This is a genomic window from Pseudomonas sp. S31 (assembly GCF_016648105.1).
GTDB lineage: Bacteria > Pseudomonadota > Gammaproteobacteria > Pseudomonadales > Pseudomonadaceae > Aquipseudomonas.
In genome coordinates this window covers 1-49221 of record NZ_JACVVE010000042.1, presented here as the reverse complement: position 1 = coordinate 49221, position 49221 = coordinate 1, and the positions used below count along the sequence as shown (strand labels likewise).

The window sequence follows — 49221 nt, the reverse complement described above, 5'->3', positions numbered from 1 at the left end:
CGCCGACATCGGCCTCTTGAAGCCCCGGGCCCGCGACGCGCAGTTGCAACAGCGCGTCGTGGCCCAGGGCCTGGCCGGGCGCCAGCCCTTCCAGCCAGTCGTCCGTAGGCCCACCCGGGCCTGGGGGCCATTGTTCCGAGCAGGCCTGTAGCCGCGCCAGCAACGTCTTTTCCGCTTCCAGTTCCAACGCCTTCACTTGGGCACGTAGCGCCCCCAGGGTGGCATCTTCGTGCGCGGCGGTTCGCCATTGCCGACGCAGTGTGCGCAGCGGGCCGATCACCTCGCGTTGCCAGGGTTCGGCAATGTCGCGCAGGGCCTCGATACGCGCCGCGCTCACTACCACCCCACGGGCTTGCAGCCAGGTTGCGCACAGCAGCAGACAAACGTCGCCGCCCAGGCCCTGCAAGGTCAGGCAGGCGCTTTCCACGCCGGGCCGGCCATACACGGCCAGGGCGTGATTCCACAGGTCGGTGTGCATCATTCCACTCACGCTACGGGCCGAGGAAGCTGGTAGACTCCGCGACCATCATGATCAGACTATCCAACCTCACTTTACAGCGTGGTCCGCAGCGCTTGCTAGAAGGCGCCGAGATGACCCTGCACGCCGGTCACAAAGCCGGCCTGATCGGCGCCAACGGTGCCGGAAAATCCAGCCTGTTCGCCTTGCTGCGCGGCGAGCTGACGCCCGATGCCGGCGACTGCCAGTTGCCCGGTGACTGGCGCATCGCGCACATGCGCCAGGAGGTCGATACCCTCGACCGCCTGGCCGTGGACTACGTGCTCGATGGCGACGCGCGCCTGCGCAAGGTGCAGGGCGAGCTGGCGGTGGCCGAGGCGGCCCACGACGGCACCGCCCTGGCGCGCCTGCACAGTGAGCTGGAAAGCGCCGATGGCTACACCGCCGATGCCCGCGCGCGCAAGCTGCTGGCGGGCCTGGGCTTCACCAACGAGCAGATGGACCGCCGCGTCGGCGATTTTTCCGGTGGCTGGCGGATGCGCCTGAACCTGGCCCAGGCGCTGATGTGCCCGTCCGACCTGCTACTGCTCGACGAACCCACCAACCACCTGGACCTCGATGCCATCCTCTGGCTGGAAGACTGGCTCAAGGGCTACCCCGGCACGCTGTTGCTGATCTCCCACGACCGCGACTTCCTCGATGCCGTGGTCGATCATGTGCTGCACGTCGAGCAACGCAAGCTCAACCTGTACAAGGGCGGCTACAGCGCCTTCGAGCGTACCCGCGCCGAGCGCCTGGCGCAGCAGCAGCAGGCCTACGAGAAGCAGCAGGCCCAGCGCGCGCACATGGAAAAGTACATCGCCCGCTTCAAGGCCCAGGCCACCAAGGCCCGTCAGGCGCAGAGCCGGATCAAGGCCCTGGAGCGCATGGAGGAGCTGTCGGCGGCGCATGTCGATTCGCCGTTCGACTTCGTCTTCCGCGAATCGCAGAAGATCTCCAGCCCGTTGCTCGACCTCTCCGAAGGGCGCCTGGGCTATGGCGACAAGGCCATTCTCGACAAGGTCAAGCTGCAGCTGACGCCAGGTGCGCGGATTGGCCTGCTGGGTCCCAACGGCGCGGGCAAGTCGACCCTCATCAAGAACCTCGCAGGCGAACTCGAGCCGTTGTCCGGGCGCCTGGTGCGTGGCGAGAACCTGGCGGTGGGCTACTTCGCCCAGCATCAGCTCGACTCGCTCGACGACAAGGCCAGCCCGTTGCTGCACCTGCAACGCATCGCCCCGAACGAACGCGAGCAGACCTTGCGCGACTTCCTCGGTGGCTTCGACTTCCATGGCGATCGCGTCGACGAGCCGGTGCTGAACTTCTCCGGTGGCGAGAAGGCCCGCCTGGCCCTGGCATTGATCGCCTGGGAACGGCCCAACCTGCTGCTGCTCGACGAACCGACCAACCATCTGGACCTGGAGATGCGCCTGGCCCTGACCATGGCCCTGCAGGAATTCGCAGGTGCTGTGGTGGTGGTTTCCCACGATCGTCATCTGCTCAAGAGCACCACCGACGACTTCCTGCTGGTGGCCGATGGCAAGGTCGATACCTTCGACGGTGACCTCGACGACTACAGCCGCTGGCTGGTCGAGTACCGCCAGCGCAGTGCGCCCGCCAGCAGCGCGCCGGTCAACCCGGACAAGACCGACAAGAAGGCCCAGCGCCAGGCTGCCGCGGCTTTGCGCCAGCAGTTGGCGCCGCACAAGAAGGCCGCCGACAAGCTCGAGAGCGAACTCAACCAGGTGCATGCGCAGCTGGCCGAGATCGAAGCTGCCTTGGGCGACAGCGGTTTGTACGAGGCCGCGCGCAAGGATGAGCTGCGTGACCTGCTGGCCAGGCAGACCAAGCTCAAGCAGCGCGAGGGCGAGTTGGAGGAGGGCTGGATGGAGGCCCTGGAAACCCTCGAGAGCATGCAGGCTGAGCTTGAGGCGCTGTCTTGAGGCATTGATGTTGCCAGTGCCGACCTCTTCGCGGGTAAACCCGCTCCTGCAGTGACTGCTGTAGGAGCGGGTTTACCCGCGAAGAGGTCGGTACAAGCATCGAAATCCCCACAATTCACTGGTCATTTTTTCGCCAACCGCTTAATTTAACGTTTTGCAACATTTGTTCGAGCGAAGCGAGGTGTGTGATGTCGATGGAAGTGTGGCTGGGCTTCTTTGCCGCGTGCTGGATCATCAGCCTGTCGCCGGGTGCCGGGGCGATCGCCTCGATGTCCAGCGGGCTGCAGTACGGTTTCTGGCGTGGTTACTGGAATGCCCTGGGCCTGCAACTGGGCCTGATCGTGCAGATCGCCATCATCGCCGCCGGTGTCGGCGCCGTGCTCGCCGCATCCGCCACGGCCTTCCTGGTGATCAAGTGGTTCGGGGTCGCCTATCTCGTATACCTGGCCTACAAGCAGTGGCGAGCCTTGCCGATGGACATGACCGACGAATCCGGCGTGCGCCCGATCGGCAAGCCGCTGAGCCTGGTGTTCCGTGGTTTCCTGGTCAACGTCAGCAACCCCAAGGCCCTGGTGTTCATGCTTGCGGTGCTGCCGCAATTCATCAACCCGCATGCGCCGCTGTTGGCCCAGTACGTGGCGATCACCGTGACCATGGTCAGTGTCGACCTGCTGGTGATGGCGGGCTACACCGGCCTGGCCGCCCGCGTCCTGCGGGTGCTGCGCACGCCTAAGCAGCAGAAGCGCCTGAACCGCACTTTCGCCGGGCTGTTCATCGGCGCTGCCACATTCCTCGCGACCCTGCGCCGCGCACCAATCTGATCGGCTTCGGGGGCGCCAGGCGCGCCCCCGTCATTTAGGCTTGTCCACCAGCCCCTTGAGCAGGTCCACCGGTAACGGAAAGACGATGGTCGAGCTCTTGTCCCCGGCAATCGCGCCCAAGGTCTGCATGTAGCGCAATTGCATCGCGCCTGGCTCCTTGCCGAGCATTTGCGCCGCCTGCATCAGTTTCTCCGAAGCCTGCAATTCCCCTTCGGCATGGATGACCTTGGCCCGTCGTTCGCGTTCGGCCTCGGCCTGGCGGGCGATGGCGCGGACCATCGACTCGTTGAGGTCGACGTGCTTGATCTCGACGTTGGCCACCTTGATGCCCCACGCATCGGTCTGCGCATCCAGCACCTGACGAATATCCGAATTGAGCTGCTCGCGCTCGGCCAGCAGTTCGTCCAGCTCGTGCTTGCCAAGTACCGCGCGTAGCGTGGTCTGCGCCAGTTGGCTGGTGGCGGCGAGAAAGTCCTCGACCTGGATGATCGCCTTTTGCGGGTCGAGCACGCGGAAGTACACCACCGCGTTGACCTTGACCGATACGTTGTCGCGGGTGATCACATCCTGTGGCGGCACGTCCAGCACCACGGTGCGCAGATCGACCCGGACCATCTGCTGGACCACCGGGATCAGCAGGATCAGCCCCGGCCCCTTGACCTGCCAGAAGCGCCCCAGTTGGAACACCACACCCCGCTCGTACTCGCGCAGGATGCGAAAGGCCGAAAGCAACAGCATGGCCAGCACCACCAGCACGGCGGCGAAACCCACCTGCATGAACATGGTCATTCTCCTTGCGCCGCGGGCGCGGTGGCGCTCACCTGCAGTATCAGCCCCTGGCGTGCAGTGATCCGCACCTGCTGGCCGAGGCGCAAGGGTGTCGCGCTTTGGACCTGCCACTGTTCCCCCTGGGCCTGCACCATACCGTTGCGCGGGGCGTCCGCCGTCACCCGGGTGACGGTCGCCAGGCTGCCGACCAGGCCGGCATCCCCGCTGACCAACGCTCGACGCCGCGCCTTGATGGCCATCGCCAGCGCACCGGCGACCAGCAGTGCCAGCAACACCGCCAGGATCGCGATCAAGGCCGTGGATCGAGCGAAACCGGGCACATCGCTATCGACCAGGAGCAGCGCGCCGACCACGCAGGCGACGATCCCGCCAATGCCGACGACGCCATAGCTGGGCAGCAGCGCCTCGGCGGCGATGCAGGCGAAGCCAAGCGCGATCAGCGCCATGCCGGGATGGCTGATGAGCGTCTGCAGGCTGCTGCCCGCGTCGGGCGTGGGCACGCCCGATGCGGCTTGGCTGGCCATAGCCAGGGCCAGCATCGCCAGCAGCGACCAGCGGCTACTTCTTGGGTTCACCTGTCGTCACCTCGTCGAGGCCTATAGGTAAAGTTTAGTCATGCCTGGCGGTGCTCGGCCTAAAATTGAAGATTGGGGGATCATCCGGAGGTGCATCATGCGTATGGCCAAGACTCTGCAGCAGCGCCTGGACCAGGCCAACTGCGACTACGACATCATTCCCCATCCACATTCGGCCAGCAGCCTCGAGTCGGCCCGTACCGCGGGCGTGCCCGCCGAGCGGGTCGCCAAGTCGGTGATGCTCGACGATCGCCATGGCAACTACATCATGGCCGTGTTGCCGGCCAACCGGCACCTGGACATGAGCAAGGTGCGCATGACCGGCGCCTGGCAACTGACCCGCGAAAGCGGTCTGCCGAGCCTGTTCGGCGACTGCGAGCGCGGCGCTGTGCCGGCGCTCGGCGATGCCTACCAGATAAACATGCTGCTCGATTCGAGTCTTACCCGTCAGGGCGATGTCTACCTGGAGGCAGGTGACCACGATCACCTGATCCACATGAGCATGGAGCAATACCTGAAACTGGTCCCGCGCGCCGAAGTGCGCGAATTGTGCTGATGTTCTTCAACCCATGCCGGGCGGTGTCGTGGACAACCGCCCTGGCGCCCAGGAGGCAACATGGACGCACCGATTCATCCGTTTTCGGAGATCTTCAAGCAGCTCGGCCTATCGGACGACCCGACTGACATCGAGCGATTCATCACCACGCATTCGCCGCTCGACGACGACATCAAGCTGGTGGATGCGCCGTTCTGGAACGAGTCCCAGCGCGCTTTCCTCAAGGAAAGCTACGCCGAGGATGCCGATTGGATACCCATGATCGATCAACTCAACGAAGCGCTGCATCCCCAGAAAAAATAAGCGCCGAGCGGCACCTGTGAGTAATTTGGCCGTTGCTATGCTCAGGAAAACAATAAGGGGATATCGCGATGAAAGATCCCTATGTGCCAGGTTTCTGGTGCTCCGTGACGATCCTGGGCACACTGACGGCCGGTTACTTCTACGGCATCCGCCACACGCACCAGATGAACCAGGCGGTGCAGTTTCTGTACGCAGCGGCAGCGGTCACTGCGGCAGCGACGTTGGTGGCGTTGACCTGGATCGCCTGGCAGCAATGGCACCTGAACAAGCGTGAGGTGATCCAAGGCCGAACGTTGCTGACCATCTGGAACACCAAGGTAGCCCTGCGCCGGGTCGAGACGGTGTTCGACCGCTACTTCTGGGGCAGCTACTGGCATTCCGGGCGGACCTTCGAGGAGGTCATGGGCGAGCTCAAGGGCACGCCGCTGGAGCAGAGCCTGGATGCCCTCAAGCGCCAGTGCCGGGCGCTGGACCGTGAGGTCCACGACCACCACCACCACTGGCTGGCCAATGCCCGCGACCTCTCCAGCGTGGCCACGGCCATGGCGCGCGAACGTTATCAGTTGGATTTGTGCGAGCCCTCCAGCACGGGCCGCGGCAACACCGCGGTGCTCAATCGCGACCTGGAGGTGCTGGTGTACACCTGGTCGGCACGCCTGCGCAGTTTCGATCACCAGCTCGACGAACTGGAGCGTGCCTACCACTGAGGCCGATCATTCGCCGCGGATGTATTGCTCCAGCTGCTGGATCAGGCCTGCTTGCTCGGCGATGGTTTCCTTGACCAGGTCACCGATCGACAGCAAGCCGAGCAGCTTGCCGCCATCGACCACCGGCAGGTGGCGCAAGTGGCGGTCGGTCATCAATTGCATGCAATCGTCCAGCTTCTTCCTGGGCTCGACCGTGACCACTGGCGCGCTCATGATTTCCCGCACCGGCGTGGCCGCCGACGAGCGACCCTTGAGCACCAGCTTGCGCGCGTAGTCGCGCTCACTGACGATGCCTACCACCTGTCCGTCCTCCACCACCGGGAGCGCACCGATGTTCTTTTCCGCCAGCAGCTTGAGGGCCTCCAGCACCGAGTCGTCAGGGCCGATGGTGTACACGGTCTGATGCTGGGACTTGGTCTTGAGCAGTTGTTCGACGTTCTTCATAAGGGCCTCTGCGGGGTGAAAAGTACGACCTGTCGGAGTAAATAAAGCATCCGGCACGGCGCCTTGCACGGCAATGCAGGAAACGGCATGGAGGCGATTGAAAAACGTCATTGGCCCAGACCGCAGGCACAAAAAGGGCAGCCCACTGGCTGCCCGCTGTTCATCAGCGCTGCCGATGCGCTCAGGCTTTCGGATTGCGGCCGAAGCGGTTGTCGCCCGGGGTGCTGTCCAGGCACAGGAACACCAGGTTGACGATCGGCAGCAGCAGCCACCAGCCGCTGCGGTCGCTGTCATGCAGGCGACGCACGCCCACGGCGATGCTCGGCACCATCATGGCCAGGTTAGCCAGGGTACTGAGGACCTGCGGGATGTTGAGGATGGTTTCGATCACCGTGAAGCCCAGCACGATCAGCGTGCTGACCAGGACGAACAACCAATACTCCTTGCGCCGCGCACGGCCCTGGAACTCGGCGTACTTGCGCATCACATGCATGAAGACATTGCCGAAGGTGATCGGCGTGTTGTCGGCGGCAGCTGCCATGCTGCCGCTGGCAACCTGGGTTGCACCGCAGCCTGGGCAGCTCAGTGCCGACTCATGAATTTCCTTGGCGCAGCCGCGGCAGAACACCATGCTCATTTGTAATCCCTCACAGTTGGTTGACTTGCGAAAACAGTCCCAGGAAGCAGGCCAGCGAAATGCTGGCCATGACCACGCCGGCGATGGCCAGGCCATTGGCGGGTCTGTTCTGGGTGATACCGATGATGCCGAGCAGCAGGCCGAGGCCGCCGATCATGCTCATGCCCGTCAGGGATTCGTTATCCCAGGCGCCGTCATCGAACAGCGTCAGCAGGCAGATGATGCCGATGATCAAGGAGGTGATGCCCAGCCCGGACGATTGACTGCCGGTGGCCTGGGGCTTGGCGGGGACGGCGAACTGAGGAGCGCCGCATTGCGGGCAGGTGTGCGCCGTTTCGTGCAGCTGATGAGCACAGCCGCGGCAAAATACCATTGCCATTAGCAATCCTTTGTAGCGCTCTTCGAGCGTGTCCCTGTCGAAAATTCTTGCCACTGCCATCGTGGAGGGCGCGCAGAGGTTACCAAACATTTCGTGAATGGCGAAACAGTGGCGCGCTGGGAATGCCGTTCTGCTGCCGAGTGGGGGCCAGCAGAAACGACAAAGCCCGCACGTGGCGGGCTCTGTCATGAAGATGGCGCACTCGGCGGGATTCGAACCCACGACCCCTGCCTTCGGAGTCCTAAAAGTCGGCGTTTGGAATCAGTACGTTAGCGGGGATTAGCTGGAATTTCAATGGGTTGTGGTAGCTGGGGTTAGCGGGTTTTCGCCCCGGTTAGCTGGGCGAGTGTGGCAGATTTGTGGCAACCAATTTTGAGGTATGACCGCACACCTAATTGTTGAGCTAATCAGAGGGGGAGCTGTGGATGACCAGAAATGGACGATTTGCGGCATCACTGCTTCGCTGAACAACACCAGAGACATCTGCTCAGGGGGCAGGTCGCCGCTAGTCACCGCTATACGACGATCCTGTACCGAGTTGAATTGTTAATTTTTGAGCATAGCAAGGCGTTGGCACCCCTCCAGCACCGTATGATCCGATTGAATAGCTTCGCGGTCTATACCAATAGCGATAGCCCAAGCTCTTTCAGGAATGCGTTGTGTTTGTCCCGAGCCTTCTTGATAGATTCTTCCAAAGCGGCCAGTTCGTGACTAACCGCGTTCAATTCAATTTCTTGCTCTGCGCTGGTGGTACTGAGGTATCGAGAAATGTTCAAGTTAAAGCCGTTTTTCTCGATTTCTTGCATTTCCACCCTGCGTGAATAGCGGGGCTCCTCCTGGCGAAACTGGTAGGTATCGATGATTTTGGCAATGTGGTCTTTGGTCAGTTGGTTCTGGCGCTTAACTTTGCTGAAATGCTCTGCCGCGTTGATGAACAAGACGTCATCGGGCTGTTTACACTTTTTCAGCACGAGGATACAGACCGGAATACCTGTCGAGTAAAAAAGGTTCGACGGCAGGCCAATTACCGTGTCGATATGACCGTCCTTGAGCAGCTTGGTACGGATGCGCTCCTCGGCGCCGCCCCGAAACAGCACGCCATGGGGCAGGATAATGGCCATCACGCCTTCGTCCTTCAAAAAGTGAAAGCCGTGCAGCAGAAAGGCAAAGTCTGCCGCCGATTTCGGCGCCAGGCCGTGATTTTTGAAGCGCACGTCATCGGCCATGGTTTCGCTTGGGTCCCACCGGTAGCTGAAGGGCGGATTTGCGACCACAGCATCGAACACAGGTTTTTTCGCCGGGTTCAGCTCACGCAAGATGTCCCAGTCGTTACTCAGGGTATCGCCGTGGTAAATCTCGAACTCGGTGTCCTTGACCCCGTGCAGCAGCATGTTCATGCGGGCCAGGTTGTAGGTGGTGATGTTCTTTTCCTGGCCGTAAATCTTGCCGATACCATGGGCGCCCATGCGCTTGCGCACATTAAGCAGCAGCGAGCCCGAGCCGCAGGCGAAGTCCAGCACGCTTTCCAGGCGTTTCTTGGTGCCGGTCTTGGGATCTTGGCTGTCGAGAGTGACGATAGCGGACAGGATGTCGGACACCTGTTGCGGGGTGTAGAACTCGCCCGCCTTCTTGCCTGAGCCAGCAGCAAACTGGCCGATCAGGTATTCGTAGGCATCGCCAAGCGCATCTATGTCTTTTGAGAAGTCGACGAGTCCCTCGGCGATTTTCTGGATGATGGTACAGAGCTTGGCGTTGCGATCCGCATAGGTTCTGCCCAGTTTGTCTGAGCCAAGATTGATCTCGGAGAACAGGCCCTGGAAGGTGCTCTCGAACGACTCGGTTTCGATGTAATTGAAGCCCGCTTGCAGCGTCGTGAGCAGATCGCCGTGCTGGGTGCGCGCCATATTGGCGATGCTGTTCCAAAGGTGTGGCGGGCGGATGACATAATGCACCTTGCGGCGCATCTGTTTTTCAAACTCAGGGATGTCATGCGGGTTGTTGGCATACCAGAGTGCCAGCGGCACGCGGCGATCCTCACCTTCAACGCTGGGATACTCCCTGCCTAACTCCCTCTTGGCTGCTGCCTCGTAGTTATCCGACAGATAACGCAGGAAGAGAAAAGACAGCATGTAATCGCGGAAATCGTCCGCATTCATCGCCCCACGCAATTGATCGGCAATGGCCCAGAGAGTGTTGCCCAGTTGTTTTTGATTCTGTTCGGTCATGATAATGTGTCGTCGTCCGATTTGGCGGGTAAAGGCTCGCTGTCGAGCCCGCCGATCAAGCGTTTCTCACGCGCGATCTCCGCACTAGATTGTTCATCGTGGGAAATATGCGCCGGTAATCGAGCTAATCAGCCTATAGGCGTAAAGCATGGCGGGATATCTAGCTTGGCAGCGAGCTCGTGCCAGGATGGCATTGATAGCGGCGCAAAATAGGGGCTGTTCGCTCATGCTGGTGTAGCTCCGCGTCGTTTCGAGGCAGGCTGCGCAAAAACCTCGGGCAGGGTGAACTCATAGCGATTCAAGAACGCATCCAGAATTTCTCCGAATAACTGCTTGTTGTCGTCCACCATCTCGCTCGGCTGGTAGATGTCGTATTTGCCGTGGCTCAGCAGGTTCAGGGCGCGGGCAAAGAGGTCGGCATCGTCGAGGCCGTGAATGCAGGCGGAAAAGTCATCACGCCCGAAGAAGGTGGCAGTTTTCTCCAAAATGCTGCGCAGCATATTGAAGTGGTAGGTGTAGAGCCTGCCGCTGTCTTTGGCCATTTTCAGCTCGGCCAAAATGGACACGTGGTGAAAAAATGGCGTGTCATCTGTAGAACGCAAAGTGTAAGCGTTGCCGCGTTCAGGGCGCTGCAGGAGATATTTCCTCTGCTTTTCGGTTTTCAGCTCGTTGCACATCACGTTGTAGAATAACGCGTGGTGTGACGACACTACCCCCTTGATCGGCACCGGCACCTGCCGGGGCGCAGCTTCAGGCGCGCCTGGGCCGTTTGCTGTGTCAGGTTCGGCGCGGGTGCGGCCTTTGGCCTTGCGCAGCAAGTGGGCCAGATCGCTGGCCACTGCAATCGCGTTATTGTCGTCCAGCGAGGTGATGGGGTCGTCGATATAGAGGTAGTTCACCCATTGATAGGACTCTGCCCCGTCGATCACCCGCTCACAGATGGCCATGAACACGCACCAGATAAAGATATTCTCTTCACCTCGCGACACCTTGATATGCCGAGGTGCGGCGTCATCCTCGCCCTTGTTAAAGCTGACGGTCCAACTCTCATAGTCGATGTCGAAGCCAAAGTCGGCATAGCGCCGCAGGTAATAGGCGATGCGCTCATCCAGGACCAAGTCTCTAAGACCCCTGAAAAACTTCGACTCTTTATTGATGTGCAGCCGCCGTTCGCGGTCGTGCTCTAGATCGTTGTCCCAGCGGAATAAGTCTTCGGTGAAGGCGTTGAAGTACAGGGTGTCCGGCTGACCCTTATTCTTGCGTTTGCCCGCGTCTTTGAATTCCATCGTCAGCCGCGTTTTGCCCGTACCGTTGTAGGCGTAAAGCAGCACGAAGTCCTGGCCGCCACCGTTCAGGTCATCCCGCAGGCGAGTGACCAGCCCCCGCAAGCTGGTATAGCGGTGAATCTTTGCCTTCTCACTCATGCTTTAACCACCTCCGTTGTGGGAAATAGCTGTTGCATCAGGCCTTTTTTGTGAGTCTTGAGGGCTTCGAGTTTCTGGGTGTGTGCGGTGATTAGGGCGTCGAGACTGGTGAGGCACGAGGCGATTCGTTGTTGTTCGGCAATTGAGGGATGAAACAGCCGGATGTTTCGCAAGGCTTCCAAGGAGATTTCTTGAAATGTGCTGCCTTTGCTAACGGCAAGAATTTTGCCGTGGACAGATGGGCACCGAAGCGCTTGGAGGAAAAACTGTGACGGGCCTTTGGTTCTAATCCTTGCAGTTCCCTGCGTTAAATTAGCCACTGGTATGTCTTTGGGGACGATCTGAGCTACTCCAATATTCCCTCTGAGTGAAAACACTAGGTCACCTGGTGTTACCTCTGACCTTCGGTATTTTTGGGCGATTGCATCAGACGTGCGGCTAAGCGTGTCGAGGCAAAGCTCAGAGTTTAAGTCCGAACTCTTGATGTAAGGCATCCCGTTTGAGATATGTGGCCCAGCTTGAACAATGCCATAAGAGATTTTGGCGGTGCATAGGCTTTCGAGAGTGTCTTCCTTCCACTCTCCAGCGCTTTTGAATTCGGGGAAGCGCAGGCGCGGTTGGGTTTCCCCTTCGCGGGGGAAAAGCTGCTGCATCAGTCCCTTTTTATGGGTTTTGAGTGCATCCACCTTGCGGCTTTGCGTGGCGATCAGCTCGTCCAACGAACTTAGGCAGTCTGCGATTTTTTGTTGTTCGAGGAGGCTGGGTGTCGCGATTTCGACACTAAAGAAGGTCTCTTTGCTGATATTCAGCAAGCCATTGCTACGTGCCCCGCTTGTGATGTTCTTCTTGAGCTGATTACCATGCTGGTTTTGCTCAAAGCAGTTCTGAAAGAAGCCGTTCGAGTAACCTTCTTTGAGCCGGAAACATATGAAGACACTTGGTGCTGCAACTTGCCCCCATCCTTGCAATAGATAAACGCAACCTTGCGGAAATCTAAGTGAATTGCCTTTGTTAAAAACAAAGTCGCCGTCTTTGACCAAGGTATAACGCTGATACTGGTTGCCTGAAATGTCTCGGCCAAATTTTTCAGCCTGTGGCACAAATCCAATTCCAGCGGAAATACTTACCGCTGTGAGTTTTTTTTGGCCTACTCGCTCAGTAATGGGTACTGATACTTTTTGCAGCTTCAAAGGTTTCCAGCCGTTTGCCTCACGGAACTCTGGGAACCTCAGCTTCGGCAGTAATGCCAATTTGTTCTCTTCCATCACATCACTTGCTTTTTGCTTACTGCTCATACGCGCTCAGTCCTGAAATCTCGCGGCCTTGGGCACGTTTATTAAGAAGGGGGTACAACTCTTTCATCAGCGCCTCTTCAGCCTGAGCACGGGCTTTCCAGCCTAGGTCGAGTGGCTCCATCAGGTCGCTGAGCTGGTCGCCGTCGAAAATCATGCGTTGCAGAATGCCTTCGACGAACGCTTGCAGGGCAGCTGGGGGGAGCTGGTGCCGGCTGGCAATATCCGTAATTTCGGCGGCATCCTTGCGTTGCTTGAAGTGGCTGTAGCCCTCGCGGATGGCGCTTTCGCTCAGACCTTCGCCAGCCTTGAGCGTGGCGATATAGGCAGCAATATCGTCGCGCTCGTTGATGAACTTGGCGTCTGCCTGGATCAGGCCGATCAGTTGTTCGCGGCTCATCTTCTGCTTGCTCGGCTCTTGCTGCGAGAAGCGCGACATTAAATCCATGATGTAGTCGTAATCGATCACGGCAGAGGCGAAGAGTACGAACTCGAAGTCGAGCTGATCCACGATCTCGTTGTTGCCGCCTTCACCCTTGTCGTTATTTTCCTGCTGGGCCTTGAGGCGCTGGGCCGTTTCCAGATAGGCACCACGAAAGCCCAGCAGGCTTTCCTTTGGCAGAATCTGTTCGATGGCGGCTGCGTTGTCAGCAGTAAGGTCGGTGTATTGGTCGAGCTGGGTTTTCAGACGCTGCACTTCTTTGAAGCTTCTGATAAAGGCGGCGCGGGCATTGTCGCCTTTGAGGTTGTGTACGTCTTCCGGTGCGCAGGCCAGGCCTTGGGAGCGCATGAAGTCGTCGAGCTTTTGCACGGCGGCCTGGAGTTTTTCAATCACCACCGGAGCTTTGTCTACCAGCCAGATTTCACGGGCCGGTTTGCCGCTCTGCTCGCCCGAGAAACGGGTAATGGCAGTGTCAACCGCCTCTTGCTGCTGGCGGAAATCCAGAATGTTGCCGTAGGGCTTGGTGCTGTTCAGCACGCGGTTGGTGCGTGAGAACGCCTGGATCAAACCGTGGTACTTGAGGTTTTTGTCCACGTACAAGGTGTTCAGGTACTTGGAGTCGAAGCCGGTAAGCAGCATGTCGACCACGATGGTGATGTCGATTTTCTGTGCGTGGGGGTAGTCGGCATTGGGCCACTGCTGGTCTTTGATGCGCTTTTGCACGTCCTGATAGTAGGAGTCGAACTCGCCGATGCTGTGGTTGCCGCCGTAGCGCTGGTTGTAGTCGGCCAGGATGGTTTTGAGAGCGGCTTTCTTGCCTTCTGGGTCTTCTTCGTTGTCCTGCTTTTCTTGCGGTAGGTCTTCCTGAATCTGTTTGACGTCGGCATTGCCTTCGGCAGGCGGCGAGAACACGCAGGCGATATTCAGCGGCTGGTATTCTGAGTCGACTTGGCCTTTGGCCTGTTGCACTTCGGCAAACAAGCCGTGGTATTCAATGGCGTCGTTGATGCTGGTCGTTGCCAGAATGGCATTGAAGCGGCGTTGGGCAGTGGCCATGTCGTGCTTGGCGAGAATGGCTTCGACCACGGCGCGCTTGGCCAAGGCTTCCCCTGGCTTGGGCGTTTTCTTGCCTTCTGGCTTGAAGTAGTCAATATGAAAGCGCAGTACGTTGGTGTCTTCGATTGCGTGAGTGATGGTGTAGGCGTGGAGCTGCTTCTCGAACAGTTCATCGGTTGTTTGATAAGACGCCTGTTCGCCTTCCACTTTTACCCGTGTGGCGTTCTCTTCAAAGATGGGCGTGCCGGTAAAGCCAAAGAGCTGAGCCTTGGGAAAGAACTCCTTGATGGCCTTGTGGTTGTCGCCGAACTGGGAGCGGTGGCACTCATCGAAGATGAACACCATGCGTTTGTCGCGCAGCGGGGCCAGTAGCTCTTTGTAGGTAGGCTGGGCGTTGCGTTTGCGCTGTTTGTTGCGCTTGCTGCTTTCATTCAGGGCGAGGCCGAGTTTCTGGATGGTGGTGACGATCACCTTGTCGGCATAATCCTCGGACAGCAGACGGCGCACCAGGGCGGCGGTGTTGGTGTTTTCCTCGACACAGCCTTCCTGGAATTTGTTGAATTCCTCACGGGTCTGGCGATCGAGGTCTTTGCGGTCGACTACGAAGAGGCATTTCTCGATCTCGGAGTTGTCCTTGAGCAGAGTGGAGGCCTTGAAGGAGGTGAGGGTTTTGCCGCTGCCGGTAGTGTGCCAAATGTAGCCATTGCCGCAGTTCTGCTCGATGCACTCGACGATGGCCTTGACCGCATAGACCTGATACGGGCGCATCATCATGAGTTTCTGCTCGCTGGCGATCAGCACCATATAGCGGCTGATGGTCTGGCCAAGCGTACATTTGGCGAGGAAGGTCTCGGCAAAGCGGTCGAGGCAGTTAATCTTTTTGTTCGCTTCGTCAGCAAACTGGTAGATAGGTAGAAAGCGCTCATCGGCGTTGAACGAGAAGTGCCGGACGTTGTTGTTGGCAAAGTAGTAGGTGTTGTCGCGGTTGCTGACAATAAACATCTGCATGAAGCACAGCAGGGTTTTGCTGTAGCCGTTGCCGGGGTCGTTTTTGTATTCGACGATTTGCTCCATGGCACGACGCGGGTTGACACCCAGGGTTTTCAGCTCGACTTGAACGCATGGCACACCGTTGATGAGGATGAGCACATCGAAACGGTGGTGGCTGTTGTCGGTGTTGATGCGTAGCTGATTGACCACCTCGAAGGTATTTTTGCACCAGTCTTTGATATTGACCAGGGCATAGTTCAGCGGAGTGCCGTCTTCACGGGTGAAGGCATTGCGCTCGCGCAGGGTGCGTGCTGCCGTGAACACGTCGGGCGTCACGATCTCGTCGAGCAGACGGGTGAACTCGCCATCGGTCAGAGTGACGCGGTTGAGTGCGTTGAATTTCTCACGAAAGTTACGTTCCAGCGACGCGCGGTCGGTGATGTCGTCGCGGTAGGTGTACTTGAGCTCAACTAGCTTGTCGATAAAGCTCTGCTCGATTTTTTGCTCTCTCATTGTGGGTGCTCTGCGCTCGTATGGCCCGTAGTAAAACGTGACTTCACTGAATGGCCATGTGTTGTGGAGAAAGGGCAGGCATATGCGGGTTCTGTATTGGTAAGCCCAGCCGCGTCACGGCCGACTAGCATCCATTCCTGGCCGCTAACCGCGGATGAAGAGCGCCTACCTGGGCAGAAGCGCTTTTCATACCTACACATTATCATGGCTGAGAGCGTGCTCGAAGGACTTGGTGAAAGCGATAAGGTCACCGCCGAGGACTAGACAGAGATCACGAAGCTGGACCATATCCAGCCGCCTGACCCCCCTTTCCACATCACTCATGAACGACTGCGGCCTCCCCAGCGCGGCGGAGCACTGAGCCTGCGTCATCCCTGACTCGACGCGCATGCGCTTTAGCTCCTGCAGGAAGATCACATGCTCGCGTCGATAGATAGCTTTGGTCATAGCCGTATCCGTGAAAAGGGCGGCTGATCAAGCTATATCTGCTTTTGGGATATCTGATTTTCAGTTATTTTGAGGTGGTTCAGTTCGTCTGGGAGGCTGTATGAGACTGGTTTGGGAGCTGTTTCGAGTCGCGTGGGCAGTGGGATGCGTGCCGGTGGGTGCGCTATTGCTGGTTGTGGTGGTCTTTTCAGGCTTCAACCTGCCATTTTTTCTTGGACTCACCAGCGGCGAAGCCCCGGCAATCCGCTGGCTGTTCTGGGCTCTGGCCCTATATTTTTTCGGAGGAGGGTGGCTGTTCTATCGAATCAACCAACGTTATGCCGAAAAGCTGAAGAGCATGGCTGCTGCTTATCGGGCTGAGGGATTCAATCCTGAGGTTGAGGTGTATGCAAAAATCAACGATGCGTACGTTGGTGTCGATCTGAAATCGAATCGGTTGCTAGCCTATCCAGTAGGTCGCGAGGCCCACTTCTTCCGATTAGACGAAATTCGTTCGTGGCGCATCCTGCCCGTGGGCAAAAGCAATCATCGACTTGAGCTGTTGACTAGCGATCTGAAGATCCCAACGTTCAGCCTAGCGCTGAGGTCGTCTGACGTCGCCAGTACTGAGGCGCGGTTGCGTACCGTCTTCGACACCTAAACTGCTGGAGGAGCCTTTAGTTATCTATTCGGGGTGGCCTAATGAGTGACGTGACCGTTGATAATGTTTGGCATGAGGATACCGTCCAGCTGAAGAGGGCGAATGCCACCATGCGGTTGGCCAACCAAGCGCTGGCTTCTAGGGACCGTGCCAGGTTGTACGCGCTGGGCTTCTCGCATGCTCATATTCGAGAGCTGGAGATCAAAGGCGGTTTCCGATCATCCTCCATTGGGCAGAACACTCGATTGATCAATCTCCTGCAGAAAACGGAACTAGCCAATGCTGACTGATCACCAACCGTTAAGAATTGCCTCTGGGGTCTTGGCGCGTACGACCATCGATTCTGTCCTCCGGTCAACCTCGTATCACGCACGTGGTTGGCAAATCCTTGACCGCTGGGCACTCAATTCTTCTGGGCGACTTCGTGAGCTTGAAGCCGATGGCGAGTTGTTGTTGCTGGAGCGATTGCTCGAACAGCAACGTCTGGAGCAAGAGGCGCTCGTATCGCCTCACGGGCTGGCGCAGCGGGCCCAAGGATTGGCTGAGCATGAGATTCTTGCTCTGTGTGGCATACCTGACAGTCTGTGACACATCAGCTTCAAGGGGTGTAGACGAACACCAGAGGCTTTTCGCTTCAACGGGTCTCGGGGCTTGCCCTGAGCAGGGACGGTAGGCAAAGCAAGGGAGTGGAACGACTGCCGCTTTGCCGGTTGTACGTACGCCATTCATGGCGGGAGTACAAACCCTACCCTGTCCTGATTCCAGCTAGCTTCGACGTAACAACTTCGGGAATAGGCGAATGAGTTTGCGGGTTGCAGGTTCATAAGGATGCCAAGTTCGAGTATGGGGAAGCTGGAAGAGCATCCTTTGAGGGATGGTGGCGGGGAGCTGGCCGATGAGTAGGCAGGGACTCGTACGCGTACATGTTCGCGACCCTGGCGGTTTACGGCATGTGCAAAAAACAGGACCGCGATAAGTTTTCTGAAGAAGCATGTTAAAGACGATTGGGCAACGGTTAAGTAGCAGGAACGGAAGATTTTTGCCTACCGCGGACGCACAAATGACCAGGTACGAGGGGCAGTGAGATGGTGACTGAGTGGTTGAAGAAAAATTGGCGGCTGGCATCACGGTCAGTGCAGAAAGTCGAATCTGAAAGGAGCGCTGTATTTACCAGATGCGGCACACCCTTGGTTTACGCTGGCGAACTCGAGATTGTGCCCAGCTTGCTCCAGGGCATCCGTCCCAACGGTGGGCAGGTGATGACGGCCCAAAAATGAACGAGGGCACCTATAAGGGGGGCACGAAGGCCATGCTTTGAAAGGTTGCATCGCTTTGACAGATCAGCGGAGTGATCGAACAATAGCTGTATGAAGCTAAGCACCCAAGATATCGAGCCGACTGAAGCCCTGCAGGCTGTCTTTCGTGAGATCAAGCATCACCAAGACACCGGCAGGAAAAACTTCGTGGTCCGCGTGCCCGTTGATTTGATCGAGTATCTGTTCACCGGGATTGGCCTGAAATCAGGCATGTCCAAAGTGAGGCTTGAACGTCAGCTTGCTGAGCTGAAAGTGTCCGGGTTCGGAGATGCTGATGGTCGAGTGCTCAGGCGCTACCTCAGCGGGCAATCACGCATGGCTTGGGATACCTTCCAGCGTCTGGTGTTTTGGGCATTTACGAAAGGTTGGATTTCGGACTGGGTGTTTCGAGATATCCTCATGCGTGCGCATATGCGAGAGGCTGCCCAGCTCAGCGCTCGAAAGATAATCAATCGGCTAAAGCGACAGGTCTCGGCGAAAATCCTGAATGAGCATGACATCGTGCAATGCTTTGATGATGCCTATCTGCTCAAACAGCGGGAGCGAGATCAAGGACTAGTTAGCCGCCTGCGTGTCGATTCATCCAATCGCGAATTGGCACGGATCCTAGGTTTCGAATCAGTCCCGGACGAATGAAAGCAACCGTCGCCCCGCATTTCTCGCTTGAACGAGCTTACGACCTTGAACCGTTGACTGAGGGGGCGTTGTTCAGGTGCTCTGCTAAGTACAGCGTGAGGGCCATTGCGTTTTGTGGCTTGCTTGAGGCAGAGCGGTAATTTTCAGCCATAGCGTTAACGACCACCTGGGGCGCAAAGCGGAGCTTACCGCTGGTCATCGCTTTGACTATTCCCCTGTGTACATCTGTCTGGTGTTCGGAAGGAATGCCCGACATATCCAGCTTACGAGAGCCCACACCCGACGTTTCGGTTAGTGATTTCTGTTGAGGTTTGTTGTTAGGGCGGACGTTGGTGGATAGGGTATCTATACCGCATTGCTGTGGTATCGGTACGTCTGCAGGTGTACGTCGACGGTCTGGTTGGAGCAAATCCTCAACCAGCCGTTGCTGTTCGCCGGTTAGTCGCTCTTTGAAGTCATCCAGGAATTCATCAAGCCATTCGCCAGGTATGCGACGGATTTCTCCGATCGCTCTGTCTCTCAGCTTCGGTCCCGTTACTTGGCTTGCCGAGTGATGGTCCCACCAAAGGCGCACCCAGACAACGAAGTGGTTCAAGTCATACCTGACAAGGTCTTCGTCCTGCAGCCGATGGATAACCTGCAGCCATTGATCTGCGGTCCATCCGAGTTCTGCACCCGCAATGCGCGGCACGAGCGGGTAAACACCAGTGATGTTGCTATCAGGCGCGGTCAACAGGTGTAGCAATGCAACCTTATCTTCGGTCGTGCAGTTCAGTAGGCGTGGCGAGCGCCAGAAGTTCTGATCTCTGATGGTTCTCTGTCTGCCCATGATTATTGCTCCGCCGTAGACGGAAGCCGGATCGAAGCATCGATCATTGCCGAGCCTCCACTTGTACCTTTTTCGTAGGTCGGCCCGTGCGCTTCGGCTTTGAAAGCACAACCTCTCTTGGTGGCTGATGCGGGGTACTCGTATCCCCGGTACGCATCCAGGTCCTGAGGTCTCCGAGTCTCCACCTAAGCCTCGATAACCCATGTACTGGCTCAAGACCGGGCAGTTTGCGCTGGCGTACAGTGAGTACGCTGAACCCGGTCAATGCGGCGACCTCTGCAACACCCACGAGAACGTCGTCACCGAGCTTCTGTATTTTTTGGATGGTTTCGTAATCTACTGACATCTGGCTATCTCTCAATTGATCTGAGATGTCAGTTTTTGCTTGTGGCGAAGCGATCAGGTAGGACAGATTTTTAACCGGATCTTCGCTTAGTGATTTCAAACAACTGGTTTTCTTTGTCGGCACGGTCTACAAAACTATTGCCGGCATCGTAAAGGGGATGCTGCATGCTTTCTCCTAATGCGGTTGTCGGCGTTTTATGAGGTATCTGCAAGAGGAGTCGCGCTGCCGGAGGCAAAGTGACAACGCGTTTTGAAAATTTTTTGGCTCCGTTGTTTTGGCCCGAAAGTCGATTGCCCTAAGAAAAGCCTCAAAAAGCTCTTAGCTTTTTCGAAACCCCCATTCTAAATTGAAAAATTGCCTGTCCTGAACGGTGTTCCCATGCTGTGACGACCAAGAACAACAAGGTCATCGCGCATGAGAGATGCACTGATCGTTTCACCCTTACGCACGCCGATCGGCAAGTTTGGCGGGGCGCTGAAAGCACTCACAGCCGATGAATTGGCCGTGCACATCATCCAGGCGCTGATGACGCGTCTGAATATCCCGCCAGCCAGCCTGGACGACGTGATCGTTTCCCAATCCTATGCGTCAAGCGAGGCACCTTGTCTGGGACGCTACGCCGGTCTGGCAGCTGGACTGCCTGTGGAGGTGCCGGGCTACACCCTGGACCGACGTTGCGGCTCGGGTTTGCAGGCGATCATCAATGCCTCGATGTGTGTGCAAACTGGCCAGGCCGAGGCGGTGTTGGTGGTCGGCGTGGAAAGCATGAGCAACATCGAGTACTACTCCACCGATATGCGCTGGGGCCAGCGATCAGGCAGCGTGACCTTGCATGATCGTCTGCAGCGTGGTCGCGAGCGCTCTCAGCCAGAGTCTCGTTTCGGCAAGATTTCCGGCATGCCGGAAACCGCAGAGAATCTGGCGAGAGACTTTTCCATCAGCCGGCGCGAGGCCGATGAGTTCGCCCTGCGCAGCCATGCCAACGCCAGCGCTGCTTGGGCACAGGGGCGTTTTGCTGATGAGGTTGTCCCTGTCGAGGTCGCGGGGCCAAAAGGCAGTCGCAACCTGGTTGCGGAGGATGAAGGTATCCGCGCCGATGGCACCCTGGAAAGTCTGGGCCGCTTGGCCACGCTGCTGCCTGACGGGGTCAGTACGGCGGGTAACTCAAGCCAGCAGAACGATGCAGCCGCTGGGTGTCTGGTGGTGTCAGTTGAGTACGCTAAACGTTATGGTTTGACGCCGTTGGCACGCCTGGCTGGCTGGGCGACAGCGGGTTGTGAGCCGGACCGCATGGGGATCGGACCCGTGCCGGCAGTGCATAAACTTTTGCAGCGCACCGGCCTGACTTTGCCAGATATCGGTTTGCTCGAGGTCAACGAAGCATTTGCCGCACAAGCTCTGGCTGTGCTCAAGTCATGGCACTTGCCGGATTACGAACATGTCAATGTCAATGGTTCCGGCATCTCCCTGGGGCACCCAATCGGGGCCACGGGGATCCGCATCATGACCACCTTGCTGCATGAGATGCAGCGTCGCGATACACGTTTTGGTCTGGAGACTATGTGTGTAGGCGGCGGGCAGGGCGTTGCCGCACTGTTCGAGCGAATTTGAGGAGATGACCATGAACTGGTTGGACATTCATGGCGTTGCCCTGCGTTATCAGTTGCGTCGAGGCAGCGGCCTGACCCTGGTATTGCTGCATGAGATGGGTGGGTCGGTCGAGAGTTGGCGAGACGTGATCGAGCGCTTGCCGCAATCCCTCCAGGTGCTTGCCTATGACATGCGTTGCGCAGGGCAATCGGAAAAGCTGGTGGGGACGATGAGCATCGACGCGCATTGTGCTGACCTCGCCAAGCTACTGGACGAGTTGGCGATTACCGGCCCGATTGCGCTCGCCGGGGTAGCCGTAGGTGCCGCCATTGCGATCCGTTATGCAGCCACACATCGCGATCAGATCAGTCATGTGATCGCCATGGCGCCTGCCTGTGGTGTCGCGCCTGAGGCGAAGGAGCGGGCGGGGCAGGCCATCGGGCAGATCCGCGAGCAGGGCATGCGCCAGGTATTCCTGGGCTTGCTCGAGCGTGGCTGGCCAGAGGCACTGCGTACCGATGCTGAGCGATTCGCGGCTTTTCGTGGGCGTTGCCTGGGCAATGACCCGAGGGGGTTTGCGCATTTCTTCGAAATGCTTTCAGGGCTGAATCTGGAGGATGATCTGGCCAGCCTGCCGACGCGCACGGTCCTGGTCGCAGGCATCTATGATGCCTTGCGTCCTCCTGCGGAAATCCAGCGACTGGGTGGTTTTGCGCCGCATGTCGAAACTCTGGATGTAGCGTCAGGGCATTTCATGCAGATGCAGAGCCCGCGTTGGGTCGCACGCCTGCTCGCGGATTTCGTGTGTGCGAACCTGTCCGCTCACCTGAGTTACAGAGCTTTCATGGCGCAAGCCGATAACTGCCTGGGCGATGCCGGGCACGCGGCCTGAGAACGAACAACGACAAGAACAGGAGTGAAAGCATCATGATGCAGTCGCGCATGATCGGTGACATCAAGGTAACCCGAATTCTTGAGTACGGCGGGCCGACGCATGATCCGGCTTTTCTGTTTCCGGATCTCGACCGGAGTGCGCTCGAAGCCAACCAGGGCATGATCGCACCGCACCACTGGGTGCCGGAGATGAACAAGCTGATCGTGACCATCCAGCTATGGGTCGTGCACGCCGGCAACAACATTATCGTGGTGGACACTGGCGTGGGTAACTTCAAATCCCGTCCCGGCATCCCACGCATGCACATGCTCAATGGCCTGGTGCGCGAGTGGATGACGGCTGCGGGCGCGCCGCCGGAGAAGGTTACCCATGTGGTATTGACCCACTTGCACGCTGACCATGTGGGCTGGAACACGACATGGGCTGACAATCGATGGACGCCGACCTTTCCCAACGCGCGTTATTACTTGCCGAAGCAGGATTTCCAGTTCTGCAAGGAGGGTAAGAATCGTGAGCCCGGAGTGATCGATGTGTTTGGCGAATCGTTCTTCGACAGCGTGATGCCCATCGTCGACGAGGGGCTTGCGGTGATGATCGATGCGCCCGCTGAAATCGCCGACTGCATGGTGGTGGAGGCCGCACCGGGGCATAGTCCGGGGCAGGTTGCCTTTCGTATCAGGTCTCGCGGCGAGGAGGGCATTTTCTGCGGTGACATCCTGCATAGCCCCATGCAGATCGTCATGCCCGAGTTGAATTCCGGCTACTGCATCTGGGCCGACACGGCGCGCAAGACGCGCCTGGAGTTCCTCAATCGTGCCGCTGACCGTGAGGCACTGGTGATGCCGGTGCACTTCGGCGAGCCACATTGTGGCTATATTCGTCGCCAGGGCTCGGGGTTCATCTTCGAGCCTGCTCATTGGTAAGCGTCCTTGCCCAGGACTATGCTGGGCGGGTCTTTTGGCCTTGGCCCAGCACCTGTAAGGATTATGCCGATGGCGTTTCACTTCGATATCACTGACTTCAGGCTGTTCGTCAACATAGCCGAGGCGAGCAGCCTGACCCGAGGCGCCGAACGCTCGTTCATCTCCGTTCCGGCTGCCAGCAACCGCATCAAGAATCTCGAAGAGAACATTGGGGTCAAGTTGCTGGAGCGCTCACCGACGGGCGTCACCATCACCGAGGCTGGAAGGACCTATCTGCAGCATGCACGCAGCGTGCTCTCGCAACTGGAACTGTTGACCGGTGATTTGCAGGCCTATACCGAGGGACTGAAGAGCCAGTTGCGCCTGCTGGCCAACACCACTGCGGTGACCGAGTACTTGCCTGCGGTACTCAGCGCATTTTTGCGTACTCATCCCGATGTGCATGTAGAGATGCGTGAGCGCATCAGTGACGAAATCGTGCGCCAGATCAGGGAGGGGGCTGCCGATCTTGGCGTCATTTCCGGGGATGTAGGCACAGAGGGGATTCAGAGTGTGCCGTTCGTTTCCAGCCAGTTGATCATCATTGCGCCCATCGGTCATGCGGTCCTGGATCACCCACGGATTTCCTTTCGCGAAGCCTTGGATCATGCCTTCGTGTCTCTGCTCGAGGGCAGTGCTTCCAGCGTTTTCTACAGTCGTGCGGCAGCGGCATTGCACAAGCCCATGAGTATCCGTGTCCAGGTGGCTGGCTCGGATGCGATCTTTCGCATGGTCGAAGCGGGGGCGGGGATTGCCATTGTGCCCTTGGCCTGTTTCGAGCGGTTGCGTACCGGGGCGATTGGCTCTTGCCTGCTCAGTGATAGCTGGGCGACACGGACCTTCCGGCTGTGCGCACGGGATTTCGAACAGCTCTCTTCGCCGGCCCAAAGCTTCGCCCATTCCCTCGTCACTCACTACGCAGGTGCTGACGCTTTTGCCAACGCCATTTAGCCTCGGCCACGGTTGCTGAACGAGGCTGAATGCCTCGCCAATCGTGGTCTGTCAGGCCATTTCCATTCTTCGTTAGCACTGCATTAAGCGCCCTTTCAAAGTCCGAAATTGTCGACGAACACGTGCTTTGGCACGCTGCAGTCAGCAAGGCGAGCTGCTGCCGTGACGGGGCCGCTTGTATCGCCAAGGCAATAACAAGAGTGAGAGCGTGATGATCAATAAAATTTGTTCCAGTGCGCATCAGGCTGTCGCGGAAATCGGCGACGGTGCCCGGATTGCGATTGGCGGCTTCGGTGGCGCGGGTATGCCGGAGGAACTGATCGATGCGCTTATCGAGCATGGTCCGCGCAACCTGACGCTGATAACCAACAATGCGGGGCAGGGGGAGTCCGGGATTGCCGCATTGCTCAGGGCTGGGTTGGTCAGTCGGATTCTCTGTTCATTCCCGCGCATGTCCGGCTCTTACGTATTCGAGGAGCTGTTCAATGCCGGACGTATCGAGTTGGAGCTGATACCACAGGGCACCTTGGCAGAGCGCCTGCGCGCAGCCGGATGTGGCATCGGTGGCTTTTATACGCCTACCGCTTTCGGTACTGCCTTGGCCGAGGGCAAGGAAACCCGGGCAATCGACGGTCGCCATTATGTGCTGGAGCGGCCGATCGCAGTTGACTATGCGCTGATCAAGGCGGATGTCGGCGATCGCTGGGGCAACCTGGTGTTTCGCAAGACGGCGCGCAACTTCGGTCCCGTTATGGCCATGGCTGCTACGCACACGATTGCCTCGGTGACGCGGGTTTGCGAGCTAGGCGAGTTGGACCCGGAAGCGGTGGTCACACCGGGCATCTTCGTCAAGCATGTGGTACCCAGCCAGCGAGTCGGGAGCAGTGCCCTGACCGATATGCAGCGGAGGGCCTGAGGCATGGACAAACATGTGCGTAATCAGATGGCCGCGCGGGTTGCCCATGACATTCCCGAAGGGGCCTACGTCAATCTCGGTGTCGGTTTGCCGACACTGGTGGCCAATCATCTGCCGGGCGACAAGGAGATTTTCCTGCACAGTGAAAATGGCGTGTTGGGCCGTTGGCAGGCCGCACCTGCTGGCGAAGAAGACTGGGACATGATCAATGCCGGCAAGGAGCCGATCAGCCTGCATCCAGGCGCCGCTTTTTTTCACCACGCCGACTCATTCGGGATGATGCGTGGCGGTCATCTGGACATCTGCGTGCTCGGCGCCTTCCAGGTGTCGCAGAGAGGCGATCTGGCCAACTGGCACACCGGTCAGCCCGGTTCGATCCCCGCAGTCGGAGGGGCGATGGATCTGGCCATCGGGGCAAAACGTATCTTCGTGATGATGGAACATCTGGACAAGGCCGGGCGCAGCAAGCTTCTTCAGACATGTACCTATCCACTGACCGGGCTGGCTTGCGTCAGCCGTATCTACACGGATCTGGCCACGCTGGAGATCACTCGGAACGGTGTGAGTGTCCTCGAACTGGTAGGCGATATGGAACCAGGCAGGCTGCAGGACCTGACTGCAGTGGAGCTGGATTTCTCCGCGCTCGATAAGTCGTTTCAGCGGCGTCTGGCGGAAGAGCGTTGATCACGTGTGAATGACTGGCGGGTGCGTCTTTTCTCAAATAAAAACAATAAGGTGATGCAGATGTTTGACTGGTACAGGTTATCCGACCGCAAGCAGAAAAGAACGTTTTGGGCTTGCTACTCGGGATGGGCTCTGGACACCTACGATGTCCAGATCTTCAGCTTTCTACTGCCGACGCTGATCGCTGTCTGGGGCCTGACCAAGGCCGAAGCGGGAATGATCGGTACGGCTGCCTTGTTCTCTTCGGCGTTGGGTGGCTGGATCGCTGGAATCCTCAGTGATCGTTTCGGCCGTGTACGTGTGCTGATGTTCACCATCGTCTGGTTCACCGCGTTCGGCATGCTGGCGGGGTTTGCCCAGAATGCTGAACAGTTGCTCATTGCCCGCGCCTTGCAGGGATTGGGTTTCGGTGGTGAGTGGGCGGTCGGTGCAGCGCTGATGGCGGAAGTGATCAACCCAGCGCACCGTGGTAAAGCCCTGGGTTACGTTCAATCAGGATTCGCCTCGGGCTGGGCGCTGGCGGTGATCGTCGCGACCTTGATCATCAGCCAGTTCCCGCCTGAACTGGCGTGGCGGATCGTGTTCTGGGTGGGTGTGATCCCGGCGATGTGCGTGCTGTTTCTACGCCGTTACCTGAGCGACTCGGATGCGTTCATCAATGCCGCCAGCGAGGCCAGGGAAAAAGCCAGTTTCACGACGGTCTTCAAGCCTCGCTACCTGCGCACCAGCGTCATCTCTTCGCTGATGGTATTGGGTCTGCAGGGCGGCGCCTACGCCGTGGTTATCTGGGTTCCCTCGCTGATGGCCGAGCGGGGTATCGCTTCCGGATCGCTGATTACCAGCATCCTGGTAATGGCCGCGGGTTCCATGTGCGGGTACATCCTGACGTCCGACCTTGCCGATCGCTGGGGGCGCCGGCCTACGTTGATCTTGATGTCGATTGGTTCGTGGGTCGTGACCGTCAGCTATGCGCTGCTGCCATTGAACGCGTTGCTGATGACTGCACTGAGTTTTCTGGTGGGGTTCTTCATGCTCGGTGTCTTCGCCGTGATGGGGCCTTTCCTGTCCGAGCTCTTTCCCACAGAGGTGCGCACCACCTGCATGGGCTTCGCCTACAACCTCGGCAAGACGCTCGGTGCACTGGCGGTCACCGGGGTCGGAATCCTTTCGGTTCACGTCAGCCTGGCCGTGGCCATCGGCCTGTTTTGCCTGGCGGCTTACGCGATAACGCTGGGGGCTCTTCTGTTGCTGCCGGAAACGCGAGGCAAGCGCCTGGAGGATATCGAAGTCGCAGGGGAAGGATCTCAGGAGTTGGCTCAAACCACCGCTACGACGGTTTCCAGCCGACATCCCTGATGCGTTTGAAATCACGTCGTTTTGTATCAATGAACAGTCATTGGAGTCGTCATGTTCCATCTCAACTCAGACCAGACGTTCGCTATCGAGTCGACCCAGCGCATGGTGGCTCGCAACATACAGCCCGAGCTGGATGCCCATGCTGCTGACCGTCCCTTGCCGAAGGACGCGATGCTGAGGATTTTCTCGGCATTGGCGGAGCTGGGCATCACCGCTCCGCGCTTGCCTGAAGAGGCAGGTGGCGGCGCGCTGAAGATGCTCGATTACGGCTTGATCATCGAGCAACTGCCACCTGTCGTCGCGCTTTCATTGCTGTCCCACGAGGGCACGGTCGCCAGGCTGTATGCCGGTTGTTCCGATGACATTGCCCGTGACTACCTGGGCGATCTGATCGCGGGTAGAAAGATTTGCTGCACGGCCAACACCGAGTCCGATGCGGGTTCCGATTCGCGGGCAATTCATACACGCGTCGAGGTCGACGGTGCGACCGCGCGGATCAGTGGCAGGAAAATCTGGATCACCAATGCGTCGATTGCCGACGTGGTGAATGTCTCCTGTACCCAGGGGCTGGATTCCAAGGGACGGCCGGTGGTCAGCCGGGTGCTGGTCGATGTCGCCAGGTCGCCGTTCGAAGTGCATGAGATACCGGTGATGGGCCTGCAGCAAGGCCATTTGGGCGAGATGATGTTCGATGGCACAGCTGTGCCGGCCAGTCATATCGTTGGCGAAGGCGGTGATGCGGCGAAGTATCTGACCGTTGGCTGGAACGTCAACCGCCCGCTGATCGGCCTGATGACCGTGCATCTGGCGCAGCAGGCGCTGAAACTGGCGCTCGCTCATACGGCCGAGCGCCGCCAGTTCGGCAAGCCCCTGGCTGGGCATCAACTGGTGCAGCAGGACCTGGCCGATATCGAGACTGCGATCATCAGTTCCCGCTTGATGTGCCTGTATGCGCTCGATGCGGTCGACCGGGGTGAACGTGCCAATGGTCTTGCGGCCATGGCCAAGCGCTACGCGACCCAGGCGTGCGAGAAAGCCATCCTGCTGGCCATGCAGCTGCACGGCGGCATGGGCATCAGCCGGGAAATGGGCATCGAGCGGCTGTGGCGCGATGCGCGGATGTTCCAGGTTCCCGATGGTACCAATGGCACCCTGGCGCTCATCCAGGGGCGTGAATTGACCGGTACCACAGCGTTTCGCTGAGCGAATACGGACTACTCAAGACGAGGTTGCACATGCTGATTTGTACGTTGGTCGAAGTGAACATTCCTGCAGACATGCCACCCGAACAGGTACAGGAACTGCGCCGTCGGGAAACCGCTCGCGCCCAGGAGCTGCAGCGTGCGGGCACGTTGCGCCATCTTTGGCGGGTCGCTGGCAAGGTCGCCAATGTGTCGGTCTGGGATGTGGCCGACAACGATGAATTCCATGAGGTTCTCAGTTCCCTGGCGCTGTTTCCCTACTTCGATATCCAGGTCATTCCGCTGTCCCGCCATCCCTCCGATATCAGCGAGAACTGAGCGGTCTGTCTGTTTCAGGAGAGCCCCATGAGCCTCGATGCGAACCTACCCAACATTCCCAATCCCTACTTGCAGGCGCTGGGAGGGCATTTGACTGAACTGCGCGAAGGTTATGCCGCGTTCTCGATGGAGGTCGGCGCGCAGCATCTGAATCGGCAAGGCAAGCTGCATGGTGGCGCAATCGCCAGTCTTCTGGATGTTGCCTGCGGTTATGCAGGCCTGATCGGAACAGAGGACGAGCTCATCGATGCGATCACCTTGTCTCTGGCGGTGAGTTACATCCAGACGGTCAGCAGTGGGCACGTACGTGTGCAGGGAAAGGTCAGCGGAGGAGGTCAGAACATCTATTTCGCCGAGGCCAGTCTGTCGACTGACGATGGCGTGCTGCTGGCTTGCGCTACCGGGACGTTCAAGCGGCACAGGTACACGGGCTAGGACCAGCGCCGCTCTCCAAACCCAAGCGCGTTGAATCGCAACAGACGCCCCGTGCCGAACAGTCGGTGCGGCGGGCGAACACACCCTTGAAAAAATGATGAGGTATCGAAATGAGGAATGTCGTGATCGCAGGCGTCGGCATGACGTCGTTCGGCAAGTTTCTGCAGCGCAACTTGAAATCACTGTCCGAAGAAGCCGTCCGGCTGGCGCTGGACGATGCCGGCGTGACGCCCGGGCAGGTCGAGCAGGTGTATTTTGGCAATGCTGCTGCGGGTGTGGTCACCGGGCAGGAGATGATTCGGGCGCAATCGTCGCTGCGCAACACCGGCCTTGATGGCAAGCCCATGTTCAACATCGAGAATGCTTGTGCGTCCAGCAGCACTGCGCTGCACCTGGCCTGGCTGTCGGTGGCCAGCGGGCAGGCGGAGACGGCACTGGTGGTGGGTGCCGAGAAGCTCAGCCATGAAGACAAGGCGGTCTCGTTCGGGGCATTCGCCAAGGCGGTCGACCTGGAAGAGCCACTGCCTGACGGCTATGTGGCAGGCAATGGCTCGCTGTTCATGGATATTTACGCGGCAAAAACGCGCAAGTGGATGGCGGAAACTGGCGCCCAGCCTGAGGATTTCGCCCGGGTGGTGGTGAAAAGCCGGCTGGCCGGATCGTTGAATGCCTCTGCGCAGTTCCGGCAACCGACCACCGTTGGCGAGGTACTCGAGAGCCGCATGGTCAGTGACCCGCTGACCTTGTTCATGTGCTCGTCTATCGGGGACGGTGCCGCCGCCTTGTTCATCTGCTCCGAGGCTTTCGCCGCGCGTCTGGATGTACCCAAGGTGCTGATCCGGGCCTCGGCGGTGGTTTCGGCGAAGGCGACGGGAGCCGTTGAGCCGGTAGCCGTGACGGCTTCACGCAAGGCTTACGAACAGGCGGGCGTCGGGCCTCAGGATCTGCATGTCGTGGAACTGCATGACGCATCGGCTCCGGCCGAGTTGATCCACTACGAAAACCTCGGGTTGTGCGAGTCCGGTGGCGGGGCTATCGGCTTGATACGTTCGGGCGATACCGATATTGGCGGGCGTATCTCTGTGAACCCGAGTGGCGGGCTGTTGAGTCGTGGCCATCCCATCGGCGCGACCGGGGCGGCGCAAATCGTCGAGCTGACGACGCAGTTGCGTGGGCGTGCCGGCAAGCGTCAACGTCCAGGTGCCCGGGTCGCTCTGGCGGAAAACAATGGTGGGCAGTTGGCGGGCGACTCCGCTGTTGCTGTCGTGACCATCCTGTCGGTCTGAACGAGGTGCGCACAATGGACGGTAGAGTGATGGTGGTCACCGGCGGCGCTAGCGGTATCGGCTTGGGCATCGCCGAGGCGAGCCTGGCGGTGGGCTATCGGGTGGCGGTATGGGACGTCAACGAGGCCGCGCTTGCCGACTTGGCGAGTCGACTGGATGCAGGCCCTGAGCGCTTGATCGACCAGGTTGTCGATGTGACCAGCGCGCAGAGCGTCGAGGCCGCTGCGCAGCAGGTGAGCCGCCAGTGGAAGAGCCCTGATGTGCTGGTCAACAACGCCGGGATCGCCCGTGATAAACGCTTCACCAAAATGACCGAGGCGGATTGGGATTTCGTCATCGACGTCAATCTGAAATCGCAGTTTCTCTGCGCCAAGGCACTCGTTCCTGGCATGGTCGAACAAGGCCAGGGACGCATCGTCAACATTTCTTCGCGAGCCTGGCTTGGCGGTTTCGGCCAGGCCAATTACTCCTCGGCCAAGGGCGGTGTGGTCAGCCTCACGCGTTCTCTGGCGATAGAGCTGGCAAGGGATGGCATCACGGCCAATGCCGTTGCGCCTGGCATCGTCGCGACACCGCTGTTCGAGACGTTCCGTGACGATGTCAAGGAGAAGCTGCGCGCCAGTGTGCCAGTGGGGCGTATCGGCGAGGCCGACGACGTGGCAAGTGCAGTGCTGTTCTTCGCCAGTGAAGCGTCGTCCTACATCACCGGCCAGACCCTGTATGTCTGTGGTGGCCGTTCCCTGTCCAGTCCCAGTGTCTGAGGAGTTCTCATGGCAATAAATACACGTCGACAAGGGGCGGTGGCGATCATCGAACTCGACGCTCCCGAGTCCCTCAATGCCTTGACCATCGACGACCTGAGGGCGCTGCGCCAGGTGTTGAGCGATTGTCAGAATGACGATCAGGTACGGGTAATGATCATCACCGGTGCCGGAGACAAAGCGTTTTGTACCGGCGCCAACCTGAAGGCGACATTTCCGCCCCAGGACGGGTTCGCCAAGAGCATGCTGCTCGGGCGCAACTGCGAGGCTGAGCAGGGCGGGTATACCCGGCTCATCGACCTGAGCGATCTGGATATCTGGAAGCCGCTGATTGCCGTGATCAATGGCTACTGCCTGGGCGGGGGGCTTGAGCTGGCATTGCAGTGCGATTTGCGCCTGGCGAGCCGTTCGGCCTCATTCGCACTGCCGGAAGTGAAAGTCGCCAGTGTGCCGGCTGTGGGCGGCGTGCAGTATTTGCTCCGCGCCGTCGCCTCAGCTCACGCCATGAAACTTGCCCTGACGGGCGTTCGTATTGACGCCCAGGAGGCGCTGAGTATTGGCCTGATCAGTGATCTTCATGAGCCCGAAGCGTTGTTCGAGGAGGCTCTGAAGCTGGCCGAGCAGATCGAAGCCAATGGGCCTTTGGCCGTACAGATGGTGAAAAAACTCGCGTTGGAGACCGCCCATCTCGCGCCCCGTGACTTCGTTACTCAGTCGAACCTCGCATGGGGGTTGCTAAGGGATAGCGCTGACCGCCTGGAAGGACGCCAGGCTTTCGCTGAAAAGCGTCAGGCCGTCTATCGGGGGGCATGATGGGCTCCGTTGCTCAGGGCCGCCAAAGCGGCCCGGCAAACCACCAGGTGGGCGTGCGCCCCAGCCGGTTCTGCACAATGCGTGAACACGCGGTCCGGCTGTTCGCGTACAAGGGCTACAACGCGGTGAGCATGCGCGAGTTGGCCGCTTGTCTTGGGCTGAGCGCAGGCTCGCTGTACAACCATATCGAGAGCAAGGAAGCGCTGCTGTTCGAGTTCATCGAAGAGTTGTACGAAGTGCTGCGCGTTGGCGCTGAACATCGCCCCGGCTCATCACCTCCAAGGTCTCGGCTCAACGTTCTGGTCGAGCGCCACCTGGCTTTGCACGACACCATGGCTGCTCACTTCCAGTTGGCCGAAAACGATATGCGCCAACTGAGTGACGTGTACCGCATGAAAGCCGAGCAGGCCCGGCATGACTACGCCGCGTTGCTGGCACGCCATTGCATGATCGACGTGGTTTCGGCACTCAGCCTGGTGGCATTGCTCAACAATGCACCGAACTGGTTGTTTGGCCTGTCGCCTTCGCCAGGGCAGAGAGTGGAACTTGCGTGTTGCGTTCTGCGCGGCTTGTTTCGCGTTGCTTAGAACCTGTTCCAAGTCTTTTGTGCTGCGTAACGGAACTGGTGGGCTGAAGCCCACCAGTTCGTAGGATGGGGCGAGGAGCGAAGCGACGATACCCATCAAGCGATGGTGCGGACTCCTCGATGGGTATTACTTCGCTCAAGGCTACGTGCCCCGCGCCATCCTACAAGGGCGTGCCGCTCCGTCGCTTGGCGAAGGTCGGTTCATCGATCGAGCTGGTCGGCCCAGTCGGCGATGGCATCCGCGACTTGCAAGGGTTTTTCTGCCGGCAGGGCATGGCTGCTGTTCGGCACGACCCTGACTGTGACGCGAGCGCCGAACTGCTCTTTCATCTCCAGCCTGGAGGCTTCGGGCCTGAACGGGTCCGTGTCTGCTTGCAGGTCCAGGATCGGTGCCGAGCCTCCAGCCCACCAGTGATCCTGCGCGGTGCGTTTCTCCGCGGCGAGCTGGCTTCGCGCTACGGCAGGATGCCAACCTTCCAGCCAGGGCTGTGGATCGTTGCCGACCGCGAAGAAGGCAACCCGCAGGCTGGCAATTTTCTGGTCGCGGTGGGCTGCCGGGTCGTTGATGGTGGCGATCTCGTTCAGCAATTCGCGAGGCCATTGCTTCGATCCGGCGGCGATCAATACCGTGCCGCGCACCAACTCGGGATGGTCCGTCGCGAGTGTTCTGGCCACCCATTGTCCGTAGGCGTGCCCGGCGACGATAGCCGGGCTGCCTTGTGCCGTGATGACGCTGGCGTAGTCGTTCGCCAGGTCATGCAGCGAGATGTTTTCCATCGGCCCGGACGAACGCCCGATACCTCGCGGCTCGGGAAGGGCTACAAGGTAGCCGCGTTCGACCAGTCGTTTGGCCAATGTGTCGAACTCCGCAGTGCCTCTCCCCAGCGATGCGATCAATACAACCAGCGGCCCGCTGCCCTGCACCGAGTAGGCAATGTTTGTCGTGGCATGGGAGGCAATCAATTCCTGCGCTGCCATGGAAGAATTCATGGCAACTGCCAGGGCGAGGCATGCCGTAGCCTGGTATGGATGGCGCATGTCGTTTCACTCCGTAGACGAAGAAAAGGCGTTTCAGCGAAGGGGCAGGGTGTAGCTCAGGATCAGGCGGTTCTCGTCGATGTCGCCAACACTGGTATCCGAGCGCACCATGGCGTTTCTCCAGCGCAAGCCGAGCCCTTTGAGGCTTCCGCTCTGGATGACATAGCTCAGGTCGATATCGCGTTCCCATTCCTTGCCGTTCTGTCCTGCGACCTGATAACCGTCGCCCCTCACATAGCGGGTGAAGAACGTTAGGCCGGGAACGCCGAATGTGCTGAAGTCGAGGTCGTAGCGAACCTGCCAGGAGCGCTCATCGGCACGGGTGAACTCAAGGATCTGGATCGCGTTCGCCGTGTTGGGATCGGTGTCTTGCAGATACGGAAACGCTGAACGCCCGTGATTGTCTTGATAGCCGATCTTCAATCCATGCCCGGAATGTGAGACCGACAAGAGCCCGCTCACGAGTCGGTTATCGATGTTGCCAGCACGCTGTGAGCCGAGTTCGGATGAGTCGAAGTAACCGAGGTTGGCGGCGAGGCGCCAGTCGCCCGCGCTGTGATTCACTTGCAGGCCAATGAAGTCCTGTCGATAGACGTCCCGCAACTCGGCACGCCAGGCTGATGCGGTTATAGCCTTCGTCGCCTGATAATCGAGGCCCAGATAACGGAAGCGGTCACTCGAAACACCGTAGTTCGCAGCGATGAAATCATCGTGGTTACCGCTGGAGTTCCTGTAGTTGACGCTGTTGAACTGACCTGCGTCGACGGTCAGGTTGGTGATGTCCTTGCTGAGCAGGGTCATGCCATTGAACAGCGGCGGCAGCAGACGTGCATCGCTCGACAGCAGCACTGGCGACTTCGGTATGAAACCACCGACCTTCAATTCGGTTTTCGACAGCTTGGCTTTGAACACGCCCGAAAGATCACTGAACTGGTCCGGCCCTGAGTTACCGAACGTACTTGGCAGCAAGCCAGTACCGCCACGGGCATCGGATGAGTCCAGCTTGATGCCGAGAGCAGCGTAAAGATCCAGGCCGAATCCAACTGTGCCTTGGGTATAGCCGGAGACGGCCTTGAACATGAGGCCTTGTGCCCATTCTTCGCGTTTCGACTGAACCGCCGCGGATTGGCGGAAGTCACGGCTGAAGTAGAAGTTGCGAGCGGTCAGCGAAACGTCGCTGTCGTCGATGAAGTCGGCGTGCAGTGGGCCGCAGAATGCCAGCGCCAGGGCTGGCGCGAAGAGCGTCTTGTGCATGTGAGTACCTGTTCGTATTGTTTTTGTTATCGAAGCAGGCTGGATACTGGGACTGTCTCGGCGCGACGGGTATTGGCTTCTGCTTAATGCCGGTTAAGCAGAGGCTCAGGAGTCGCTATCGCACCTCGGGGCTGTTACGGCACGGCACCAAGATTTTCCTGCCTGGCGATCGTCAGGAACGACTGCAGGATGGCTGACGCATCGTCCTGCCTGTAGATGCAGCTGAGGTCGACCCGGCCATTGCCGGGTACATCACTCAGCGGTCGATAGACCACGCCAGGCAGACTCAGGACAGTGGCTGATTCGGGCACCAGGCAGATGCCGAAATTACTCGCGACCAAGGCGATACCCGTCACCGTGTCGCCCACTTCCTGGACCACTTCCGGGGTGAATCCGGCCTGCTGGCACATGCTCATGACTTTGTCGACAAAGCTGGGGCGTGGCCCGCTGGGGAAAAGGATCAGCGGATGCTCGGCGATGGCGGGGAAGGCGATGATGTCCTGGCTAGCCAGCGGGTTGTTCTCATGCACGGCGACCAGCAATCGCTCGCTGGCGATGCGCTCGCAGACGATGTCGGTGTTAGGGCTGATGATGCGATTGAAGCCCAGGTCGATCCGGTGCTGGCGCAGGGCTTCGATCTGCTCCTCCTTGTTCATGTTGTGCAGCACCACTTTCACATCCGGGTAGGCATTGCGAAACGCCAGCAGCAGGCGGGGAATGGTGTAGAGAATCGCCGAGCCGAAAATGCCGATGTCCAGACGCCCGAGCAAGCCCTGGCCGGCGCGCTGGGTGCGTTCGGTCGCCTGCTCGACCAGGGCTCGGATATTGCGCGCGTCATCCAGCAGCAACTCGCCTGGCCGGGTCAGTTCCATGCCCCGTGGTGTGCGGATGAACAACTGCACGCCAAGGTCTTCCTCCAGTTGCTGGATCTGCCGGGTCAGGGGCGGTTGGGAGATATGCAAACGCGCGGCGGCGCGACCGATGTTGCGTTCTTCGGCGACGGCGATGAAGTAGCGCAGGTGACGCAAATCCATGGTTGTCTCCAGCTCTGTCGATACCAGGCAGGTAATGCTCGTATGCCCGCAGGCTAGCCGAGGGTATGCCGGCACGGCAATAGCCCGGCCTTCGATACCGAATGGGTATCGGGTGAAGGGTCTTATGGTATTGGACGGTAATCCTCGCGGCTCATAACGTTGCTGTCAGTTCTCCTCTCACTCAGCCGCAAGGCGGGCGGGAGCGAAATATACAAAAACAAGAATGATTTCGAGGAGAAGGGCATGTGCAACCAAACCTGTGCGCCTGCGACAGGGGTGACCCTGCTATCGGCTGTTGGAGTGGTCGTTGGTTTGTCGTTGAGTAGTGCGGCACCGGCGATGCCGATCGATACCGGCAACCCGGATCTGAGTCTGTCCTGGGATAACACCTTCAAGTACAGCGCGGCATGGCGCGTACGCGGGGCGGATGGCGCTGTCGCTGACGATTCCTCCGGCGTCCAGGCCAACACCAACGACGGTGATCTGAATTTCGACAAGGGGCTGATTTCCAACCGCCTCGATCTGCTCTCCGAACTGGACCTGCGCTACCAGCGCCGCTACGGCCTGCGCCTGAGCGGGGCGGCCTGGTACGACGACGTCTACAACAAGTCCAATGACAACCCGGGCGGCCTTGGCGGTGCGCTGGTCAACTCGACCTCGGTGCGTTACGACGAGTTCACTCGCGATACCGAGAAGCTTCACGGTCGCAAGGCCGAGTTGCTCGACGCGTTCATCTATGGCGGTTTCGATGTCTCGGACATGAGCCTCAACCTCAAGGCCGGGCGTTTCACCCAGCTCTACGGCGAAAGCCTATTCTTCGGCAGCAACGGTATCGCGGCGGCACAAACCTCCCTGGACCTGATCAAGGCGCTCTCGGTGCCCAACTCGCAGTTCAAGGAGATCCTGCGCCCGGTCGGGCAGATTTCCGCCCAGTTGCAGATCAACCCGGACGTTTCCATCGGTGCCTACTACCAGCTTGAATGGCGCAAGAGCCGCTTGCCTGCCGCGGGCAGCTACTTCAGCTTCGCCGACTTCATTGATGACGGTGGCGAAAGCCTGATTCTCGGCCCAGGTGCGGTGGTCTATCGCGACCGTGATATCGAAGCGCGCGACTCCGGGCAGGGTGGGCTGCAGGTCAAGTTCACCCTGGGCGATACCGAGTACGGCATTTACGCGGCGCAGTACCACGACAAGATGCCGCAGTTCTACGTGTACCCGGATACCGGCCGCTACGAGCAGGTTTACGGCGAGAACATTCGTACCCTTGGCGCGAGTTTCAGCACCCTGCTTGGCGAGACCAACGTGGCGGGCGAAGTCTCGGTGCGTGACAACATGCCGCTGGTTGCATCGGGCAATACCGTGCTGCTCTCGGGGCTGGCCGGTGCTGACAACGACAAGCATGCCGCCTACCCGGTGGGGCGCACCCTGCACCTGAATCTTTCGGCGATCAGCGTGTTCGCTGCCAGTCCGGTGTATGACGGTGCTTCTCTGGTTGCGGAGTTCGCCTTCAACCGACGTCTGAGAGTCACCGATAACCGCGACCAGCTCGATCCGTCGGCGACCCGCGATGCCAGCGCGCTGCAATTCATCTTCACCCCGGAATACTTCCAGGTCATGCCGGGGCTCGACCTGCAAGTGCCGATTGGCGTGAGCTATGGCCTCAGCGGGCGTTCTTCGGTCAACGGCGCGCTGTTCCCGGCGGAGCACGGCGGCAACATCAGCCTTGGCCTCAAGGGCGAGTACCAGAAGGCCTGGCAACTCGGTCTCAACTACACGCACTACTACGGCCCCGCCGGCTCGGTGATCAAGTACGACACCGCTGTGCCCGAGCTTTCCTACGACAACTTCCATGGCGACCGGGACTTTATCTCGGTGTCGATCCAGCGCACTTTCTGAGCGCCCGCAGAGGAACATGACCATGCACAAGAACACTCTCCTGTGGGGCGCCATGGCGGCCCTGATGCTGGGTACACCACTGGTTCAGGCGGCCGTCGACGCGAGCAAGGCGGCCGAGCTGGGCAAGAGCCTGATGCCGCTCGGTGGCGAAATGGCCGGCAATGCCGACGGCAGTATTCCGCCGTGGAGCGGGGCGAAAGGGGTAGAAGCTTCCGCCGACAAAGTGGGCGATATTCCGACCAAGGTATTCGCCAGCGAGCAATCGTCGTTCGAGATCACCGCGCAGAATGCCGGGCAGTATGCCAATCACCTGTCCGATGGCGCTCAGGCGCTGTTGAAGAAATACCCGGACAGTTTCCGCATGCGCGTTTACCCAACCCACCGCACTGCCGCTGCACCGCAGTACGTGTATGAAAATACGGCGCGCAACGCGGCCAATTGCAAACTGGATGAGGGCGGCAAGTCGCTGTCCGGCTGCTACGGCGGTATCCCTTTCCCGATTCCGCAGAACGGCACCGAGGCGATCTGGAACCACTTGTTGCGGGTGGAGAACGAGGCGACCGAGATCCGCAACTTCAAGAACATCATCCTCACCGCCGACGGCACTCGCACACTGGCGACCATGAACGACCAGGCCAATCAATATCCCTACTACTACAAGGATGGTTCGGCCGAGAAGTGGAGCGGCGAATACTTCCTGCAGCGTTTCAGTACCACCGCACCACCGTTCAAGGCCGGTGAATCGCTGGTGTTCCGCGACAGCATCGAACTGAGCAAGGCGCGTCAGGCCTGGCAGTATCTGGTTGGCCAGCGCCGCGTGCGCCGTGCTCCGACCGTGGCCTACGACACGCCGGATTTCGTCGCCTCCGGGGCCAATTATTTCGATGAAGTGATGGGGCTGATGGGGCATGTCGATCGTTTCGACTGGAAGCTGGTCGGCAAGCGTGAACTGTACGTGCCGTACAACAACAACGAACTGGTTACCGTGTCGCTGGATGAGGCTTATGCCAAACATCACCTGAACCCGGACAAGCTGCGCTGGGAGTTGCACCGAGTCTGGGAAGTCGAGGCAACGGTAGCCAGTGGCAAGCGTCATGCCGTGGCCAAGCGTCGTTATTACCTGGACGAAGACTCCTGGCTGGTGCTGTTGATGGATGGCTACGACCGCGAGGGTACCTTGTGGCGCACGACCATGGTCACGCCGTTCGTGCTTCCTGACGTGCCGATGCTCGGTCTCAAACCGGCCCACGTTTTCAACCTGCAGGCCGACACCATGAGCAGCTCGCAATCGCTAAACGAGGCGACCTATCGGGTCGTGCCGCGCAAATCGGAAACCTATTTCACCGGCGATGCAGTGGCTGCCGAAGGGGTGCGCTGAGCCGCGTTGCCTGACTGGATGCCGCGTCCATCGGGCGCGGCGCGAGGGAGATGAAGCATGACTGCCTTTGTTCTGCGTGCGGCGCTGATTGCCGCAGTGTTTCTGCCGGGCATGACGACCGTCGCTCATGCCGCTGGTGTACCTGACCTGCTCGAATTGCCAGCCCAGGCCGACGTCAGGGCCAGCCGCAGCCAGATGCTTGGCCTGGCCCGCGCCGGGGAGAGGCTGGTGGCGGTGGGGGAGCGTGGCCTGGTGTTGCTGTCCGACGACGCTGGGCGCAGTTGGCGGCAGGCCCGTGAGGTGCCTGTCAGCGTTGCCTTGACCGACGTGACATTTGTCAACGCAACCGATGGCTGGGCCGTGGGTCACAGCGGGGTGATCCTGCACAGCACCGACGGCGGTGAGCGCTGGAGCGTGCAGATGGATGGCCGGCAGGCCGCCCAGCGCATGCTGGAACAGGCAAGTGAACGCAAGGCCGCTGGACAGGAGAATGCCGAGGCAGAGGTGCGTGCCGCCGAATATCTGGTGCAGGACGGCCCGGACAAACCCTTTCTCAGCGTGGCCTTCGCCGACAGTCGTCGGGGCTATGCCGTGGGCGCCTATGGCGTGGCGATGATGACCCAGGATGCAGGCAAGACCTGGCACTCACTGCTGGGCGCGATTGCTAATCCCAGCGGCAAGCATCTCTACCAGGTGCGGGTGAGTGGCCAGCGCCTGCTGATTGCAGGCGAACAGGGCGCGCTGTTTCTTTCGCGCGATGGCGGTAGCCGTTTCACCACGCTCGACTCTCCCTACGAGGGCACCTTCTTCGGCGCCCTCGACCTGGGCCATGGCGTGTTGCTCGCCTACGGCTTGCGTGGCAATGCCTGGCGTAGCGAAGACGAGGGGCAGAGCTGGATACACCTGGATATGAGGCCTAAAGCCAGTCTTGGCGTCGCTCAACGGCTGTCCGATGGCAGCTTGCTGCTGGGCAATGAAGGTGGCCGCTTGATGCAGGGCCGGGCCAGTGGGCAGGCCTTCGTCGAACTGCCGCAGGCGGTCGAAGGGGCGTTGACCGGCATTGCCGAGAACCCCGATGGCAGCCTGGTGCTTGCCGGCACCCAAGGCCTGCAACGCCTCGACAACCTACGCGATGGAGGTCACCCATGAGTCATGTTCACTCACCAGGCAGCGAGCAGGTGATTGCGCACCTGGAGGATTTCGACCGCCAGTCTGGCACTCTGGCCGAGCGACTGTTGTTCAATCATCGCTTGCCGATCGTCTTGGTTTGCCTGCTGGTCAGCCTGTTACTGGGTTATCAGGCGCTGGGTCTGCAGCTCAACGCCGCCTACGAGAAGATGATCCCCGGCAGCCATCCCTACATCGTCAACTACCTGGAAAACCGCAAGCAGATAGCCGGCATGGGCAACACCCTGCGCATCGCGGTGGAGGCGAAGCAGGGCAGCATCATCGATGCGCAGTACCTGGAGGCGTTGCGCAATTTGAATGACGAGCTGTTCCTGTTGCCTGGCGTGGATCGTCCGTACATGAAGTCGCTATGGGCGCCGGCGGTACGCTGGACCGGGGTGACCGAAGAGGGGCTCGACGGTGGGCCGGTGATCCCGGACGACTACGATGGCTCGCGCGACATCCTGCAACAGGTACGGCTGAACGTCGAACGCTCGGGCGAGATCGGCCAATTGGTCGCGTCCAACTTCAAGTCGAGCATCATCCTCCTACCTCTGCAGGAACGTGGCACACGTATCGATTACCACGCCTTGTCGCAGCACCTGGAAGCACTGCGTGACAAGTACCAGAACGAGAACATCGCCATTCACATCACCGGTTTCGCCAAGGTGGTCGGTGATCTCATCGATGGTCTGCGCCAGGTGTTGCTGTTCTTCGCCGCGGCCATCGTCATCTGCACGCTGGTACTCTACTGGTACACCCGCTGCTTGCGCAGCACGTTACTGGTCGTGCTCTGCTCACTGGTCGCCGTGGTGTGGTTGCTCGGCCTGCTGCCGAGTTTGGGCTACGAGCTCGACCCTTACTCGGTGCTGGTGCCGTTCCTGGTGTTCGCCATCGGCATGAGCCATGGCGCGCAAAAGATGAACGGAATCATGCAGGACATCGGTCGCGGCACTCATCGTCTGGTGGCGGCGCGCTACACCTTTCGCCGTCTGTTTCTTGCCGGGCTCACCGCATTGCTCGCCGACGCGGTGGGTTTTGCAGTGCTGATGGTGATCGACATCCAGGTCATCCAGGACCTGGCGGTGACCGCCAGCATCGGCGTGGCGGTGCTGATCTTCACAAACCTGGTGCTGCTGCCGATCCTGCTGTCCTACACCGGCGTCAGCCCGCAGGCTGCGCAACGCAGCCTCAAGGCCGAACGTGACGAGCAGGACAAACACCCGCTCTGGGCTTTTCTCGACCTGTTCACGCGGCGCCGCTGGGCCAGCCTGGCAGTACTCGCCGGGGCACTGATGGGCGCGTTGGGCCTGGTCGTGAGCTTGCAGTTGAAGATCGGCGATACCGACCCTGGTGCGCCCGAGTTACGTGCGGACTCGCGCTACAACCTCGACAATGTCTTTATGGTGGGCAACTACGCAGCCAGTAGCGACCTGTTCATCGTCATGGTGAAAACCCCGCAGTACGCCTGTGCGCATTACTCCACATTGATGGCGGTAGATGCGCTGGAGCGCGAGCTACGCCAGTTGCCAGGCGTGGAAATCACAAGCTCGCTGGCCGGACTGGCCAAGCAGGCGAGCGTCGGTATGAATGAAGGCAGCCCGAAATGGTACGAAGTGCCGCGCTCGCAGGAGATGCTCAACGCCATCATCACCCGCGCGCCGCGCGAGATGTTCAACCAGAACTGCGACCTGCTCACCCTCTATGCCTACCTCAAGGACCACAAGGCCGACACCCTGAGCAGCGTGGTCGAAACGGTCGAGCGTTTCGCGGCGAAGCATGGCAGCGATGAGGTGCGCTTCCTCAACGCTGCTGGCAATGCCGGGATCGAGGCCGCAACCAATATCGTGGTGAAGAAGGCTAATGTGCAGATGTTGTTGCTGGTGTATGCCGCCGTCACCCTGCTGGCGTTCATCACCTTCCGCTCATGGCGCGCAGTGGTGTGTGCGGTATTGCCGCTGATGATCACCTCGGTGCTGTGCGAGGCGCTGATGGTGTGGCTGAACATCGGCGTCAAGGTCGCTACGCTGCCAGTGATTGCCCTTGGCGTGGGGATCGGTGTCGACTATGCGCTGTACGTGATGACCGTGACCCTGGCCCGGTTGCGCCAGGGCATGAGCCTGTCGCAGGCCTACTATCAGGCGCTGATCTTCACCGGCAAGGTGGTGGTACTGACCGGGGTGACCCTGGGCATTGCCGTGGCAACCTGGTTCTGGTCGCCGATCAAGTTCCAGGCCGACATGGGTATCCTGCTGGCCTTCATGTTCGTCTGGAACATGCTCGGTGCGTTGATCCTGCTGCCGGCCCTGGCCTACTTCCTGCTGCCGCCGGCACGCCTGGCGGAGCAGCCCGGCAGTCATGCGGTCGAGCTGTCGAAGGCGGCTTGAATGCCGGTTATTTATGCGTCTGCGCTTCCCTCCGGGTCGCCGGAGGGGTAGCGTATGGCCTGCGCCAACTGCGCATTCCTGAAGAGAATAAAGACAACAGACCACCATCCCAGGACTGGCCTTCAAAGGATCGTGGATGGACGGGACAGGAAAGGTAGCCATGCCCAACCAAGCCATCGCCGAGCGCTTCAACCTCCGTTCACGCCTTCGTTTCAATATCGATACCGGCCAGATCTGGCTCGACGAAAGCCGCATGCTGTTGCTGCATGCCAAGGCCTTCGGGGCCATGCGTAAGGAAATGATCGACACCCTTGGCCAGCAGCGTGCCAAGGGACTGCTGTTTCGCATGGGCTTCGCCGCTGGTCAGCAGGACGCTGAACTGGCCCGCAAGCTGATCGGCGAGGGTGACAATTTCGACGTGTTCCAGGTCGGCCCGGAACTGCATGCCTTCGAGGGCCTGGTGCGCTCGGTGATGCGCGAGGCGCAGATCGACTGGGAAGAGGGCACGTTCTTCGGCGAAGTCGAATGCCATAACAGTTGGGAGGCCGAATCGCACCGGCAGCATTTCGGCATCAGCGAAGAGCCGGTGTGCTGGGCCTTGACCGGTTATGCCTCGGGCTACACCACCGGCTTTTTCAAACGCCTGATCATCTTTCGTGAGAGCCAGTGTGCCTGCCAGGGCGATGGTCACTGCCATCTGGTCGGCAAGACTGCCGAGGCCTGGGGCGATGACGCCCACCTTGAATACCTGCCACCTCAGGACGACACTCCGCTCAAGGCCTTGCGCGAGGAGCTGCAGCAGTTGCGTGGCAGCCAGCCGCTGCGCCCGACCGGGCGACTGATAGGCTGTTCACCGGCATTCCTGCGTACCTTCGACCTGCTGAGCCGGGCGGCCGGCAGTACCATCACGGTATTGCTGCAAGGCGAGACCGGGGTCGGCAAGGAAGCATTCGCCCAGTGGCTGCACGAAAACAGCGACCGTGCCGACAAGCCCTTTATCGCGGTCAATTGTGCTGCGATCCCCAATGATCTGATCGAGTCCGAGCTGTTCGGCGTGCAGAAGGGCGCCTTCACCGGCGCAGCCCAGTCACGCCCCGGACGTTTCGAGCGGGCCGACGGCGGCACGCTGTTTCTCGACGAATTGGGAGAGCTGTCGCCGTCGGCTCAGGTGAAGTTGCTGCGGGTATTGCAGACCGGCGAAATCGAACGCCTGGGCGACGACCATACCCGTAAGGTCAACGTGCGGCTGGTGGCGGCGACCAACGTCAACCTGCAGCAGGCAATTGCCGACGGCGCTTTTCGTGCCGACCTCTATTACCGCCTGGCGACCTACCCGGTGCAGATCCCGCCGCTGCGCGAGCGTCGACCGGACATTCCGGTGCTGGTCGACGCGCTGCTGGCCAAGTATGCCCCGGTCTATCAGAAATCCCTGCCGGGCCTGAGCGAGCGCGCCCAGCAGGCGCTGCAGGATTACCACTGGCCAGGCAACGTGCGGGAGCTGGAGAACATCATCGAGCGTGCCGTGCTGTTGGCCGAGTCTGGTGCACCGATCGGGGTCGAGCACCTGTTCCATGGCGAACCGCCGGTAGCGCCAGGGGCACCGGTCAAGCCGGATGGCCGTGTCGGCAACCTCGGCGATGCCCGCCATGAACAACTCTGCGAAAACCTGCTGGGCGAAGGCTTCGATCTGCAGGCCCACGAGCACCGCCTGCTGGAACTGGCCGTGCGCCGCGCCCAGGGTAACCTGACCCACGCCGCACGCCTGCTCGGCATCACCCGCCGGCAACTGGCCTATCGCTTGAAGCAGTACGCAGAGAGCCCTTGTGCCGATAGTGTGTGACTGATTGAAAAACGCCGAAGGCTGAACGCCCGACGAAAGAGCAGCCGCTATATGGCGGTCGTTGAGTCTCACGTGTTTTTTCTGCTGTTGGCTTTTTCGATTCGGCCGTTCAGGTCAACGCATCATGAACGAACCTGAAGTGCACCTAGGTTCGTTTTCGGCTGCTTTCCCTTCGTGATCGCTATCGCGCCTGACTTTCCAAAGCCCTGCGTCAGAGGCTCTTATATGAGCCCGCTCAGCACGACTCCCTGCCTGAGCCTGAACACTTTTCCTACTGCTCGCTCAACGCTGTTGGATCGTGTCTGCTCAGTAGCCTTACGTTTTTGTAAGGCAAGCCGCTCAGGTGGACAAATCCGTCAGGCTGGCGCCCGGAAATTTCTTCTCTATTTATTATTTATCCATATAAAACAATGGCTTGATCAGTGTGGCACGCCCTCTGCTATGTGACAGGTACACCGCATGACGGCCCAGCGCCGGCATGTCTATTCACCACGCCAACAAAGGAGACAACAAATGGCGATGACAGGTGTTCTGCGGCCGGGGCATGCCCAGTTGCGTGTGCTCAACCTCGAAGACGGGGTTCGTCACTACCGCGACATCATGGGGCTTACCGAGATGACACGTGACGCCCAGGGGCGGGTCTATCTTAAGTGCCGAGAGGAAGTTGACCATCACAGCATCATCTTGCGCGAAGCCGATTCTGCCGGGCTCGACTTCATCGGTTTCAAGGTGCTTGACGAGGCTACGCTCGAACGCCTGGAGCGTGACCTGCAAGCTTATGGTGTGGAGACCAGCCGGCTGCCTGCCGGTGAGATGCTGGAAACCGGCACGCGGGTGCGCTTCAAGGTGCCGTCGGGACATCAGTTCGAGCTCTATGCGCAGAAGACCCAGGTCGGTAACGGTTGCGGCACGTTGAACCCGACGCCGTGGAACCCGGCGGCGACTCACGGGATGGCGCCTTTGCGTTTCGACCACGCGCTGTTGTACGGGCCGAACCTCGCCGAGGTGCACAAGCTGTTCGTCGAGGTACTCGGCTTCAACCTGGTGGAGCGCGTGCTCAACCCTGAAGGCACCGCCAACCTCATCGTATTCCTCAGTTGCTCGATCAAATCCCATGACATCGCCTTCGCCGAGTATCCGGAGCCGGGCAAGCTGCACCATTGCTCGTTCCTCATGGAAAGCTGGGAAGACGTGTTGCGCGCTGGCGACATCATGTCCATGCACAAGGTGCCGGTGGACATCGGTCCGACCCGTCACGGCGTCACCCGTGGGCGCACCATCTATGCCTGGGACCCGTCGGGCAATCGCTTCGAGACCTTCAAGGAAGACCGCCAGCCCTATCCGGATCAGGAACCGCTGACCTGGAGCTTCGAAGCACTGGGCGAGGGCGGCGGGCTGGATTACATCCAGCGCAAGCTGCACGAAACCTTCCTAACCGTACTGACCTGAGGGGCCGGCCATGGAACACGTCGATGCTCCTCTGGAGCTGATTCCTGCGCAGCTCGATACACGCCAGCGCTTCGTGCGCGTCACCGGCAGCCGTGGTGGCCAGTTCGTCGAGTTCGACTTCGCCCTTGGCGAGCCGGAAATTTTCGTCGAGCTGATTCTCACCCCGGAGGCTTTCGCTGACTTCTGCGCCGTGCATCAGGCGCAAGTGCTGCCGCCGCGTGAAGCAGATGACGCGCCGCAGGCGCCTAGCGATTGGGACTGGCGCCTGACAGACGCCACTCAGACCCGTTTCAGACAGTGAATCGATGCGTCTGCGCCAGCTCGCGGACGCCAGGAGACGCATATGCAGATCGATCTTCGCACGGTCAGTATCCAGCCGCAGCGCCAGGCATACGACCACCTCGTGCAGCGTTTCGGCGATAAGCCGGCATCGCGCTATCAGGAAGGCAGTTATGACATTCAGGCCACCGAGAACCTGCACTACCGCCCAACCTGGGCACCGGACAAGGAACTCTACGATGCGTCGTTGACGCGCATCGTCATGGCCGACTGGTACGCCCTCAAGGACCCGCGCCAGTTCTACTACAGCACCTATACCCTGGCCCGTGCCCGCCAGCAGGACAGCGTCGAGGCCAACTTCGAGTTCGTCGAGTCACGCGGTCTGCTCGGCCTGCTCGATCCACAACTCAAGCAACTGGCCCTTGACCTGCTGGTGCCGTTGCGTCACGCCGCCTGGGGCGCCAACCAGAATAACGCGTTGGTCTGCGGCTACGGCTTCGGTGCGATCTTCACCCAGCCCTGCATGTACCACGCGATGGACAACCTGGGGATCGCCCAATACCTGTCGCGCTTTGGCTTGCTACTGGGTGGCGTCGAGGCGCTGGACGCCGGCAAGCGGGCCTGGCAGTCGGCGCAGCTCTGGCAGCCGTTGCGTCGCTACGTCGAAGACACCCTGGTGATTCGCGACCCCTTCGAGCTGTACGTGGCGCAGAACCTAGCGCTCGATGGGCTGCTCTATCCGCTGATCTACGAGCGCGCGGTGGACGACGAACTGGCTGGTCGCGGCGCGTCGGCGGTGGCCATGCTGACCTGTTTCATGAGCGATTGGGCGCAGGAAACCCGCAAGTGGATCGATGCTGTGCTCAAGGTCGCCGCTGCCGAGTCCGAGGCCAACGCGACCCTGCTCGGGCAATGGTCGCGGCACTGGAGCGACAGGGCCGCTGCCGCGTTGCTGCCGGTGATCGAGCAGGTCTACGGGCGCAATGCCGACGAGGTGGTCGGCGAACAGCTGGCGGTGCTGAATGCCCGCCTGGGAAAAATCGGCATCCGTCCGTGAGGAGTTGAAGCATGTCGACCGTATTCATCGCCTTGCAGGCGAACGAAGAAACCCGTCCGGTGATCGAGGCGATCGCCCAGGACAACCCCCAGGCCGTGGTCTGGCGTGAGCCGGCGATGGTCAAGATCGATGCCCCCGGCCGTTTGCAGGTGCACCGCAGCACCATCGAAGAGCTGATTGGCCGCGATTACGACCTGCAGGAATTGCAGATCAACCTGATCACCCTGTCCGGCAACGTCGATGAAGACGAGGACACCCTGACCCTGACCTGGGACAGCTGAGCGAGGAGCCGACCATGGATATGAAAACAGACAAGAAACTCGGCATGAAAGAACGCTATCGGTTGCTGACCCGCGACCTGGCCTGGGAGCTGTCGTACCACAACACCGACGAGGTCTATCCCTACGTGCACTACGAAGGGATCACCATCACCGACTGGGACAAGTGGGAAGACCCGTTCCGCCTGACCATGGATTCGTACTGGAAGTACCAGGCCGAGAAGGAGCGCAAGTTCTACGCGATCATCGACGCCCATGCGCAGAACAACGGCCACCTGAAGATCACTGACGCGCGTTACCTGTCGGCGCTGAAGATTTTTCTGCAGGCCATCAGCCCAGGCGAGTATGCCGCGAGCAAGGGCTTCGCCCGGCTCGGCCGCGAGTTCCCTGGCGTCGGCACCCAGGTGGCGTGCCAGATGCAGGCTATCGATGAGATCCGCCATGCGCAGACGCAGATCCATGCGCTGTCCGATTACAACAAGTACTACAACGGCTTCCACGCTTTCGCGCTGCAACGTGATCGCATCTGGTACACCTCGGTGGCGCGTTCGTTCTTCGACGACTCGATGGCCGCCGGACCGTTCGAGTTCATGATTGCCATCGGCTTTTCTTTCGAATACGTGCTGACCAACCTGCTGTTCGTGCCGTTCATGTCTGGCGCGGCGTACAACGGTGACATGGCCACGGTGACCTTCGGCTTCTCGGCGCAGTCGGATGAGGCCCGGCACATGACCTTGGGGCTGGAGTGCATCAAATTCATGCTCGAGCAGTCACCGGACAATCTGCCCATCGTCCAGGGCTGGATCGACAAGTGGTTCTGGCGCGGTTTTCGTGTGCTGGGCTTGGTCAGCACGATGATGGACTACATGCTGCCCAAGCGCGTGATGTCCTGGCGTGAGGCCTGGAACATCTACGGGGTGGAGAACGGTACCGCGCTGTTCCGCGACCTGGCCCGTTATGGCATCCGCCCGCCGGCGGGTTGGGACGATGCCGAGAAGGCCATCGACCACATGTCCCATCAGCTCATGCTCGGCTTGTATCAGTGGAGTTTCGGCACCGCCTTCCATAGCTGGATTCCCTCGGACGAGGACATGCAGTGGCTGGCACGCAAGTACCCGGACACCTTCGACCGCTACTACCGGCCGCGCTGGGACCATATCCGCAAGCTGGCCGACGCCGGCACGCCATTCCAGAACTTCGGCCTGGCCAAGCTGTGCCAGTGCTGCCAATTACCGACGGTATTCACCGAGCCGGATGACCCGGGGCTGACCTGTCATCGCGAGAGCGTTTATCAGGGCGAGCGTTATCACTTCTGCTCGGATCACTGCCAAAACATCTTCCTCAACGAGCCGGAGAAATATATCCAGGCCTGGCTGCCGATGCCGCAATTGTTCCAGGAGCCCAACCAGGGCGATCTGCAGGCCTGGATGGACTGGGTGTTCCTGCGTGCCGGTAAGGACAACGGTGATTACCGGGGCTCGGAAGACCAGCGCAACTTCGATGCCTGGCGAGCGATGGCCATGTCCAACGCCTGAATGCGCGCGCCCCCGGGGGGGGGGCGGGCGGCGGGGGGGGGGGGGGGGGGGGGCGGGGGGGGGGGCGG

General features: G+C 59.8%; 48 protein-coding genes and 1 pseudogene. 34 read left to right on the top strand and 15 right to left on the bottom strand.

Features of this window, described 5'->3' with window-relative positions; all coding sequences use genetic code 11:
• The coding region (locus IAE37_RS23880) for a TIGR02444 family protein (protein WP_201177549.1) at positions 1-478 on the bottom strand (478 nt) is incomplete at its 3' end.
• A 50-nt stretch (positions 479-528) separates the two neighbouring features.
• On the opposite strand from IAE37_RS23880, the gene IAE37_RS23875 reads away from it, so the two are divergent.
• Both IAE37_RS23875 and IAE37_RS23870 read left to right on the top strand, forming a co-directional pair.
• A complete protein-coding gene (locus IAE37_RS23875) occupies positions 529-2439 on the top strand; it encodes an ATP-binding cassette domain-containing protein (protein WP_201177547.1) in 1911 nt (636 codons plus the stop codon).
• Between the two features lie 188 nt (positions 2440-2627).
• Complete coding sequence (locus tag IAE37_RS23870; RefSeq protein ID WP_201177539.1) at positions 2628-3260, top strand: LysE family transporter; 633 nt, start codon at positions 2628-2630, stop codon at positions 3258-3260.
• A 30-nt stretch (positions 3261-3290) separates the two neighbouring features.
• On the opposite strand, the gene IAE37_RS23865 is transcribed toward IAE37_RS23870, so the two are convergent.
• Both IAE37_RS23865 and IAE37_RS23860 read right to left on the bottom strand, forming a co-directional pair.
• Positions 3291-4043, bottom strand: a complete 753-nt coding sequence (locus IAE37_RS23865; protein ID WP_201177537.1) for a slipin family protein — start codon at positions 4041-4043, stop codon at positions 3291-3293.
• Positions 4044-4045: 2 nt separating this feature from the next.
• A pseudogene (locus tag IAE37_RS23860) lies at positions 4046-4624 on the bottom strand (NfeD family protein); the annotation flags it as partial.
• A gap of 97 nt (positions 4625-4721) precedes the next feature.
• On the opposite strand from IAE37_RS23860, the gene IAE37_RS23855 reads away from it, so the two are divergent.
• From IAE37_RS23855 to IAE37_RS23845, 3 genes are all read left to right on the top strand, one after another.
• A complete protein-coding gene (locus IAE37_RS23855) occupies positions 4722-5180 on the top strand; it encodes an aminoacyl-tRNA deacylase (protein ID WP_201177535.1) in 459 nt (152 codons plus the stop codon).
• A 60-nt stretch (positions 5181-5240) separates the two neighbouring features.
• Entirely contained in the window at positions 5241-5483 is a 243-nt protein-coding gene (locus IAE37_RS23850; protein ID WP_201177533.1) for a DUF2789 domain-containing protein, read from the top strand.
• A gap of 68 nt (positions 5484-5551) precedes the next feature.
• Positions 5552-6190, top strand: coding sequence for an NADH:ubiquinone oxidoreductase subunit N (locus tag IAE37_RS23845; protein ID WP_201177531.1), 639 nt, complete (start codon positions 5552-5554; stop codon positions 6188-6190).
• A gap of 6 nt (positions 6191-6196) precedes the next feature.
• Here IAE37_RS23845 and IAE37_RS23840 read toward each other — a convergent pair whose 3' ends face one another.
• The 8 genes from IAE37_RS23840 to IAE37_RS23805 form a co-directional block, all read right to left on the bottom strand.
• Complete coding sequence (locus IAE37_RS23840; protein WP_192938608.1) at positions 6197-6634, bottom strand: CBS domain-containing protein; 438 nt, start codon at positions 6632-6634, stop codon at positions 6197-6199.
• A 181-nt stretch (positions 6635-6815) separates the two neighbouring features.
• The gene (locus IAE37_RS23835; RefSeq protein ID WP_236410129.1) at positions 6816-7271 is read right to left on the bottom strand and encodes a DUF805 domain-containing protein; all 456 of its coding nucleotides are present in this window, start codon (positions 7269-7271) and stop codon (positions 6816-6818) included.
• 10 nt (positions 7272-7281) lie between these two features.
• On the bottom strand, positions 7282-7650 hold the full coding sequence (locus tag IAE37_RS23830) for a DUF4190 domain-containing protein (RefSeq protein WP_201177529.1): 369 nt from the start codon (positions 7648-7650) through the stop codon (positions 7282-7284).
• A gap of 617 nt (positions 7651-8267) precedes the next feature.
• The gene (locus IAE37_RS23825) at positions 8268-9875 is read right to left on the bottom strand and encodes a type I restriction-modification system subunit M (protein ID WP_201177528.1); all 1608 of its coding nucleotides are present in this window, start codon (positions 9873-9875) and stop codon (positions 8268-8270) included.
• 224 nt (positions 9876-10099) lie between these two features.
• The gene (locus tag IAE37_RS23820; protein WP_201177526.1) at positions 10100-11299 is read right to left on the bottom strand and encodes an anticodon nuclease; all 1200 of its coding nucleotides are present in this window, start codon (positions 11297-11299) and stop codon (positions 10100-10102) included.
• Positions 11296-12594, bottom strand: coding sequence for a restriction endonuclease subunit S (locus tag IAE37_RS23815; RefSeq protein ID WP_201177524.1), 1299 nt, complete (start codon positions 12592-12594; stop codon positions 11296-11298). The genes IAE37_RS23820 and IAE37_RS23815 overlap by 4 nt, the downstream gene beginning before the upstream one ends.
• Positions 12584-15592 (bottom strand): type I restriction endonuclease subunit R, encoded by a 3009-nt coding sequence (locus tag IAE37_RS23810; protein ID WP_201177523.1) that lies wholly within the window; start codon positions 15590-15592, stop codon positions 12584-12586. Before IAE37_RS23810 ends, IAE37_RS23815 begins: the two co-directional genes overlap by 11 nt.
• Positions 15593-15784: 192 nt before the next feature.
• Positions 15785-16039, bottom strand: a complete 255-nt coding sequence (locus tag IAE37_RS23805; protein WP_201177521.1) for a helix-turn-helix domain-containing protein — start codon at positions 16037-16039, stop codon at positions 15785-15787.
• 100 nt (positions 16040-16139) lie between these two features.
• On the opposite strand from IAE37_RS23805, the gene IAE37_RS23800 reads away from it, so the two are divergent.
• From IAE37_RS23800 to IAE37_RS23785, 4 genes are all read left to right on the top strand, one after another.
• On the top strand, positions 16140-16679 hold the full coding sequence (locus IAE37_RS23800) for a hypothetical protein (RefSeq protein ID WP_201177519.1): 540 nt from the start codon (positions 16140-16142) through the stop codon (positions 16677-16679).
• A 41-nt stretch (positions 16680-16720) separates the two neighbouring features.
• On the top strand, positions 16721-16969 hold the full coding sequence (locus tag IAE37_RS23795; RefSeq protein WP_201177517.1) for a hypothetical protein: 249 nt from the start codon (positions 16721-16723) through the stop codon (positions 16967-16969).
• A complete protein-coding gene (locus IAE37_RS23790) occupies positions 16959-17267 on the top strand; it encodes a hypothetical protein (RefSeq protein ID WP_201177515.1) in 309 nt (102 codons plus the stop codon). The genes IAE37_RS23795 and IAE37_RS23790 overlap by 11 nt, the downstream gene beginning before the upstream one ends.
• Before the next feature lie 779 nt (positions 17268-18046).
• Positions 18047-18631 (top strand): hypothetical protein, encoded by a 585-nt coding sequence (locus tag IAE37_RS23785; protein WP_201177513.1) that lies wholly within the window; start codon positions 18047-18049, stop codon positions 18629-18631.
• Between the two features lie 37 nt (positions 18632-18668).
• Here IAE37_RS23785 and IAE37_RS23780 read toward each other — a convergent pair whose 3' ends face one another.
• Entirely contained in the window at positions 18669-19460 is a 792-nt protein-coding gene (locus IAE37_RS23780) for a hypothetical protein (protein ID WP_201177511.1), read from the bottom strand.
• A 202-nt stretch (positions 19461-19662) separates the two neighbouring features.
• Between IAE37_RS23780 and IAE37_RS23775 the strand changes: the two genes are divergently transcribed.
• The 15 genes from IAE37_RS23775 to IAE37_RS23705 all read left to right on the top strand — a co-directional run bounded on the left by IAE37_RS23775 (position 19663) and on the right by IAE37_RS23705 (position 32562).
• The gene (locus IAE37_RS23775; protein WP_201177509.1) at positions 19663-19803 is read left to right on the top strand and encodes a hypothetical protein; all 141 of its coding nucleotides are present in this window, start codon (positions 19663-19665) and stop codon (positions 19801-19803) included.
• 417 nt (positions 19804-20220) lie between these two features.
• Positions 20221-21417 (top strand): acetyl-CoA C-acetyltransferase, encoded by a 1197-nt coding sequence (locus IAE37_RS23770; protein WP_201177507.1) that lies wholly within the window; start codon positions 20221-20223, stop codon positions 21415-21417.
• 10 nt (positions 21418-21427) lie between these two features.
• Positions 21428-22288 (top strand): alpha/beta fold hydrolase, encoded by an 861-nt coding sequence (locus IAE37_RS23765; RefSeq protein WP_201177505.1) that lies wholly within the window; start codon positions 21428-21430, stop codon positions 22286-22288.
• A 35-nt stretch (positions 22289-22323) separates the two neighbouring features.
• The gene (locus tag IAE37_RS23760; protein ID WP_201177503.1) at positions 22324-23214 is read left to right on the top strand and encodes an MBL fold metallo-hydrolase; all 891 of its coding nucleotides are present in this window, start codon (positions 22324-22326) and stop codon (positions 23212-23214) included.
• A gap of 69 nt (positions 23215-23283) precedes the next feature.
• Positions 23284-24204 (top strand): LysR substrate-binding domain-containing protein, encoded by a 921-nt coding sequence (locus IAE37_RS23755; RefSeq protein WP_201177501.1) that lies wholly within the window; start codon positions 23284-23286, stop codon positions 24202-24204.
• 211 nt (positions 24205-24415) lie between these two features.
• The gene (locus IAE37_RS23750) at positions 24416-25120 is read left to right on the top strand and encodes a 3-oxoacid CoA-transferase subunit A (protein ID WP_201177553.1); all 705 of its coding nucleotides are present in this window, start codon (positions 24416-24418) and stop codon (positions 25118-25120) included.
• 3 nt (positions 25121-25123) lie between these two features.
• Positions 25124-25804 (top strand): 3-oxoacid CoA-transferase subunit B, encoded by a 681-nt coding sequence (locus tag IAE37_RS23745; RefSeq protein WP_201177499.1) that lies wholly within the window; start codon positions 25124-25126, stop codon positions 25802-25804.
• Positions 25805-25864: 60 nt separating this feature from the next.
• Entirely contained in the window at positions 25865-27160 is a 1296-nt protein-coding gene (locus IAE37_RS23740) for an MFS transporter (protein ID WP_236410128.1), read from the top strand.
• 51 nt (positions 27161-27211) lie between these two features.
• On the top strand, positions 27212-28363 hold the full coding sequence (locus IAE37_RS23735; protein WP_201177497.1) for an acyl-CoA dehydrogenase family protein: 1152 nt from the start codon (positions 27212-27214) through the stop codon (positions 28361-28363).
• Between the two features lie 32 nt (positions 28364-28395).
• Positions 28396-28680: a muconolactone Delta-isomerase gene (locus IAE37_RS23730; RefSeq protein WP_201177495.1), complete on the top strand. Its 285-nt coding sequence runs from the start codon at positions 28396-28398 to the stop codon at positions 28678-28680.
• Between the two features lie 27 nt (positions 28681-28707).
• Positions 28708-29115, top strand: coding sequence for a PaaI family thioesterase (locus IAE37_RS23725; protein ID WP_201177493.1), 408 nt, complete (start codon positions 28708-28710; stop codon positions 29113-29115).
• 122 nt (positions 29116-29237) lie between these two features.
• A complete protein-coding gene (locus tag IAE37_RS23720; RefSeq protein WP_328822771.1) occupies positions 29238-30401 on the top strand; it encodes a thiolase family protein in 1164 nt (387 codons plus the stop codon).
• A gap of 14 nt (positions 30402-30415) precedes the next feature.
• Complete coding sequence (locus IAE37_RS23715; protein WP_201177489.1) at positions 30416-31162, top strand: SDR family oxidoreductase; 747 nt, start codon at positions 30416-30418, stop codon at positions 31160-31162.
• Positions 31163-31171: 9 nt separating this feature from the next.
• Positions 31172-31975 (top strand): enoyl-CoA hydratase/isomerase family protein, encoded by an 804-nt coding sequence (locus IAE37_RS23710; RefSeq protein WP_201177486.1) that lies wholly within the window; start codon positions 31172-31174, stop codon positions 31973-31975.
• A 77-nt stretch (positions 31976-32052) separates the two neighbouring features.
• The gene (locus IAE37_RS23705) at positions 32053-32562 is read left to right on the top strand and encodes a TetR/AcrR family transcriptional regulator (protein WP_236410127.1); all 510 of its coding nucleotides are present in this window, start codon (positions 32053-32055) and stop codon (positions 32560-32562) included.
• 200 nt (positions 32563-32762) lie between these two features.
• On the opposite strand, the gene IAE37_RS23700 is transcribed toward IAE37_RS23705, so the two are convergent.
• The 3 genes from IAE37_RS23700 to IAE37_RS23690 form a co-directional block, all read right to left on the bottom strand.
• Positions 32763-33539: an alpha/beta fold hydrolase gene (locus IAE37_RS23700; RefSeq protein ID WP_201177483.1), complete on the bottom strand. Its 777-nt coding sequence runs from the start codon at positions 33537-33539 to the stop codon at positions 32763-32765.
• A gap of 93 nt (positions 33540-33632) precedes the next feature.
• Positions 33633-34853, bottom strand: coding sequence for an OprD family porin (locus IAE37_RS23695; RefSeq protein ID WP_201177481.1), 1221 nt, complete (start codon positions 34851-34853; stop codon positions 33633-33635).
• A 134-nt stretch (positions 34854-34987) separates the two neighbouring features.
• Positions 34988-35887: a LysR substrate-binding domain-containing protein gene (locus tag IAE37_RS23690; protein ID WP_201177479.1), complete on the bottom strand. Its 900-nt coding sequence runs from the start codon at positions 35885-35887 to the stop codon at positions 34988-34990.
• Between the two features lie 243 nt (positions 35888-36130).
• On the opposite strand from IAE37_RS23690, the gene IAE37_RS23685 reads away from it, so the two are divergent.
• From IAE37_RS23685 to IAE37_RS23640, 10 genes are all read left to right on the top strand, one after another.
• On the top strand, positions 36131-37783 hold the full coding sequence (locus IAE37_RS23685) for a DUF1302 domain-containing protein (protein ID WP_201177477.1): 1653 nt from the start codon (positions 36131-36133) through the stop codon (positions 37781-37783).
• A gap of 22 nt (positions 37784-37805) precedes the next feature.
• On the top strand, positions 37806-39161 hold the full coding sequence (locus IAE37_RS23680; protein ID WP_201177475.1) for a DUF1329 domain-containing protein: 1356 nt from the start codon (positions 37806-37808) through the stop codon (positions 39159-39161).
• Positions 39162-39218: 57 nt separating this feature from the next.
• The gene (locus IAE37_RS23675) at positions 39219-40310 is read left to right on the top strand and encodes a WD40/YVTN/BNR-like repeat-containing protein (protein WP_201177473.1); all 1092 of its coding nucleotides are present in this window, start codon (positions 39219-39221) and stop codon (positions 40308-40310) included.
• Positions 40307-42715, top strand: coding sequence for an efflux RND transporter permease subunit (locus IAE37_RS23670; RefSeq protein ID WP_201177471.1), 2409 nt, complete (start codon positions 40307-40309; stop codon positions 42713-42715). The genes IAE37_RS23675 and IAE37_RS23670 overlap by 4 nt, the downstream gene beginning before the upstream one ends.
• Positions 42716-42875: 160 nt before the next feature.
• Positions 42876-44555 carry a sigma-54-dependent Fis family transcriptional regulator gene (locus tag IAE37_RS23665; protein ID WP_201177469.1) on the top strand — a complete coding sequence of 560 codons (1680 nt, stop codon included), beginning with the start codon at positions 42876-42878 and terminating at the stop codon, positions 44553-44555.
• Between the two features lie 513 nt (positions 44556-45068).
• Positions 45069-46004 (top strand): catechol 2,3-dioxygenase, encoded by a 936-nt coding sequence (locus IAE37_RS23660; protein WP_201177459.1) that lies wholly within the window; start codon positions 45069-45071, stop codon positions 46002-46004.
• Positions 46005-46014: 10 nt separating this feature from the next.
• Positions 46015-46305, top strand: coding sequence for a phenol hydroxylase subunit (locus IAE37_RS23655; RefSeq protein WP_201177458.1), 291 nt, complete (start codon positions 46015-46017; stop codon positions 46303-46305).
• A 42-nt stretch (positions 46306-46347) separates the two neighbouring features.
• Positions 46348-47340, top strand: a complete 993-nt coding sequence (locus tag IAE37_RS23650; RefSeq protein WP_201177456.1) for an aromatic/alkene monooxygenase hydroxylase subunit beta — start codon at positions 46348-46350, stop codon at positions 47338-47340.
• A gap of 11 nt (positions 47341-47351) precedes the next feature.
• A complete protein-coding gene (locus IAE37_RS23645; RefSeq protein WP_201177454.1) occupies positions 47352-47621 on the top strand; it encodes an MmoB/DmpM family protein in 270 nt (89 codons plus the stop codon).
• A gap of 14 nt (positions 47622-47635) precedes the next feature.
• Positions 47636-49153 (top strand): YHS domain-containing protein, encoded by a 1518-nt coding sequence (locus tag IAE37_RS23640; protein ID WP_201177453.1) that lies wholly within the window; start codon positions 47636-47638, stop codon positions 49151-49153.
• Positions 49154-49221: the final 68 nt, after the last annotated feature.

Bases quoted from the DNA above. Each gene is read 5' to 3' on its own strand.
- IAE37_RS23745 (WP_201177499.1), top strand. From the start codon at position 25,124: ATGGACAAACATGTGCGTAATCAGATGGCCGCGCGGGTTGCCCATGAC.
- IAE37_RS23715 (WP_201177489.1), top strand. From the start codon at position 30,416: ATGGACGGTAGAGTGATGGTGGTCACCGGCGGCGCTAGCGGTATCGGC.
- IAE37_RS23685 (WP_201177477.1), top strand. From the start codon at position 36,131: ATGTGCAACCAAACCTGTGCGCCTGCGACAGGGGTGACCCTGCTATCG.
- IAE37_RS23740 (WP_236410128.1), top strand. From the start codon at position 25,865: ATGTTTGACTGGTACAGGTTATCCGACCGCAAGCAGAAAAGAACGTTT.
- IAE37_RS23700 (WP_201177483.1), bottom strand. From the start codon at position 33,539: ATGGCAGCGCAGGAATTGATTGCCTCCCATGCCACGACAAACATTGCC.
- IAE37_RS23690 (WP_201177479.1), bottom strand. From the start codon at position 35,887: ATGGATTTGCGTCACCTGCGCTACTTCATCGCCGTCGCCGAAGAACGC.
- IAE37_RS23825 (WP_201177528.1), bottom strand. From the start codon at position 9,875: ATGACCGAACAGAATCAAAAACAACTGGGCAACACTCTCTGGGCCATT.
- IAE37_RS23705 (WP_236410127.1), top strand. From the start codon at position 32,053: ATGCGTGAACACGCGGTCCGGCTGTTCGCGTACAAGGGCTACAACGCG.
- IAE37_RS23785 (WP_201177513.1), top strand. From the start codon at position 18,047: ATGAAGCTAAGCACCCAAGATATCGAGCCGACTGAAGCCCTGCAGGCT.
- IAE37_RS23760 (WP_201177503.1), top strand. From the start codon at position 22,324: ATGATGCAGTCGCGCATGATCGGTGACATCAAGGTAACCCGAATTCTT.
- IAE37_RS23845 (WP_201177531.1), top strand. From the start codon at position 5,552: ATGAAAGATCCCTATGTGCCAGGTTTCTGGTGCTCCGTGACGATCCTG.
- IAE37_RS23670 (WP_201177471.1), top strand. From the start codon at position 40,307: ATGAGTCATGTTCACTCACCAGGCAGCGAGCAGGTGATTGCGCACCTG.
- IAE37_RS23725 (WP_201177493.1), top strand. From the start codon at position 28,708: ATGAGCCTCGATGCGAACCTACCCAACATTCCCAATCCCTACTTGCAG.
- IAE37_RS23840 (WP_192938608.1), bottom strand. From the start codon at position 6,634: ATGAAGAACGTCGAACAACTGCTCAAGACCAAGTCCCAGCATCAGACC.
- IAE37_RS23775 (WP_201177509.1), top strand. From the start codon at position 19,663: ATGTACTGGCTCAAGACCGGGCAGTTTGCGCTGGCGTACAGTGAGTAC.
- IAE37_RS23800 (WP_201177519.1), top strand. From the start codon at position 16,140: ATGAGACTGGTTTGGGAGCTGTTTCGAGTCGCGTGGGCAGTGGGATGC.
- IAE37_RS23755 (WP_201177501.1), top strand. From the start codon at position 23,284: ATGGCGTTTCACTTCGATATCACTGACTTCAGGCTGTTCGTCAACATA.
- IAE37_RS23815 (WP_201177524.1), bottom strand. From the start codon at position 12,594: ATGAGCAGTAAGCAAAAAGCAAGTGATGTGATGGAAGAGAACAAATTG.
- IAE37_RS23865 (WP_201177537.1), bottom strand. From the start codon at position 4,043: ATGTTCATGCAGGTGGGTTTCGCCGCCGTGCTGGTGGTGCTGGCCATG.
- IAE37_RS23655 (WP_201177458.1), top strand. From the start codon at position 46,015: ATGGAACACGTCGATGCTCCTCTGGAGCTGATTCCTGCGCAGCTCGAT.
- IAE37_RS23850 (WP_201177533.1), top strand. From the start codon at position 5,241: ATGGACGCACCGATTCATCCGTTTTCGGAGATCTTCAAGCAGCTCGGC.
- IAE37_RS23835 (WP_236410129.1), bottom strand. From the start codon at position 7,271: ATGAGCATGGTGTTCTGCCGCGGCTGCGCCAAGGAAATTCATGAGTCG.
- IAE37_RS23660 (WP_201177459.1), top strand. From the start codon at position 45,069: ATGGCGATGACAGGTGTTCTGCGGCCGGGGCATGCCCAGTTGCGTGTG.
- IAE37_RS23675 (WP_201177473.1), top strand. From the start codon at position 39,219: ATGACTGCCTTTGTTCTGCGTGCGGCGCTGATTGCCGCAGTGTTTCTG.
- IAE37_RS23805 (WP_201177521.1), bottom strand. From the start codon at position 16,039: ATGACCAAAGCTATCTATCGACGCGAGCATGTGATCTTCCTGCAGGAG.
- IAE37_RS23820 (WP_201177526.1), bottom strand. From the start codon at position 11,299: ATGAGTGAGAAGGCAAAGATTCACCGCTATACCAGCTTGCGGGGGCTG.
- IAE37_RS23665 (WP_201177469.1), top strand. From the start codon at position 42,876: ATGCCCAACCAAGCCATCGCCGAGCGCTTCAACCTCCGTTCACGCCTT.
- IAE37_RS23645 (WP_201177454.1), top strand. From the start codon at position 47,352: ATGTCGACCGTATTCATCGCCTTGCAGGCGAACGAAGAAACCCGTCCG.
- IAE37_RS23730 (WP_201177495.1), top strand. From the start codon at position 28,396: ATGCTGATTTGTACGTTGGTCGAAGTGAACATTCCTGCAGACATGCCA.
- IAE37_RS23710 (WP_201177486.1), top strand. From the start codon at position 31,172: ATGGCAATAAATACACGTCGACAAGGGGCGGTGGCGATCATCGAACTC.
- IAE37_RS23680 (WP_201177475.1), top strand. From the start codon at position 37,806: ATGCACAAGAACACTCTCCTGTGGGGCGCCATGGCGGCCCTGATGCTG.
- IAE37_RS23810 (WP_201177523.1), bottom strand. From the start codon at position 15,592: ATGAGAGAGCAAAAAATCGAGCAGAGCTTTATCGACAAGCTAGTTGAG.
- IAE37_RS23735 (WP_201177497.1), top strand. From the start codon at position 27,212: ATGTTCCATCTCAACTCAGACCAGACGTTCGCTATCGAGTCGACCCAG.
- IAE37_RS23795 (WP_201177517.1), top strand. From the start codon at position 16,721: ATGAGTGACGTGACCGTTGATAATGTTTGGCATGAGGATACCGTCCAG.
- IAE37_RS23790 (WP_201177515.1), top strand. From the start codon at position 16,959: ATGCTGACTGATCACCAACCGTTAAGAATTGCCTCTGGGGTCTTGGCG.
- IAE37_RS23640 (WP_201177453.1), top strand. From the start codon at position 47,636: ATGGATATGAAAACAGACAAGAAACTCGGCATGAAAGAACGCTATCGG.
- IAE37_RS23765 (WP_201177505.1), top strand. From the start codon at position 21,428: ATGAACTGGTTGGACATTCATGGCGTTGCCCTGCGTTATCAGTTGCGT.
- IAE37_RS23830 (WP_201177529.1), bottom strand. From the start codon at position 7,650: ATGGCAATGGTATTTTGCCGCGGCTGTGCTCATCAGCTGCACGAAACG.
- IAE37_RS23695 (WP_201177481.1), bottom strand. From the start codon at position 34,853: ATGCACAAGACGCTCTTCGCGCCAGCCCTGGCGCTGGCATTCTGCGGC.
- IAE37_RS23855 (WP_201177535.1), top strand. From the start codon at position 4,722: ATGCGTATGGCCAAGACTCTGCAGCAGCGCCTGGACCAGGCCAACTGC.
- IAE37_RS23875 (WP_201177547.1), top strand. From the start codon at position 529: ATGATCAGACTATCCAACCTCACTTTACAGCGTGGTCCGCAGCGCTTG.
- IAE37_RS23870 (WP_201177539.1), top strand. From the start codon at position 2,628: ATGTCGATGGAAGTGTGGCTGGGCTTCTTTGCCGCGTGCTGGATCATC.
- IAE37_RS23780 (WP_201177511.1), bottom strand. From the start codon at position 19,460: ATGGGCAGACAGAGAACCATCAGAGATCAGAACTTCTGGCGCTCGCCA.
- IAE37_RS23770 (WP_201177507.1), top strand. From the start codon at position 20,221: ATGAGAGATGCACTGATCGTTTCACCCTTACGCACGCCGATCGGCAAG.
- IAE37_RS23650 (WP_201177456.1), top strand. From the start codon at position 46,348: ATGCAGATCGATCTTCGCACGGTCAGTATCCAGCCGCAGCGCCAGGCA.
- IAE37_RS23750 (WP_201177553.1), top strand. From the start codon at position 24,416: ATGATCAATAAAATTTGTTCCAGTGCGCATCAGGCTGTCGCGGAAATC.